Annotated in this window: 49 protein-coding genes and 1 other RNA gene (2 of these 50 running past the window's edge); 33 read left to right on the forward strand and 17 right to left on the reverse strand. The window is 46.5% G+C overall.

Annotated features, from left to right (window positions below):
- Together parE and parC are read left to right on the forward strand one after the other, a co-directional pair.
- Nucleotides 1-1769, forward strand: partial view of a DNA topoisomerase IV subunit B gene (gene parE, locus OCV50_RS02090; protein WP_239841612.1) — the 3' portion only. 112 nt of this gene lie to the left of the window's left edge; 1769 of the gene's 1881 nt are visible here — the last part of the coding sequence; its start codon lies beyond the left edge, outside the window; its stop codon occupies nt 1767-1769.
- Nucleotides 1770-1772: 3 nt separating this feature from the next.
- Nucleotides 1773-4025, forward strand: coding sequence for a DNA topoisomerase IV subunit A (parC, locus tag OCV50_RS02095; RefSeq protein ID WP_261903586.1), 2253 nt, complete (start codon nt 1773-1775; stop codon nt 4023-4025).
- A gap of 109 nt (nt 4026-4134) precedes the next feature.
- On the opposite strand, the gene degS is transcribed toward parC, so the two are convergent.
- The 3 genes from degS to zapG all read right to left on the reverse strand — a co-directional run bounded on the left by degS (nt 4135) and on the right by zapG (nt 7291).
- Entirely contained in the window at nt 4135-5196 is a 1062-nt protein-coding gene (gene degS, locus OCV50_RS02100; RefSeq protein ID WP_239841610.1) for an outer membrane-stress sensor serine endopeptidase DegS, read from the reverse strand.
- A gap of 160 nt (nt 5197-5356) precedes the next feature.
- On the reverse strand, nt 5357-6712 hold the full coding sequence (locus OCV50_RS02105; RefSeq protein ID WP_239841758.1) for a DegQ family serine endoprotease: 1356 nt from the start codon (nt 6710-6712) through the stop codon (nt 5357-5359).
- 123 nt (nt 6713-6835) lie between these two features.
- The gene (zapG, locus tag OCV50_RS02110) at nt 6836-7291 is read right to left on the reverse strand and encodes a Z-ring associated protein ZapG (RefSeq protein ID WP_239841609.1); all 456 of its coding nucleotides are present in this window, start codon (nt 7289-7291) and stop codon (nt 6836-6838) included.
- Between the two features lie 219 nt (nt 7292-7510).
- Here zapG and zapE point away from each other — a divergent pair, with 219 nt between their 5' ends.
- The 9 genes from zapE to OCV50_RS02155 all read left to right on the forward strand — a co-directional run bounded on the left by zapE (nt 7511) and on the right by OCV50_RS02155 (nt 15167).
- Nucleotides 7511-8614, forward strand: a complete 1104-nt coding sequence (zapE, locus tag OCV50_RS02115; protein ID WP_261903587.1) for a cell division protein ZapE — start codon at nt 7511-7513, stop codon at nt 8612-8614.
- A 246-nt stretch (nt 8615-8860) separates the two neighbouring features.
- Nucleotides 8861-9289: a 50S ribosomal protein L13 gene (rplM, locus tag OCV50_RS02120; RefSeq protein ID WP_032553102.1), complete on the forward strand. Its 429-nt coding sequence runs from the start codon at nt 8861-8863 to the stop codon at nt 9287-9289.
- Between the two features lie 15 nt (nt 9290-9304).
- Nucleotides 9305-9697, forward strand: coding sequence for a 30S ribosomal protein S9 (gene rpsI / locus OCV50_RS02125; RefSeq protein WP_004740758.1), 393 nt, complete (start codon nt 9305-9307; stop codon nt 9695-9697).
- Nucleotides 9698-10028: 331 nt separating this feature from the next.
- A complete protein-coding gene (petA, locus tag OCV50_RS02130; protein ID WP_032553103.1) occupies nt 10029-10619 on the forward strand; it encodes a ubiquinol-cytochrome c reductase iron-sulfur subunit in 591 nt (196 codons plus the stop codon).
- Nucleotides 10619-11884 (forward strand): cytochrome b, encoded by a 1266-nt coding sequence (locus OCV50_RS02135; RefSeq protein WP_239841607.1) that lies wholly within the window; start codon nt 10619-10621, stop codon nt 11882-11884. Before petA ends, OCV50_RS02135 begins: the two co-directional genes overlap by 1 nt.
- Nucleotides 11881-12618: a cytochrome c1 gene (locus OCV50_RS02140; RefSeq protein ID WP_239841606.1), complete on the forward strand. Its 738-nt coding sequence runs from the start codon at nt 11881-11883 to the stop codon at nt 12616-12618. The genes OCV50_RS02135 and OCV50_RS02140 overlap by 4 nt, the downstream gene beginning before the upstream one ends.
- Nucleotides 12619-12714: 96 nt before the next feature.
- Nucleotides 12715-13350, forward strand: a complete 636-nt coding sequence (sspA, locus tag OCV50_RS02145) for a stringent starvation protein SspA (protein ID WP_032553106.1) — start codon at nt 12715-12717, stop codon at nt 13348-13350.
- Between the two features lie 20 nt (nt 13351-13370).
- Nucleotides 13371-13856 carry a ClpXP protease specificity-enhancing factor gene (gene sspB, locus OCV50_RS02150; RefSeq protein ID WP_261904108.1) on the forward strand — a complete coding sequence of 162 codons (486 nt, stop codon included), beginning with the start codon at nt 13371-13373 and terminating at the stop codon, nt 13854-13856.
- A gap of 106 nt (nt 13857-13962) precedes the next feature.
- Nucleotides 13963-15167, forward strand: a protein-coding gene (locus OCV50_RS02155; RefSeq protein ID WP_261902741.1) for an IS3 family transposase whose coding sequence is annotated in 2 segments (ribosomal slippage) — nt 13963-14332 and nt 14332-15167 — 1206 coding nt in all. Because the reading frame shifts where the segments join, the coding sequence is not laid out codon by codon here.
- Nucleotides 15168-15232: 65 nt separating this feature from the next.
- Here OCV50_RS02155 and OCV50_RS02160 read toward each other — a convergent pair.
- From OCV50_RS02160 to OCV50_RS02175, 4 genes are read right to left on the reverse strand one after another with little or no spacing between them, the layout of a single operon-like run.
- A complete protein-coding gene (locus OCV50_RS02160) occupies nt 15233-15865 on the reverse strand; it encodes a BON domain-containing protein (protein ID WP_239841605.1) in 633 nt (210 codons plus the stop codon).
- A gap of 1 nt (nt 15866) precedes the next feature.
- A complete protein-coding gene (locus OCV50_RS02165; protein WP_004729817.1) occupies nt 15867-16457 on the reverse strand; it encodes a phosphoheptose isomerase in 591 nt (196 codons plus the stop codon).
- A 2-nt stretch (nt 16458-16459) separates the two neighbouring features.
- Entirely contained in the window at nt 16460-16858 is a 399-nt protein-coding gene (locus OCV50_RS02170; RefSeq protein ID WP_239841604.1) for a YraN family protein, read from the reverse strand.
- Entirely contained in the window at nt 16845-18656 is a 1812-nt protein-coding gene (locus OCV50_RS02175; protein WP_261903588.1) for a penicillin-binding protein activator, read from the reverse strand. Before OCV50_RS02175 ends, OCV50_RS02170 begins: the two co-directional genes overlap by 14 nt.
- A 62-nt stretch (nt 18657-18718) precedes the next feature.
- On the opposite strand from OCV50_RS02175, the gene rsmI reads away from it, so the two are divergent.
- The 22 genes from rsmI to OCV50_RS02285 all read left to right on the forward strand — a co-directional run bounded on the left by rsmI (nt 18719) and on the right by OCV50_RS02285 (nt 47826).
- On the forward strand, nt 18719-19585 hold the full coding sequence (rsmI, locus tag OCV50_RS02180) for a 16S rRNA (cytidine(1402)-2'-O)-methyltransferase (RefSeq protein ID WP_150895845.1): 867 nt from the start codon (nt 18719-18721) through the stop codon (nt 19583-19585).
- A gap of 343 nt (nt 19586-19928) precedes the next feature.
- An RNA gene (gene rnpB / locus OCV50_RS02185) (RNase P RNA component class A) lies at nt 19929-20356 on the forward strand.
- 228 nt (nt 20357-20584) lie between these two features.
- On the forward strand, nt 20585-21535 hold the full coding sequence (rsmH, locus tag OCV50_RS02190) for a 16S rRNA (cytosine(1402)-N(4))-methyltransferase RsmH (RefSeq protein ID WP_261903589.1): 951 nt from the start codon (nt 20585-20587) through the stop codon (nt 21533-21535).
- 3 nt (nt 21536-21538) lie between these two features.
- Entirely contained in the window at nt 21539-21856 is a 318-nt protein-coding gene (gene ftsL / locus OCV50_RS02195; RefSeq protein ID WP_239841601.1) for a cell division protein FtsL, read from the forward strand.
- A complete protein-coding gene (locus OCV50_RS02200) occupies nt 21853-23628 on the forward strand; it encodes a penicillin-binding transpeptidase domain-containing protein (RefSeq protein ID WP_239841600.1) in 1776 nt (591 codons plus the stop codon). The genes ftsL and OCV50_RS02200 overlap by 4 nt, the downstream gene beginning before the upstream one ends.
- A gap of 18 nt (nt 23629-23646) precedes the next feature.
- Nucleotides 23647-25137 (forward strand): UDP-N-acetylmuramoyl-L-alanyl-D-glutamate--2,6-diaminopimelate ligase, encoded by a 1491-nt coding sequence (murE, locus tag OCV50_RS02205; protein WP_261903590.1) that lies wholly within the window; start codon nt 23647-23649, stop codon nt 25135-25137.
- Complete coding sequence (gene murF, locus OCV50_RS02210) at nt 25130-26506, forward strand: UDP-N-acetylmuramoyl-tripeptide--D-alanyl-D-alanine ligase (protein WP_261903591.1); 1377 nt, start codon at nt 25130-25132, stop codon at nt 26504-26506. The genes murE and murF overlap by 8 nt, the downstream gene beginning before the upstream one ends.
- The gene (gene mraY / locus OCV50_RS02215; RefSeq protein ID WP_261903592.1) at nt 26503-27585 is read left to right on the forward strand and encodes a phospho-N-acetylmuramoyl-pentapeptide-transferase; all 1083 of its coding nucleotides are present in this window, start codon (nt 26503-26505) and stop codon (nt 27583-27585) included. The genes murF and mraY overlap by 4 nt, the downstream gene beginning before the upstream one ends.
- A 58-nt stretch (nt 27586-27643) precedes the next feature.
- On the forward strand, nt 27644-28960 hold the full coding sequence (gene murD / locus OCV50_RS02220; RefSeq protein WP_261903593.1) for a UDP-N-acetylmuramoyl-L-alanine--D-glutamate ligase: 1317 nt from the start codon (nt 27644-27646) through the stop codon (nt 28958-28960).
- A 30-nt stretch (nt 28961-28990) separates the two neighbouring features.
- Nucleotides 28991-30178 (forward strand): cell division protein FtsW, encoded by a 1188-nt coding sequence (gene ftsW / locus OCV50_RS02225; RefSeq protein WP_390905141.1) that lies wholly within the window; start codon nt 28991-28993, stop codon nt 30176-30178.
- A 7-nt stretch (nt 30179-30185) separates the two neighbouring features.
- A complete protein-coding gene (murG, locus tag OCV50_RS02230; RefSeq protein ID WP_261903594.1) occupies nt 30186-31247 on the forward strand; it encodes an undecaprenyldiphospho-muramoylpentapeptide beta-N-acetylglucosaminyltransferase in 1062 nt (353 codons plus the stop codon).
- Nucleotides 31248-31260: 13 nt separating this feature from the next.
- Nucleotides 31261-32721, forward strand: coding sequence for a UDP-N-acetylmuramate--L-alanine ligase (gene murC, locus OCV50_RS02235; protein ID WP_261903595.1), 1461 nt, complete (start codon nt 31261-31263; stop codon nt 32719-32721).
- A 194-nt stretch (nt 32722-32915) separates the two neighbouring features.
- Nucleotides 32916-33695 (forward strand): cell division protein FtsQ/DivIB, encoded by a 780-nt coding sequence (locus OCV50_RS02240; RefSeq protein ID WP_032553120.1) that lies wholly within the window; start codon nt 32916-32918, stop codon nt 33693-33695.
- Complete coding sequence (gene ftsA / locus OCV50_RS02245) at nt 33688-34956, forward strand: cell division protein FtsA (protein WP_239841591.1); 1269 nt, start codon at nt 33688-33690, stop codon at nt 34954-34956. The genes OCV50_RS02240 and ftsA overlap by 8 nt, the downstream gene beginning before the upstream one ends.
- A gap of 30 nt (nt 34957-34986) precedes the next feature.
- Nucleotides 34987-36216 carry a cell division protein FtsZ gene (gene ftsZ / locus OCV50_RS02250; protein ID WP_239841590.1) on the forward strand — a complete coding sequence of 410 codons (1230 nt, stop codon included), beginning with the start codon at nt 34987-34989 and terminating at the stop codon, nt 36214-36216.
- 95 nt (nt 36217-36311) lie between these two features.
- Entirely contained in the window at nt 36312-37229 is a 918-nt protein-coding gene (gene lpxC / locus OCV50_RS02255; RefSeq protein WP_261903596.1) for a UDP-3-O-acyl-N-acetylglucosamine deacetylase, read from the forward strand.
- 379 nt (nt 37230-37608) lie between these two features.
- Entirely contained in the window at nt 37609-40335 is a 2727-nt protein-coding gene (gene secA, locus OCV50_RS02260; protein ID WP_261903597.1) for a preprotein translocase subunit SecA, read from the forward strand.
- A gap of 347 nt (nt 40336-40682) precedes the next feature.
- The gene (mutT, locus tag OCV50_RS02265; RefSeq protein ID WP_261903598.1) at nt 40683-41081 is read left to right on the forward strand and encodes an 8-oxo-dGTP diphosphatase MutT; all 399 of its coding nucleotides are present in this window, start codon (nt 40683-40685) and stop codon (nt 41079-41081) included.
- A gap of 89 nt (nt 41082-41170) precedes the next feature.
- Nucleotides 41171-41995 (forward strand): 4-hydroxy-tetrahydrodipicolinate reductase, encoded by an 825-nt coding sequence (gene dapB, locus OCV50_RS02270; protein WP_239841586.1) that lies wholly within the window; start codon nt 41171-41173, stop codon nt 41993-41995.
- Between the two features lie 482 nt (nt 41996-42477).
- Nucleotides 42478-43617: a glutamine-hydrolyzing carbamoyl-phosphate synthase small subunit gene (gene carA, locus OCV50_RS02275; protein ID WP_261903599.1), complete on the forward strand. Its 1140-nt coding sequence runs from the start codon at nt 42478-42480 to the stop codon at nt 43615-43617.
- A gap of 16 nt (nt 43618-43633) precedes the next feature.
- Nucleotides 43634-46864: a carbamoyl-phosphate synthase large subunit gene (gene carB, locus OCV50_RS02280; RefSeq protein WP_261903600.1), complete on the forward strand. Its 3231-nt coding sequence runs from the start codon at nt 43634-43636 to the stop codon at nt 46862-46864.
- Nucleotides 46865-47046: 182 nt separating this feature from the next.
- Nucleotides 47047-47826 carry a TSUP family transporter gene (locus tag OCV50_RS02285; RefSeq protein WP_261903601.1) on the forward strand — a complete coding sequence of 260 codons (780 nt, stop codon included), beginning with the start codon at nt 47047-47049 and terminating at the stop codon, nt 47824-47826.
- Here OCV50_RS02285 and OCV50_RS02290 read toward each other — a convergent pair.
- The 10 genes from OCV50_RS02290 to OCV50_RS02335 all read right to left on the reverse strand — a co-directional run.
- Complete coding sequence (locus OCV50_RS02290; RefSeq protein WP_261904109.1) at nt 47777-48622, reverse strand: LysR family transcriptional regulator; 846 nt, start codon at nt 48620-48622, stop codon at nt 47777-47779. The two genes, OCV50_RS02285 and OCV50_RS02290, sit on opposite strands and share 50 nt — an antisense overlap.
- Before the next feature lie 60 nt (nt 48623-48682).
- A complete protein-coding gene (locus OCV50_RS02295) occupies nt 48683-49255 on the reverse strand; it encodes a flavodoxin family protein (RefSeq protein ID WP_261903602.1) in 573 nt (190 codons plus the stop codon).
- Between the two features lie 3 nt (nt 49256-49258).
- Nucleotides 49259-49672, reverse strand: coding sequence for a VOC family protein (locus OCV50_RS02300; protein ID WP_261903603.1), 414 nt, complete (start codon nt 49670-49672; stop codon nt 49259-49261).
- Between the two features lie 216 nt (nt 49673-49888).
- Nucleotides 49889-50509: a TRIC cation channel family protein gene (locus tag OCV50_RS02305; protein ID WP_239841581.1), complete on the reverse strand. Its 621-nt coding sequence runs from the start codon at nt 50507-50509 to the stop codon at nt 49889-49891.
- Between the two features lie 74 nt (nt 50510-50583).
- Nucleotides 50584-51432: a vitamin B12 ABC transporter substrate-binding protein BtuF gene (gene btuF, locus OCV50_RS02310; RefSeq protein ID WP_261903604.1), complete on the reverse strand. Its 849-nt coding sequence runs from the start codon at nt 51430-51432 to the stop codon at nt 50584-50586.
- Nucleotide 51433: 1 nt separating this feature from the next.
- Nucleotides 51434-52387, reverse strand: coding sequence for a cobalamin biosynthesis family protein (locus OCV50_RS02315; protein ID WP_261903605.1), 954 nt, complete (start codon nt 52385-52387; stop codon nt 51434-51436).
- A 10-nt stretch (nt 52388-52397) separates the two neighbouring features.
- On the reverse strand, nt 52398-53093 hold the full coding sequence (gene mtnN, locus OCV50_RS02320; RefSeq protein ID WP_239841577.1) for a 5'-methylthioadenosine/S-adenosylhomocysteine nucleosidase: 696 nt from the start codon (nt 53091-53093) through the stop codon (nt 52398-52400).
- 114 nt (nt 53094-53207) lie between these two features.
- Entirely contained in the window at nt 53208-53636 is a 429-nt protein-coding gene (locus OCV50_RS02325; RefSeq protein ID WP_239841576.1) for a DUF1499 domain-containing protein, read from the reverse strand.
- 162 nt (nt 53637-53798) lie between these two features.
- Nucleotides 53799-55556, reverse strand: a complete 1758-nt coding sequence (locus OCV50_RS02330) for a diflavin oxidoreductase (protein ID WP_261903606.1) — start codon at nt 55554-55556, stop codon at nt 53799-53801.
- 138 nt (nt 55557-55694) lie between these two features.
- Nucleotides 55695-57671: the final stretch of a glutamate synthase-related protein gene (locus OCV50_RS02335; protein ID WP_261903607.1), read on the reverse strand. It continues 3474 nt past the right edge of the window; 1977 of the gene's 5451 nt are visible here — the last part of the coding sequence; its start codon lies beyond the right edge, outside the window; it ends in the stop codon at nt 55695-55697.

Genomic DNA, 57671 nt, shown 5'->3' on the forward strand with positions numbered 1-57671 from the left:
AAGTTATCGATAACTCTGTAGATGAAGCATTGGCTGGCCACGCGAAGAAGATCAAAGTGGTCTTGCACGCTGACCAATCTTTAGAAGTGGTGGATGATGGTCGTGGTATGCCTGTCGATATTCACCCAGAGAAAGGCATCTCAGGTGTTGAGCTGATTTTAACTAAGCTCCACTCAGGTGGTAAGTTCTCAAACAATAACTACAAGTTCTCAGGCGGCCTACACGGTGTAGGTATCTCAGTAGTAAACGCACTCTCTAAGCGCGTTGAAGTGACGGTTCGTCGTGATGGCCAAATCCATGAAATTGCATTTGAAAACGGCGTAGCGGTAACCGATTTAACGGTAACGGGTTCATGTGGCCTGCGTAATAGCGGCACATCTGTACATTTCTGGCCTGATGCGAAGTACTTCGATAGCTCTAAATTTTCTGTGCTGCGTTTGGTTAACAACCTGCGTGCGAAAGCCGTTCTATGTCCAGGCCTAGAGATCACCTTCAGCGATAAGGTCAACAACGAAGAACATAAATGGTTCTACGAAGATGGCTTAAAAGATTATCTTGCTGAGGGCGTAAAGGGTTACACCCTGCTACCAGAAGAGCCGTACATCGGTGAGTTCACAGCTGAAACTGAAATGGCAAACTGGGCGGTAATCTGGCAGCCAGAAGGCGGTGAGATGATCACTGAGAGTTACGTGAACTTAGTACCAACTAAACAAGGTGGTACTCACGTAAATGGTCTGCGCCAAGGTCTGCTTGATGCAATGCGCGAGTTCTGTGAATTCCGCAACTTGTTGCCGCGCGGCGTTAAGCTAACAGGTGATGATATCTTCGACCGTTGTTCATACGTTCTATCGGTGAAGATGCAGGATCCTCAATTTGCAGGTCAAACGAAAGAGCGTCTCTCTTCTCGTCAAACGGCTGCATTTGTTTCTGGCGTTGTAAAAGATGCATTTAGTCTGTGGCTGAACGAAAAACCACAACTTGCAGAACAACTGGCGGAAACCTGTATTGCCAATGCTCATCGTCGTATGCGTGCTAGCAAGAAGGTAGTACGTAAGAAGGTGGCATCAGGTCCAGCACTTCCGGGCAAATTGACTGACTGTTCTGTTCAAGACCTAAACCGCACTGAAATCTTCTTCGTGGAAGGGGACTCGGCGGGTGGTTCAGCGAAGCAAGCTCGTGACCGTGAGTTCCAAGCCGTGATGCCACTGCGTGGTAAGATTCTTAACACATGGGAAGTATCTGCAGACCAAGTTCTCGCTTCTCAAGAAGTCCACGATATCTCGGTGGCTTTGGGTATTGACCCAGACAACGATGACCTATCTGGCCTACGTTACGGTAAGATCTGTATCCTTGCCGATGCGGACTCGGATGGTCTACACATTGCGACGCTGCTGTGTGCGCTGTTTACTCGTCACTTCCGCTCTTTGGTTGAAGCCGGTCATATCTATGTGGCTATGCCGCCTCTGTATCGTATCGACTGTGGCAAAGAAGTCTTCTATGCCCTTGATGACGATGAGAAAGATGGTGTGCTTGAGCGCCTATCGAAGAAGAAAGCCAAGATCAACGTACAACGATTCAAAGGTCTGGGTGAGATGAACCCACTTCAGCTACGCGAAACCACTATGGATCCAAACACCCGTCGTCTGGTTCAACTAACCATTGATGACAGTGAAGCGACCAATGAAATGATGGACATGCTGCTAGGTAAGAAGCGTGCTGATGATCGCCGTTCATGGCTACAAAACAACGGTGATTTGGCCGAGGTATAATGAATGTCTAACGAAATTACTTTTGATGGCGTTGAACAATTGCCAATGCGCAAGTTCACCGAAGATGCCTATTTAAATTACTCAATGTACGTGATCATGGATCGTGCATTGCCATACATTGGTGACGGTCTCAAACCAGTACAGCGTCGTATTATCTACGCGATGTCTGAGCTTGGCTTATCTGCTGCATCGAAATACAAGAAATCTGCACGTACCGTTGGTGATGTACTGGGTAAGTATCACCCACACGGTGACTCAGCGTGTTACGAAGCCATGGTATTGATGGCACAACCGTTCTCTTACCGCTACCCACTAGTAGATGGTCAAGGTAACTGGGGTGCTCCGGATGATCCGAAATCATTCGCTGCGATGCGTTATACCGAAGCGAAACTGTCTAAGTTTGCTGAGGTGCTTCTTGGTGAACTAGGCCAAGGCACAGTTGAATGGCAGCCTAACTTTGACGGCACCATGAAAGAGCCGCAAATGTTGCCAGCGCGTCTGCCTCACATTCTACTTAACGGTATCACGGGTATCGCGGTAGGTATGGCAACGGATATTCCACCACATAACGTGCGTGAGATTGCTGATGCAACCATCAAGCTGATCGATAGCCCGAAAGCGGAACTGTCGGAAGTGATGGAGCATGTCAAGGGTCCTGATTACCCGACTGAAGCTGAGATCATCTCTCCGAAGTCAGATATTGAGAAGATCTACAAAACGGGTCGCGGCAGCATTAAGATGCGTGCGGTTTGGCATAAAGAGGGTTCTGATATTGTTATCACGGCTCTGCCTCACCAAGTATCCGGCGCTAAGCTTCTAGAGCAAATCGCAAACCAGATGCGTGCTAAGAAGCTGCCAATGGTTGACGATCTTCGCGATGAATCCGATCACGAGAACCCAACGCGTATCGTTGTTGTTCCTCGCTCGAACCGCATCGACTGTGATCAGTTGATGAGTCACCTGTTCGCTTCAACGGATCTTGAGAAAAACTTCCGTGTTAACTTGAACATGATTGGTCTAGATAACCGTCCTCAAGTTAAAGGTCTAGTTCAGATCCTTAAAGAATGGATTGAGTTCCGTCGTACTACAGTACGTCGTCGTCTACAGCACCGCCTTGATAAAGTGCTAGCGCGCTTACACATCTTAGAAGGTCTTTTGGTTGCTTACCTCAACCTTGATGAAGTGATTGAGATCATCCGAACTGAAGACGATCCTAAAGCGGTGCTTATGGAGCGCTTTGGTATTACTGAGATTCAAGCGGACGCAATCCTAGATACCAAACTTCGCCACCTTGCTAAGCTGGAAGAGATGAAGATCCGCGGCGAGCAAGATGAGCTAGAGAAAGAGCGTGAGAAGCTAGAGAAGCTACTGGGCTCTGAGCGTCGCCTGAATACTCTGATTAAGAAAGAGATCCAAGCGGACGCAGATAAGTACGGTGATGATCGCCGTTCACCACTGGTTGAGCGTGCAGAAGCGAAAGCACTGACTGAGCGCGATCTTGTACCAAGTGAACCAATCACAGTGGTACTTTCTGAGAAAGGTTGGATTCGTCATGCGAAAGGGCATGAAGTGGATCCTGAGGGTTTGAACTACAAGTCCGGTGATAAATACCTTGCGAGTACGCGTGGTAAGAGTAACCAGCAAGCGGTATTCCTCGGCAGTGACGGTCGAAGCTACTCGCTTGAGTCTCATTCTCTGCCTTCGGCGCGTAGCCAAGGTGAGCCGATTACTGGTCGCTTGAATATCAGTGCTGGCAGTTCGATTCGCCAAGTTGTCATGGGCGAGGATGATCAGCTATGGCTGGTGGGTTCTGATGCAGGCTACGGTTTCGTATGTAAAGGCAGCGATCTCTTGTCGAAGAACAAGAGCGGTAAGGCATTGGTGAATCTACCTCAAGCATCGGAAGTGATGCTGCCAAGCCCGATTGAAGATCTAGAGACCAACGAGATTCTGGCGATTACTAACCAGGGCCGTATGCTGTTGTTCCCAATTAAAGATCTGCCTCAATTGAGCAAAGGTAAGGGTAACAAGATCATCAATATCCCGTCGGCGAAGGCGAAAGAGCGTGAAGAGTTTGTCTCACACCTAATGGCCATTCCTCAAGGGACGACGCTGACGCTGTATGCAGGTAAGCGCAAGCTTGGTTTGAAGCCTGCTGACCTAGATAACTTCCGTGGTGAGCGTGGTCGTCGTGGCGGCCTACTGCCAAGAGGCCTGCAACGAGTAACTCGTATTGACATCGAGAGTGACGAGTAATCTTCGTTTTAGATAACTTGTTGTATAGATAATAAAAAACCCAGCCGAGAGCTGGGTTTTTTGTTGTTCGCAATCTATTTAATGTTAGTCGTAGATCCGTCTAATTTAACTAGCGCTTGTCTTCCGCAATTGTAACCTTAAGGGTTTTACTTTCACCCTGACGGAGTATACCCACATCGACCACTGTGCCAGGTCTTAGGTCGGTAACGATATCCATAACGCTTTGGCGTCCATTGATCTTGGTGTTGTCGATACTGATGATGATGTCCTGAACCTCAAATCCTGCGTCGGCAGCTGGGCCAACAGGATCGATACCTAACACCACAATTCCACCAATGTTTTTGTTACCTAATAAACGTGAAGTAACTGAATTAATGTCTTGTCCATCAATGCCGATATAACCGCGAATCACACGACCGTCAGCAATGATCTTCTGCATGATCTTATTGGCCAATCCATAAGGGATGGCAAAAGAGATGCCGTAAGTTTCCATGTCGGTCGCTTGCTGGAAAGATGCCGTATTAATGCCGACCAGTTCGCCTTGCGAGTTAACAAGTGCACCGCCTGAGTTACCTTCATTGATCGCTGCGTCAGTTTGAATAAAGGCTTGGTGGCGATCGGCGCTTATCGAAGAGCGTCCAGTTGCTGAGATAATACCGAAGGTCGTTGTTTGACCTAGGTTATATGGGTTGCCGATAGCAAGTACGATGTCGCCGACGTTGGCTTCATAATTTGGGTTCAGTGGAATAACCGGAAGGTTATCACCGCTGACTTGCAATATGGCGATGTCAGTTCGTTTGTCTGAGCCAACTAATTGAGCGGCAGCAGCACGACCGTCTTGCAAGGCAACCACCACTTGATCCGCTTGAGCAACTACATGGTAGTTAGTAATGATGTAGCCTTTCTCGCTAACAATAACACCAGAACCTAAGCCTTGAGTAAGTAGCTTGTTACGGTCGGACTCATCGTATTTACGACTGTAGATGTTCACAACTGCCGGTGCCGCGCGTCGAACGGCATCGTTGAATGAGAGTTGCAATGAGCCTATGTTGCTTACTTGCTTGCTCGCCACTTCAGAGACGAAATCGGGTCTTAGCTGCGGGAAAGCCACCAATATAATCAGTGCTGATACTAATCCAAGGGAAATAGAACGAAATAGAAAGGACAGCATGTTTCCCTCTTCGACAGGTAAGGTATTGAGCCTCCGCGCATGGGTGACCAGTTTGAGTTACCTGTGAAGCATAGCATTTTGATTCATCTAAATAAAAGGGCAGGTTGATTAAGTTCTATACGGACTTAGTCAACCTGCCCTCAATAATGGTGATTAATAGTTAGCGAATCACAAGATAGATGGTTCTTGGGCCACGTTGGATATTGAGCGCCAATACACCAGGGTTCTTTTCAACAATTGCTCTGAACTGTGCTAGGTTCTTCACCGTTTTACGGTTCACACCAATGATGATGTCGTCTGCTTGAAGCTGATAGGCCTCAGCTGGAGAGCCTTTAGCGACACTTGAAACCTTAACCCCTTTTACTGGGTCGCTATCGTTGGTATTGGTAAGCTCCGCACCAGCCAAGCCTTCATGCAGTTTTTCTGCTTGAGTCTTGCTGTTGGTAGATTCCCCAAGCGTCACGTCGAAGGTTTTGTTCTTACCGTCACGAACCACGCCCAGCTCAATCTCTTTGCCTGCACCAAGAGTCGCGACTTTAGCTCTTAGCTCGCTAAAGGTATCGATCTTCTTACCATTGATTGCAACGATGATGTCGCCTGCTTGTAAACCTGCTTTGTCGGCAGCGCTGTCTGGCACTACTTGGCTCACAAATGCACCTTTGCTGGATTCGTAACCGAGTGCTTCAGCCAATTCCGAGGTGATTTCACCACCCTGAACGCCAAGCATGCCGCGTTTCACTTCACCAAACTCTAAGATTTGGTCGGTTAGGTTGCGCATCATATTGGATGGAATCGCAAAGCCGATACCCACATTACCACCATTTGGGCCCAGGATTGCAGTGTTGATACCGATCAGCTCACCATTGAGGTTAACTAAGGCACCACCTGAGTTACCGCTGTTGATTGCAGCATCGGTTTGAATGAAGTTCTCAAAGTTTTCTAGGTTCAGACCGCTTCGACCTAATGCAGAAACGATACCCGATGTCACCGTTTGACCGAGACCAAATGGGTTACCGATGGCAACACTGAAATCACCGACACGCAGTTTGTCTGAGTCAGCAAAACGAATCTCTGTCAGGTCTTTGGCTTTTTCGAGTTTGAGCAGGGCGATATCAGACATTTCGTCACCGCCAATCAGCTCGGCATCGTATTCACGTCCATCATGCAGTTTTACGCGGATCTCATCAGCGTTATTGATGACGTGATAGTTAGTAACGATATGTCCTTTCTTGGCATCGATAATAACACCAGAGCCTAAACCTCTGAATGGGCGCTCTTGTGCTTGTTCTGGACCAAAGAAGAATTGGAATTGTTCAGGGATACGTTGACGTTGGACTTGCTTACCTTCCACTGCAATGCTGACCACCGCTGGGGTGACTTTTTCAAGCATTGGCGCAAGGCTAGGTAGTTGTTGGTTGTCGACACTTAGGGGAAGCGCCGCAGTTGCCTGAATCGGTGCGATGATGGAACTTAAGCTTAAAGTCAGTACCGATAAAGCAAGCAAAGGTTTTTTCATCATAAACTCCTCGTTAGTTAAGGCCTTGTAACACATATCAAGTTGGACTATTGCCAAGTGTTATACGACCCAAGTGAAGATTATGACTCAAAAACCTTTGTAAAGTTCATTGAATTTAATTGTTTAAGACGCTTTCGCCGTTACAACCTCTGGTGCTTCAATGACCTCTTTCTTCTCATCGTTGAACAAACCGGTCGCGCCATTGGCGTAATCTTTTGGTTGTTCATCAATGGCTGATACTTTGTTGTCTGCTTTATCAGATGACTTATCTGAGTGTGCTGCAGCCGTTTTCACAAATGGATTGTCCTGCTCTGGCAAGTTAGGGATTAACTCAGCGCTGGTCTTTTCCATGTGTTGGTAAAGCTTGGTGTAGTCCTTACCTAAGGTATCCAACATTTCAGCTGTTTTAGCAAAGTGATCGGCAAGCTCTTGGCGTTGCTGTTCTAGTGCAAACTTTGCTGTGTCTAATTCTTTTTGAACATTCTTTTGCTTCTTGTACTCAGGAGTCGTGAGGCGAGAAATAGCAACTCCTAAGATAAGTCCGATTAGTAAACCGCCAACGGCATACATCCAAGGCATAACAGCTCCTTATTGTTGTTTTTTAACATGTTTGTTACTGCTTAGTTACACATAATGTAGCTTCATGGTACTATGACAAGGCGACAGTATAAAGAAAAATGCGTGTGCGCTAGCTATCAGTTTGAAGCTGCACATACAGCGATGAGCCCCCGCCTATTGTACTGTTGAAGCCCTTTTTCCTTCGCTGGTTGATATCTATTTCATTGTGGAAATGTCGTCATGAATCCCGTTAAAAAATACGAACAAGATATAAAAGAACATGGATTTCAAAGAGATCCAGCCCAAGAGCAAGCCGTACAAGCACTAGACCAATTGTTCCACCAATTCCAAGAATACCAAAATGCGCCTGTGCCACAGCTGACGCGTTTTCAAAAGTTAATGGGTAAGAAGCCACAACTGCCGACGCCACCAAAAGGGCTCTATTTTTGGGGAGGAGTAGGGCGAGGTAAAACTTACCTAATGGATACTTTCTGTGATGCCTTGCCTACATCAAGAAAAATGCGTGTCCACTTTCACCGCTTTATGTATCGCGTTCATGATGAATTGAAAGCGCTGGGCGAAGTGAGCGATCCTTTGCCGTTAGTGGCAGATAAGTTTAAGCAAGAAGCGGATATCATCTGTTTTGATGAGTTTTTTGTTTCCGATATTACCGATGCGATGATTCTGGGTACTCTGTTCCAAGAGCTGTTCGCTCGCAACGTTATTTTGGTCGCGACTTCGAACATTCCACCTGAAGACCTATATCGAAATGGCCTGCAACGTGCGCGCTTTCTTCCTGCGATTAAGCTCATTCAAGACAACTGTCGAATTCTCAATGTAGACAGCGGTGTCGATTACCGACTGCGAACCTTGGAACAAGCAGAGATCTATCACTATCCACTAGACGCACAAGCGGATGTGAATTTGCGAACTTATTACCAACAGTTGGTTGGTGAGGGTAAAGAGGTGCTAACTCAAATTGAGGTTAACCATCGTCAACTGGATGTGGTTGAAGCGAGTGATGGCGTTTTGCATGGTACTTTTGCTCAGCTTTGCCAATCTGCGCGCAGCCAAAATGACTATATTGAGCTATCTAAGATCTATCACACGGTATTGTTGGCTGAAGTGAAGCAGATGAATGCCACCTCTGATGACGCCGCAAGACGCTTTATTGCTCTCGTGGATGAGTTTTATGAGCGTAATGTAAAACTGATTATTTCTGCCGAAGTTGCGCTAGAAGAACTCTACACTCATGGTCAATTAGAGTTCGAATTTAAACGCTGTCAGTCACGTTTAATTGAAATGCAGAGCCATGATTATCTAGCAAAAGAGCACCTAAGTTAGGCGGGGAATTCGTTATTAAGAAAATGGAAGAAAAAAATCGTGATTTTGTTCAAAAAGAGGTGATTTTTTCTTCGCTCTTCTCTATAATCCTGCGACCTACCGTTACTGCGGGCCTCTAACGATGAGTTAAATCACGTTATGCCAAGAGTTTTCCAACACTCGAAGGGGTGATGAATGGGGACTCTTAGACAGTGGGAATACTCAGTATTCCTTAAGTGTAAATTTTTTTAATAGGTAATTATTAGCATGAAAACTTTCGTTGCTAAACCAGAAACTGTAAAACGCGACTGGTACGTTGTAGACGCTGAAGGTAAAACTCTAGGTCGTCTTGCAAGTGAAATCGCTTCTCGCCTACGCGGTAAGCACAAAGCTGAATACACTCCTCACGTAGACACTGGTGATTACATCATCGTTGTTAACGCTGAGAAAGTTACTGTAACTGGTAACAAGGCTAAGGGTAAGGTTTACTACCGTCACTCTGAGTTCCCTGGTGGTCTTAAGTCTATCACTTTTGAAAAGCTGATCGACCGTAAGCCAGAGATGGCTCTTGAACTAGCTGTTAAAGGTATGCTTCCACGTGGTCCTCTAGGCCGCGCTATGTACCGTAAGCTAAAAGTATACGCTGGTGCTGAGCACAACCATGTTGCTCAACAACCACAAGTACTAGACATCTAATTGGGGATTATGAAAATGGCAGAGAATCAATACTACGGCACTGGTCGTCGCAAAAGCTCAGCAGCTCGTGTTTTCATCAAACCAGGTTCTGGTGAGATCGTAATCAACAAGCGTAGCCTTGATGTTTACTTCGGTCGTCCAACTTCTCGCATGGTTGTTAAGCAACCTCTTGAGCTAGTTGAACTAACTGAGAAACTTGACCTATACATCACTGTTTCTGGTGGTGGTATTTCTGGTCAAGCTGGCGCAATCCGCCACGGTATCACTCGCGCTCTTATGGAGTACGATGAAACTCTACGTCCTGCTCTACGTGCAGCTGGCTACGTTACTCGTGACGCTCGTTGCGTTGAACGTAAGAAAGTTGGTCTACGTAAAGCACGTCGTAAACCTCAATTCTCTAAGCGTTAATTTTTCTTTACCGAAAAATACACGCTCCCAGTTTTATTACTGGAATTGTGGTTCAAAGCTCGGCTATATGCCGGGCTTTTTGTTTTTCTACTCCCCGCTAAATGCTTTTCCCTCCTCGTTTTATTTCCAATTTCTTATATTTTGATAGCTTTTGTAACCCAATGTGCGCTTTGCCTCATGATTGTTACAAAAAGGTAGCTTTATCTTGTCAAAAAGTAGGGTTTTATTTATCATTTGCCGTCAATAAATAGAACTAAATACGTATTTTGTTAGCCATGCTCTTTAAGCGGAATAATTTCAATCCAAAAGGAGCAAATGGGAGAATGTTTGGATGAGCAACGCGCCTTTAAATAACGGTCGCAGGCGTTTCCTAACCGCAACAACAGCCGTTGTTGGTGGTTTAGGGGCTGCTGCTGTAGCCGTGCCTTTTATTAAATCATGGAATCCGAGTGCCAAAGCGAAAGCTGCTGGTGCGCCGGTGGAAGTGGAAGTCAGTAAATTAGAAGCTGGCCAAATGGTTCGTGTCGAATGGCAAGGTAAGCCTGTATGGGTTGTACGCCGTGCTGAGTCGGTACTAGAAAACTTGAAAACCATTGGTGGTCAACTTCGAGATCCTCAATCGGAAGCTGAACAACAACCTGAATACGCTCAAAATGAGTTCCGTTCAATTAAGCCGGAATTCTTTGTTGCGGTTGGTTTCTGTACTCACCTAGGTTGTTCTCCAACTTACCTACCTGATTCTTTTGCAGAACAAGTACAAGGTGTTAAGTCTGGTTTCTTCTGTCCATGTCATGGTTCAAAATTTGATATGGCTGGTCGAGTATTCCAAGGCGTACCTGCACCGCTAAACCTTGTTGTGCCAAAGCATATGTATTTAAGTGACACCAAGATCCTGATCGGTATTGACGAGGGAGATGCATAATGCAAGGACTACTAGATTGGGTAGAGAAACGTATACCCGCGATGAATGCTTATAAAAAGCACTTGTCTGAATACCCAATGCCTAAGAACTTTAACTTTTGGTACCTTTTTGGTTCTTTAGCAATGTTAGTTTTAGTTAACCAGATCCTTACAGGTATTTGGCTAACAATGAACTACGTACCATCTGGTGAAGGTGCGTTCGCTTCTGTTGAATACATCATGCGTGATGTTGAATACGGCTGGCTACTGCGTTATATGCACTCAACAGGCGCATCTGCGTTCTTCGTTGTTGTTTACCTGCATATGTTCCGTGGTCTGATTTACGGCTCTTACCAAAAGCCTCGTGAGCTACTTTGGATCTTCGGTATGTTGATCTTCCTAGTGCTAATGGCTGAAGCTTTCATGGGTTACCTACTACCATGGGGTCAAATGTCATACTGGGGTGCTCAGGTAATCATTTCTCTGTTTGGTGCGATCCCTGTTATCGGTGATGACCTAACGCTTTGGATCCGTGGTGACTACATCATCTCTGGTGCAACGCTAAACCGTTTCTTCGCACTGCACGTTATCGCTCTACCAATCGTACTTCTGCTGCTTATCGTACTTCACGTACTAGCACTGCACGAAGTAGGTTCGAACAACCCAGACGGTATCGAGACTAAGCTTCCTAAAGGCACAATGGGCGACGACTACAAAACTCAGTTCCCATTCCACAAGGATTACACTAAGAAATACGACATCATTGACTCTATTCCTTTCCACCCATACGGGACTGTGAAAGATATGGTTGGTGTAGCTGGTTTCCTATTCTTCTTCTGTTATGTGCTGTTCTTTAACCCAGAGATGGGTGGATTCTTCCTTGAGCCGCCAAACTTTGAAGCTGCGAACCCACTGAAGACACCAGAGCACATCGCTCCTGTATGGTACTTCACACCGTTCTACGCAATCCTACGTGCGGTTCCTGATAAGCTGCTAGGTGTTGTAGCAATGGGCGCATCTATTGTTGTGCTATTCCTACTACCATGGTTCGACCGTTGTAAAGTACGTTCGTACCGTTACCGTAGCAAACTGCATTTGATTAACATCATCCAATTCACAATAAGCTTTATTGCGCTTGGTATTCTTGGTGCGCTTCCAGCAACACCAACGTACACAGTACTAGCACAGATCTTTAGCTTAGGTTACTTCATGTTCTTCGTACTACTGTGGTTCTACAGTAAGAATGAAGCGACGAAACCATTACCAGAAAGGGTGACATTCAAATGAAAAAATGGATTGTAATTTTATTTGCTATGTTGCCGTCATTAGCTATGGCAGCGGGCGCAAATGTTCCGCTAGACAAAGCGAACAATGATTTAACGGACCAAGCTTCACTGCAAAACGGTGCTAAGCTGTTCATGAACTACTGTTTTGGCTGTCACTCTACGCAGTACCAGCGTTATGAGCGAGTTGCTAACGACCTTGAGATCCCAGTGGATCTAATGAAAGAGAACCTAGTCTTCGACCCTGAAGCGAAGATTGGTGACCTAATGGTTAATGCAATGCCTGCGAAGCAAGCGGCGAACTGGTTCGGTGCTCCGCCACCGGATCTAACGCTAGTTGCTCGTGTTCGTGGCGCAGACTGGCTATACACTTACCTTCGTACTTTCTACGAAGACCCATCTCGTCCATTTGGCGTAAACAACATTGTTTTCCCAAGTGTTGGTATGCCACATGTGCTTGAAGAGCTACAAGGTATCCCAACGCCAATCTACGAAACTCATATCGTAGATGGTGAAGAGGTAGAAGTGGTTGTAGGTACTGAAACTGACGGTTCTGGTGAGCTAAGTGCAGGTGAGTACGACGAAGCTGTACGTGATTTGGTTAACTTCCTAGTTTACTCTGGCGACCCAGTTCAACTTGAGCGTCACGCTCTAGGTTGGTGGGTAATGGCCTTCTTAGTATTGTTCACTATCGTTGTGATTCTACTGAAGAAAGAGTATTGGCGTGATGTGCACTAATTGTGCTATAATACCGTGCTAATTCCCAAATTATGTTAATGTACAATGGAGGCTTAGGCCTCCATTGTTTTTATTTAAAGTGTACTGGAGGGCTCCATGGCTGTAGCTGCCAATAAACGTTCTGTGATGACTCTTTTCTCAAGTGCTTCTGATATGTATAGCCATCAGGTGCGCATTGTTCTTGCTGAAAAAGGCGTAAGTGTTGAAGTTGAGTTGGTTGATGAAAATAATCTTCCAGCAGAGCTTGTTGAACTGAACCCGTACAAATCAGTACCCACTCTAGTTGATCGCGAGTTGGCTCTATACGACTCAAAAATCATCATGGAATACCTTGATGAGCGTTTCCCTCATCCACCATTGATGCCTGTTTACCCTGTTGCTCGTGGTAACAGCCGTCTAATGATGTACCGTATTGAACGTAACTGGTACTCAGTTGCTGAGAAGATTGTAAAAGGCAACGCAGAAGAGTCTGAAGCGGCACGTACTAAACTGCGCAATGACCTACTGACTCTAGCTCCTATCTTCGCAGAGTACGAATACTTCATGAGCGAAGAATTCAGCTTAATCGATTGTTACCTTGCTCCGCTACTATGGCGTCTTCCTGAGCTAGGTATCGAGCTAATTGGCCCAGGTTCTAAAGAACTGAAAGTTTACATGAACCGTGTATTTGAGCGTGATTCATTCCTAGCTTCTCTAACAGAAGCTGAGCGCGAGATGCGTCTGGCTCGTTAATCGTTATGGATATTTCAACGATGACGCCACGCCGTCCATATATGCTACGCGCATTTTATGATTGGCTGGTTGATAACGAACTCACACCACACCTAGTTGTTGAAGCAACACTACCGGGTGTTCGTGTACCAGAAGAGTTTATTCAAGATGGTCAAATCATCTTGAATATTGCTCCTCGTGCTGTCGGTAATCTTGAACTTGGCAATGAAGCGGTAACATTCAGTGCACGCTTTAGTGGACGTCCACACTCAGTGATCGTGCCACTTTATGCTGTTCAAGCGATCTACGCGCGTGAGAATGGTGCCGGTACTATGTTTGAGCCTGAAGAGGCTTACATGGACGTGCTTGAGGAAGGTATTGAAGAAGGGCCATTTGAGGCTCCAGAAAAAGGTCCTTCATTAAGTGTTGCTACGGCGGAAGTTGAAGTTGATGCAGAAGACTCAGACCCTGAGCCTGAACCACCACGCCCAACTAAAGGTCGCCCGAGCCTTCGTATTATCAAGTAACCAAACGACATTAAAAAAGCAGCGATGATTCGCTGCTTTTTTTATAACTTAATTGACCCGTCCTAAATAAGGTTGACACTCCCCAAGTAGAAAATTGGAGAGTGTTATGAAATCAGTAACTAGACGAACTCAATGTGATTACTCCCTCGCTTTTAAATTGGATGTTGTTGACCAAGTCGAGCGAGGTGAACTGACTTATAAACAGGCACAAGACAAATACGGAATACAAGGTTGTTCTACAGTATTAGTGTGGCTCCGAAAGCACGGCCGACTCGATTGGTCTGGAGGCACACCTCGATTCCTGAAGAAAGGTTTACCTATGTCTGAATTCAATTCACCACCCACGCCAGAGCAACGTATCAAAGAGCTAGAAAAGCAACTTGAAGATACCAAACTGAGAGCCGACTTCTTTGAAGAAGTAGTAAAAGTTATGGAGCGAGACCATGGTGTCCGTGTTGTAAAAAAGCACAGAGGTGCGTCGTCCAAGAGCAAAACATAGCTCAGCTCACGGTGACTAGATTTTGCCAAATCATCAACATCTCTAGGCAAGCGTACTACAAACAATGCCTTATTGACGATCGTGGTAAACAGCGTGACAAAGCTCTTCTGAGCTTTGTCCGTGAAACTCGCATCAAACAAGCTCGAATAGGAACGAGAAAGCTTAAATACATGATGGAAAAAACTGGAATGAAAGTAGGTCGGGACTATCTATTTTCTCTGCTTAAACATCATCGGCTGCTTGTGAAGGTTAAACGTGCTTACCATCGAACAACGGATAGCCATCATAGGTTTTACTGTCACCCAAATAAAATAAAGGATGGCTTTAAGCCCGAAAGACCGGAGCAGTTGTGGGTTGCTGATATTACTTACCTTCCGACCTATGAAGGAAACAGTTACGTCAGTCTTATCACTGATGCCTATTCCAGAAAGATCGTCGGATACAGTGTGGATGACAACATGCAGACGAAGGCTGTAAAACAAGCTTTTATAAGAGCTTTGAGAGAACGTCGAAATCAGGACACCCTAATCCATCACTCAGATAGAGGCTCACAGTACTGTTCAAAGGAGTACCAAGACCTACACTCTAGGCACAAGGTCGTGTGTTCCATGACGGATGGATATGACTGCTATCAAAATGCGTTGGCAGAAAGAGTAAATGGTATTTTGAAAATGGAATACTTGTTGAAGAAACCTAAAGATGTTGCTCAGGCGAGAAAAATGGTCGCCGAGTCAGTAGAAATCTATAATCAAATGAGGCCACATACGGCCTTAAAATACAAAACGCCCGATGAAGTACATCGAGCGTTTTGACTAAAAAGTGTCAACCCATATCAGGACGGGTCAAATTTCTTAGCTGAACGTTGCCGCTAGGATGACTAGTTAACGACAGTTTCTGCTTCAGTTTCCGCCGCCGCTTCAGCCTTCACTGTGGCTTCGTCACCATATTCAAATGCTCGAATAACTTGTTTCACCCCTGAGATATTACGAGCGACATCGGTTGCAATATCTGCATGCTCTCGAGTCACAAGACCAAGTAGGAATACCTCGCTATCTTCGGTAATCACTTTAACCTTGATGCCGTTTAGTTCAGCATTTGCCAATAGCGCTGATTTCACTTTTGTCGTGATCCAGCTGTCTTTACTTATCTCGCTTACGCTTAAAGGTGCTTTGACGCGTACCTGGTTATGAACATTGTTCACACCAGCCACTTTTCTGGCTTCACTTTCAAATGAACGACGCTCTGCGTCAGTTGATGCTTGGCCCATCAAAACCACGGTGCCACGGTAAGAGCTAGCCGTTACTCGAACGTTACCTCGGTAAGGTGCTTTGTTGGTAATAGCAGCGACTTCGAACTCAATGTTATTGTCGTTCCAAATCTCTTTGGTGGTACGAGTGTCAGTCACTAGGTTGGCTGTCGTTGCAGCGCCTGCAATGAACAGTCCGGCACACCCTGATAATGACAGTGTCAGCAGTGAAACGCTGAGCAACTTAACAATAGAAAACTTCATGTTACTCCTCATGAGCTGGGAATAGAACTTGGTCAATCAGATCACATAGGCAATGCAGCGTGACCATATGAACTTCATGGATACGAGCGGTGCGGTGTGATGGGATGCGAATCTCTACATCGTGCTCACCTAGAAGGCCAGCCATTTCACCACCATCTTTACCAGTAAAAGCGATGATGGTCATATCACGAGTTACCGCAGCTTCCATCGCTTTGATGATGTTTTTGCTGTTACCGCTGGTTGAAATGGCTAAAAGGATATCGCCTGTTTGACCAAAAGCGCGTACCTGTTTAGAGAAGATTTCTTCGTAGTGGTAGTCATTTGCAACGGCTGTTAGTGTGGTGTTGTCGGCGGTCAGCGCCATCGCTGGAAGGCTAGGGCGCTCGGTCTCAAAGCGGTTAAGTAAGCAAGAGACAAACTGTTGTGCATTTGAAGCAGAGCCACCGTTACCACAACATAGAATCTTGTTACCATTAAGCAAGGTTGCGACCATGGCTTGCGCAGCATGGGTAATAGCATCTGGCAGAGCTTCTGCTGCTGCAATTTGAATTTGAATACTTTCTGTAAAACTTTCTTTGATGCTATCTAGCATGTTTATCCTTGGGTAATTGCATTTTCTATCCAGTTGATCTGCTCGCTTGGCCCTTCAATAGCCACAACATCAAACCGGAAGTTAGTCGAGTGTACCGACATGCCTTGCTTCATCAGCCATAGATTGGCGGTGTTGATCAGTTTTTTCGCCTTACTGGCGGTGACCATTTCTGCTGCATGCCCATAACGTGTTTGTTTTCGGTATTTGACCTCAACAAACACAATTGTCTGGTTGTGGTGCATTATAAGATCAATTTCACCACATTTTGCTACGAAGTTTTGCTCTATTAAAGAGAGTCCGTGGCCTTCGAGGTGCTCTTTGGCCACGCGTTCGTATTTATCGCCCACTTGTCTGTGGGCGTTCAGTTTTTGTATCAGCTTGGTTCGGCTAAATAGCCCCATGCTCAGCCCAACTGATTTGGCGTTGTACCACACAGTTATTGTCGATGGTTAGTACGCCTGTCTCACCAGAAATACTATGTCCTTCAACGGCTTTCATCTGTGGCAGTGCGTCCATTAAGTAGTATGCATCCATACCTAATGCTTGTAGACGCTTTTGACCATTAGAGTGCGAAGGCCATAGCTCATTTAGTTGTTTATTTAGCTCACCCTTGCTCTCTACAAGCAGTGGAATATCACTGTAGAAAACCCCGGTTAGGTCTTCATACTGCTTGTCGCCACTATTGCTGCGAGAGTTAGAGAACAACGCAGGTTGCTTCGCGTCTGGGTTAATGGCGACCTCAATGAAAGGTTTGATCAGCGTTAACTCAGAGTTTTTAGCAACGATGTATACCGCATCAACGTCACGACGGCTGCGTGGCTCTGTCTCTAATGGCAAGTCGATCAGATTGTCCATCTGAGCTATGCGTTGCTGGCTCTCTTGGAGACCAAAGATCTGGTTTACATTGCGCTGAAGTTGGCGTTTGTCAGAGAAGAAAGAAGTCGCCACATCATTGCTGCTGTATTTCGACCACTCTTCTTTAAAGGCTTCTTGTACACGATCGCCTAATCGGCCCTTTGGTGCCAAGATTAGTGGGTATTTGTAGCCTTGAGTAAACAGGTGCTTTGCGGCTTGCGCGACTTCTTGCTCTGGTGATAGTGCAAGGTAGCAAAGCTTAGTATCCGCTTCTAACTGATCTGGAATGTTCAGAGCCAATGCTGGAATGGCATCTTCATGGCCTTTTTGAGCTTCTTGTAACTTGGTGATGTTACTCTTGATCAATGGACCAACGATAAAGTCGACTTTGTTATCAACCAGCGTCTGTTTGATCTCTTCTGCACTTTGCGTGTTGGTATCCAAGACCGTTAGCGTTGCATCTTGTTCACGCTCTTTGTCGTTCATCATCGCAAAGATAAAGCCATCGCGTACCAACTGCGCTTGTTTGCTGTACTTACCGGTTAAAGGCAGTAACAGCGCTGTGCTGGTTGGCTTGCTGATTTCTAAACTAAGAATGTCTGTGATCGCCTGCGGCGTGTATTTCGCGGCTGGGTGATATGGGTTTTCAGCCAACCAATCTTGCAGTGTGCTTTGTAGCTCAGGTAGATTGCCATTCAAAGTTTTCAAATAGATAGACAGTTGTAGCCAGCCTGCCAAGACGTCTTCGTCTGGAGCCGTTTTAAGAGCAAGCACCTCATATTGAGAATAGCTGCTAAGGTTTTGCCAGATGCGATCTGCGATCAATTGTTGGTCTTGGTTGTCATCAAATTCTTCAAGCTTGGTCAGCTCACGGCTCGCTTCGAAATATTGATTCAATACCTCAAGAATATCAGCACGCAGGGTGTGGTAGTCTTTCCACTGCTCATTTGGCAGCTTCCACCAAGGCTGGAAGTTCAGTTGTTGATACGCTTGCTCAGTCTGCTGATTATTGAACAGCAGTTGTGCACGTGCTAATTGCCACTCAGCTTGCTGAGTTTCAGTAAGTGGCTGCTTCGCTAAGCGTTTGATAAGCAGAGTCGCTTGATCGGTTTTGCCTGCTTGCACCGACGACTTAAGCGCCATGATCAGCCAATCATTTTGCAGACTACCTTGGCTGCTATCGGCTTGCATCATATAACTTTCTGTCGATTGTGTTGGATCAAGTGTAATATCAACACGCGTCGGGGCTTGTGGCGCAGAAGAACAAGCCGCCAATGAAATTGCTAATGCAATTGGAGTTAGTAAGCGTGGTACACTGAGTCTCTTATGGTTCATTGTTGCCATGAGTTCTTTTTAATTCCGTATAAATTTGTATCTATATTAATCGTTGAAGTGATGGTAAACAAATGACTGATAACAAAACCTTGCTCACAGAGAGCCCAACTCTCTATATTGTGCCGACTCCTATCGGAAATTTGGGAGACATCACTCAAAGAGCAATCGAAGTATTATCAAGCGTCGATGTTATTGCAGCGGAAGACACACGTCACACGGGTAAGCTGCTTGCTCACTTCAATATATCCACCAGAACGTTCGCCTTACATGACCATAATGAGCAAACTAAGGCGCAAGTTCTAGTAGAAAAATTATTAGAGGGTCAGTCTATCGCATTAGTCTCAGATGCTGGAACCCCTTTAATCAGTGATCCAGGTTATCATCTTGTATCACAATGTCGTCAGGCTGGTGTGAGAGTTGTACCACTTCCTGGTGCATGTGCTGTCATCACTGCGTTAAGTGCATCAGGCTTGCCGTCAGACCGCTTCAGTTTTGAAGGCTTCTTGCCTCCTAAGAGTAAAGGTCGTAAAGATAAGTTCCTTGAGATCGCGAAAGCGGAACGTACGTGTATTTTTTACGAGTCACCGCACCGCATCTCAGACTCTCTGCAGGATATGCTAGATATCTTAGGCCCTGAGCGTGAAGTCGTACTGGCGCGTGAGCTGACTAAGACCTTCGAAACCATTCAAGGTATGCCATTGGGGGAGCTGATTGAGTGGATTGAAGAGGATGCTAACCGTAAACGTGGCGAAATGGTGCTATTGATTCACGGCCACCGTGAAGAGGCAACAACCGACTTACCTGACGAAGCAACGCGTACATTGGCGATTCTAACCAAAGAGCTGCCACTGAAGAAAGCTGCTGCGATGGCTGCAGAGATCTACAATCTGAAGAAGAACGCGCTGTACAAATGGGGCTTAGAGCATCTAGACAACTAATGCTTCTTTAGTTGATGTATTCAGATACAGATAAACAAGAAACCCAACCATCTTTTTATCTGTATCTCTAATCCGCTCTTCGTTCTTTTCTCATCTCGAATCTCGCCATCCGCATCTTTCTTTTTATCTCTTCGAATCCCGCATCTCGCCACTCGAATCTTCTGTTAGATCTTTTCGAATCTCGCATCCCGCTACCCGCATCTTTCTTTGCATCTCTTCGAATCCCTAATCTCGTCACTCGTATCTGCTTTATCGTTCAATTCCCCACCAGTTAACACCTCGATTGCATCATATTTGTGATCTCGCTAGACACTTCTCTTTAATCTCTATACAATCCGCCCTCGGAGTTGACTGGGTAGTCGCTGCTTTGTTGATGTCCTTCGGGAGACTGACGCTGAAGTCCTTTGGGAGACTGGCGTTGACGTCCTTCGGGAGACTGACAAAGGGGAGGAAAGTCCGGGCTCCATAGAGCAGGGTGCCAGGTAACGCCTGGGGGGCGCAAGCCCACGACAAGTGCAGCAGAGAGAAGACCGCCGATGGCCCTAGGGTACAGGTAAGGGTGAAAGGGTGCGGTAAGAGCGCACCGGACGGCTAGCAATAGTCCGTTGCAGGGTAAACTCCACCCGGAGCAAGACCAAATAGGCCTCCACATTGCGTTGCTCGCGTAAGGAGGCGGGTAGGTTGCTTGAGCCAGTGAGCGATTGCTGGCCTAGACGAATGGCTACTACCGCGCAAGCGGAACAGAACCCGGCTTATATGTCGACTCCACCTATTCCAAGAACCCATCATTACTTAACAGTAGTGATGGGTTTTTTGCTTTATATTGACGTAAATTATTTAGATTTCCTTAAAATCCACTTTTCTTGTAAAGACTTGGGTTAAAAATCCCAACTCGCTACACACAATGTAGTGGAGATAACGTGCGAAATCAGTACACTAAAACGTTAACAGAATCATTTGTAGCCGAACTAAAGGCTTAATCCACTCACTGAGAAGACTATGACAGAAGCGTTCAAACATATTTCAGTATTGCTTAACGAATCAATTGACGGACTGGCGATCAAACCTGATGGTACCTACATTGACGGTACTTTTGGCCGTGGTGGTCACAGCCGTACAATCCTGTCTAAACTGGGCGAGAATGGACGACTATTTAGTATCGACCGCGATCCACAAGCGATCGCTGAAGCTCAAAAAATTGATGATCCTCGTTTTACTATCATCCATGGTCCATTCTCTGGCATGGCTGAATACGCAGAGCGTTACAACTTAGTAGGCCAAGTTGATGGCGTACTTCTCGATTTAGGCGTGTCTTCTCCGCAACTGGATGACGCAGAGCGCGGTTTCAGCTTCATGAAAGATGGACCACTGGATATGCGTATGGATCCAACATCAGGTATTCCAGTTTCTCAGTGGTTGATGGATGCTGACCTAGATGACATTACTTGGGTTATCCGCGAGTTTGGTGAAGACAAGCACGCGCGCCGCATCGCTAAAGGCATCGTTGCTTACCGTGAAAATGAAGAGAACGAGCCACTGACTCGCACGGGTCAGTTAGCCAAGCTTATCTCGGATGTTGCACCAAAGAGCTTCAAAGAGAAAAAGCACCCAGCCACTCGCGCATTCCAAGCTTTTCGTATCTACATCAACAGTGAACTGGAAGAGATTGATACTGCACTGAAAGGCGCAGCAAGCATTCTTGCTCCACAAGGTCGTCTGTCTGTTATCAGCTTCCACTCACTCGAAGATCGCATGGTGAAACGTTTTATCCGTAAAGAGAGCCAAGGTCCTCAGGTTCCTCATGGTTTGCCACTGACAGAAGAGCAGATCAAAGCGCTCGGCAGTGCTGATCTGAAGCCCGTTGGTAAAGCGATCAAACCTTCTAAACACGAGGTTGATGAAAACACTCGTTCTCGTAGCTCAGTATTACGCATTGCAGAAAAGCTGTAAGAGATGAAGACCGCCAAGCCAAACTTAGCCAAGATTATCTTCTTTGATCTAATATCAGTGGGTCGTGTCCCACTGTTGTTGCTCATTGCTATCTTCGCGAGTGCGATGGGGGTCGTTCTTACTACACACATGTCCCGCCAAGCCATTACTCAGAAAGATATGGCTTTGGTGGCGCGTGAGCAGCTTGATGATGAGTGGCGAAATCTCATGCTTGAAGAGACTGCGCTTGCCGAACACAGCCGAGTACAAGCTTCTGCAATTAAAGAGCTTGATATGAAGCGCCCAGATTCAGACAAAGAAGTTGTGATCTCACTGAAATGACCGCTAAAAAGGAAAAAGCATCTGCGAAGAAAGCCGAAGCAAGCTCATCTAAAGCAACTTCTGGCAAAGCAAACGCAGTGAATGGAAAGGACTCAGATCCTATCTTGATCAAATGGCGCTTTAATTTAGTTATTGCGTTTGTCTTCCTTGCATTTGCAGCACTTGTCTCTCGTGTTGCCTACATTCAAATCATTGAACCCGATAACCTGATTCGCCAAGGTGACTTGCGTTCGGTTCGTGTCAAAGAGATCCCTTCCGCACGCGGCATTATTTCCGATAGAAACAATGAACCTTTGGCAGTCAGTGTCCCAGTTGAAGCGGTATGGGCAGATCCAAAAACTATTTTTGATAAAGACGGTTTAGCTCAGATTGACCGTTGGTATGCTTTGGCTGATGTATTAGGGCTAGAGCGTCAGTCGATGATCGACAAGATTTCAGCCAATAAAACGCGTCGTTTTATCTACCTTCAGAGACAAGTTAGCCCAGCAATGGCGAAGTATATTCGCGACCTTAAGTTGGTGGGCGTTGGCCTTAAGGCGGAATCTCGCCGCTACTATCCTGCCGGAGAGATCAGTGCGCATCTAATCGGTGTGACTGGTATTGATGGTCATGGTTTAGAAGGGGTTGAACGCAGTTACGATCAGTGGCTAACCGGCGAGGCAGGTAAGCGTACCATTCGTAAAGACCGTTATGGTCGCGTGGTAGAGAACATTGCGCTAGAAGAGCGTGAGCAAGGTAAGCCGCTCACCTTGACCATAGACCAACGTTTACAGGCGATCGCCTATCGTGAAATCAAACAAGCGGTAGCCGATCACCGCGCCACCTCGGGCTCGGCGATTCTACTTGATGTTAAAACCGGTGCGGTATTGGCGATGGTGAATGCGCCATCTTATAACCCAAACAATCGTGCCGACCTGCAAAGCTTTAAAATGCGTAACCGTGTACTAACGGACGCAATGGAGCCCGGTTCTACCGTTAAGCCATTTGTGGTACTCGCTGCCCTAGAAAATGGCGCAGCGACACCCGACACCGTGATCAATACCGGGAATGGCATCATGCAAATCGGTGGTAGTCGCGTTCGTGATACCTCCAAAGTCGGCAAGGCTGACCTAGCGATGATCCTTAAAAAGTCGAGTAACATCGGTGTGGCGAAGCTCGCTCTGGATATGCCGCTGGAGGCCTTGTTAGGGCTTTATAGTTCAGTGGGTCTAGGTGAGATGTCCGGCTTGAATCTGGTTGGTGAAACAACAGGTATCTTCCCGAATCGACGCCGTTGGTCAAAGTTTGAAATCGCCACTCTTTCTTTTGGTTATGGCCTATCCGTCACTCCTATTCAATTGGCTCACGCTTACGCAACACTGGCAAACAAAGGTGTGTATGAGCCAATCCATATTATTGAAAACAATGAGCAAGATTTTTCTAAGCAGATCATTGATAGAGATAACGCACAGCTTGTTTTAGAGATGCTTGAGGGCGTAACCCAGAAAGGCGGTACCGCCACCCGAGCGGCAGTACCCGGTTATCGTGTAGCGGCTAAAACGGGTACTTCACGTAAAGCCGAAGCGGGTGGTTATAGTGATGAATATATTGCGATCACCGCAGGCGTAGCACCAGTGAGCGATCCTCGAGTCTCACTGGTTGTAGTGGTGAATGAACCTCAGGGCGATCTCTACTACGGCGGTTCAGTAGCTGCACCCGTATTTTCGGAAATCATGAAAGGTGCGTTGCAAATCCTTAACGTGCCTGCTGACGAAAACAAGTTTCAAGAATAGAGCGAATCAGGATTCGATATGAGTAATAGCCTAACACTATCTAGCTTACTGAGCCCTTGGGGGGCATTTGACTGCGCCGAGTTGGCGGAAGTGGAAGTCACGCACTTAGAGTTAGATAGCCGAGCTGTAAGTTCGGGAGACATTTTCGTTGCTGTTATTGGCCATGCCGTTGATGGACGCCGTTTTATCGATAAAGCCATCGAGTTAGGTGCCAGCGCGGTCATTGCTCAAGCGTGCGAAGAGCATGTTCATGGCAGTGTTGAGTTACGTAATGGCGTCGCTATCGCTTATGTCCAAGATCTGAATCAAGAGCTCTCTGCTCTGGCAGGTCGTGTTTATCAGTCTGACACTACTCAGCTGATTGGCGTGACAGGCACCAATGGCAAAACCACGATTACTCAGCTCATCGCTCAATGGCTTGAGTTAGTTGGTCAGCGTTCTGGTGTTATGGGCACGACAGGTAATGGCTTTCTTGACGACCTGCAAGCCGCAAAAAATACAACGGGTAGCGCGATTGAAATCCAACGTACTTTGAGTGAATTATCGGCTCAAGATGCGGCCTATACTGCAATGGAAATTTCATCTCATGGTCTGGTTCAGGGGCGCGTAAAAGCCCTTAAGTTTGCCGCGGGTGTGTTTACCAACCTTAGTCGAGACCACCTTGACTATCATGGCACGATGGAAGAGTACGCGTTAGCCAAGCAGACTCTGTTTACCCAACATCACTGCCAGCACGCCATCATTAATGCCGACGATCCAGTGGGTTTGGCGTGGTTATCTGAATTACCCGATGCAGTTGCAGTGTCGCTAAATCCTATGACTGATCGCGCCAACGCAGTGTGGGCCTCAGACGTGGCATATGCTGAAACAGGGATTCGCATGGATTTCGGTGGTGCGTGGGGCACGGGTTCACTGCAGGTACCTTTGATCGGTCAATTTAATGCCTCAAATGTGTTAGTGGCGTTCGCGACACTGCTTGCTTTGGGTATTGACAAACAACAACTGGTTGAGAGCGCGCCAAGATTACAACCTGTAATTGGCCGCATGGAGTTATTCCAAGCGCCTCAAAAAGCGAAGGTTGTGGTCGATTATGCACATACGCCTGATGCACTTGAAAAAGCATTAGCAGCATTGCGCGTACACTGCTCTGGAAACTTATGGGCGATTTTTGGCTGCGGTGGCGATCGAGATAAAGGCAAGCGTCCAATGATGGCGGAGACGGCGGAACAGTTCGCCGACAAGATTATTATCTCTGATGATAACCCTCGCAGCGAAGATCCGGCTGAAATCGTTAAAGACATGCTAGTGGGTCTCAAAAATCCTCAGGCTGCCTACGTTGAGCTCGACCGTTATCAAGCGGTGAAATTTGCACTAGAGCAAGCTGGCAACAATGACATTATCCTACTGGCTGGCAAAGGCCATGAGGATTACCAAGTATTAAAAGATAAAACTGTGCACTATTCTGATCGAGAGTCCGCACTGCAATTATTAGGTATTCACAATGATTGATGTATCACTAGAACAGGTCAGTCAGGCCGTTAATGGTGAGCTAATTGAATCATCGGAAGTTGGAAAGGCCTCCATGATTCGTTCCGTATCTACAGATACGCGTACCGTTCAAAGTGGGGCGTTGTTTGTCGCTCTGGTCGGTGAGCGATTTGATGCGCACGATTTTTGTCATCAAGCAGTAGAAGCACAAGCGAGCGCGCTGTTAGTCGAACGAAAACTTGACCTAAATATTACTCAAGTCGTTGTTGAGGATACTAAACTTGCTTTGGGTCAGTTGAGTGCATGGATTCATGCTCAATGTGAAGTGCCAACGATGGCTATTACTGGCAGTTGTGGCAAAACCACCGTCAAAGAGATGGTGGCAAGCATTCTACAACAACGCGGTAAGGTTTTATTTACTGCAGGCAACTTCAATAATGACATTGGGGTACCGCTGACATTACTGCGCAGTGAGCCAAGTGATGACTTTGCTGTGATTGAGCTTGGTGCTAACCACATCGGTGAAATTGCTTACACAACGCAGTTGGTTAAGCCTCAAGTGGCTGTGGTGAACAACGTTGCTGCAGCACACCTCGAAGGCTTTGGCTCGATAGATGGTGTGAAGCAAGCCAAAGGTGAAATCTACCAAGGCCTCGCTGCTGGTGATACGGCTATCGTCAATTTAGAGAGTAATGGTGGCGAGTATTGGGAAGAGGTCTTGGCTGATAAGTCCGCGCTGACTTTCTCGGACGTTAACCCTCAAGCTGACTACTTTGCCGACAACGTTGAGCTTAATGAGCAAGGCGAAGCCTGTTTCATGATGCACACGCCGCAAGGTGATATTGCCGTTGAGCTGGGTATTATCGGCCAACACAATGTGGCAAATGCGCTTTCTGCCGCCGCATTAAGCATTCAGTTTGGTGCAAGCCTGAACGACATCCAAACGGGATTGAAAAACTTAAACTCAGTGAAGGGCCGTGTTGAGGTTCAACAACTGAGTGAACAAATTAAGCTAATTGATGACAGCTATAACGCCAGCGTACCTGCGATGAAGGCTGCGGCAAAACTGTTATCTAGCTTTAAAGGGCAGCGTTGGCTGATTTTAGGCAATATGGCTGAATTAGGTGATGAAAGCCTTGCACTTCACCGTCAAGTCGGTGAATATGCTGCCCCATTCGCTTTTGAGCATGTACTCACTTACGGTGATGATACAAAGGTGATCAGTGAGGTCTGCAACGGCATTCACTTCGCCACGCATCAAGCGATGATCGCACATATAGAGCAGCAGTTAAGCTTGCCAAATAATGCGTCGCACACACTGTTAGTTAAAGGCGCAAACAGTGCAGGAATGAGTAAAATTGCCGCTGCTTTAAAGGAGAACTTTTCATGATTATTTGGCTTGCAGAGCTGCTACAGCCACACTTTTCGTTTTTTCGCTTGTTTGAATACCTGTCGTTTCGAGCAATTGCGAGTATTTTAACGGCTCTATGCTTGTCACTATGGATGGGACCTCGCCTTATTGAGCGTCTGCAACTGCTGCAAATTGGTCAAGTGGTTCGTAATGACGGCCCTGAATCTCACTTTAGTAAGCGTGGTACACCAACCATGGGTGGTGTGATGATCCTTGCTGCGATCATGATTACTGTTCTGCTGTGGGCTGATCTTTCTAACCCTTATGTATGGGCTGTGATGGCAGTATTAGGCGGTTATGGTGCGGTCGGTTTTGTTGATGACTATCGTAAAGTTGTACGCAAGAACACTGATGGCCTGATTGCTCGCTGGAAGTACTTCTGGCAGTCAGCAATTGCGTTGGTTGTGGCATTTGCACTGTATGCGCACGGTCAAGACACAGCAGCGACTCAGCTTGTTGTACCTTTCTTCAAAGATGTGATGCCACAGCTTGGCTTGCTCTACATTGTGTTAACGTACTTTGTTATCGTGGGTACCAGTAATGCGGTTAACCTAACAGATGGCCTAGATGGCTTAGCAATCATGCCAACAGTCATGGTGGCAGCTGGTTTTGCGGTTATTGCATGGGCAACGGGTAACGTTAACTTTGCTGAATATCTGCATATTCCATATATCCCGTTCACCTCTGAACTTGTTGTTGTATGTACAGCGATTGTCGGAGCTGGTCTTGGTTTCCTATGGTTTAACACTTACCCAGCACAAGTATTCATGGGCGATGTAGGCTCTCTAGCACTCGGTGGTGCTCTGGGTACGATCGCGGTATTGGTTCGCCAAGAGCTGGTACTGGTTATCATGGGTGGTGTGTTTGTTATGGAGACGCTATCAGTAATCTTACAGGTAGGCTCTTACAAACTGCGTGGTCAGCGTATTTTCCGCATGGCGCCAATTCACCACCACTACGAGCTTAAAGGTTGGCCAGAGCCGCGCGTTATCGTGCGCTTTTGGATCATCTCAATGGTTCTTGTTTTGATTGGTCTAGCGACACTGAAAGTTCGTTAATTCCACTGTAAGCCTCGTTAATACGGGGCTTTATCCACATTAAGAGCGTCTTGTTTAAATGGAACCTTGGCAAAATATTCAAAATGTAGTGGTTGTAGGGCTCGGTATTACCGGGCTCTCTGTCGTTAAACATCTTGCAAAATATCAGCCTCACTGCACAGTGAGAGTGATCGACACTCGTGATAATCCACCGGGTAAAGAGTCACTGCCGGATGCTGTTGCTCTGCACGCTGGTGGTTGGCAAAACGAGTGGTTAGCGCAAGCTGATCTTGTCGTGGCAAACCCAGGCATTGCATTAGCAACACCTGAGATTCAGACGGTGTTGGCGCGCGGCGGTGCCGTCGTTGGCGATATTGAGCTGTTTGCTTGGGCGGTTGAGAAACCTGTCGTGGCAATCACGGGTTCTAACGGCAAGAGCACTGTGACAGATCTTACGGGTGTCCTTGCCAAAGCTGCTGGTCTTAAGGTGGGCGTTGGTGGCAACATCGGTGTTCCTGCGTTGGATCTACTTGAACAAGATGCTGATTTCTATGTCTTAGAGCTATCGAGCTTCCAATTAGAGACGACATCGAGCCTTAAATTGGCCGCTGCAGCGTTCTTAAACCTATCTGAAGATCATATGGATCGCTATCAAGGCATGGCGGATTATCGCGATGCCAAGCGTCGAATCTTCAAACATGCTCAGTATGCACTCGTAAACCGTGATGATCGAGAAACCTATCCGCATGAACCACAACAAGTCGTGACCTTTGGCTTTGATAACCAAGAGTTCGGTGTTGATGTGATTGATGGTGAGGAGTGGCTCATTGATCATGGTGCGCCAATCATCCGCAGCCAAGAGCTTACTTTGGTTGGTCGCCACAATGTATCGAATGCCTTAGTTTCTTTAGCACTGCTTAAGCTAGCCAACATCGACTACACAAACAGTCTTGATGCGTTGAAAGCATATAATGGCCTGACGCATCGTTGCCAAGTCGTCGCAGATAAGCACGACGTGAAGTGGGTGAACGATTCTAAAGCAACCAACGTTGCCAGTACTTTAGCGGCTTTGTCTGGCCTAGAGTGTGCAGGAACTCTTTATCTACTTGTTGGTGGTGTTGGTAAAGGGGCTGACTTTAGTGAGCTGGCTCCTGTACTTAACAGTATTGCTCGCATCCAATTGTGCTGTTTTGGCGAAGATGCAGATCAGTTTATGCCGCTTCATTCATCGGCACAAAAGTTTGACACTATGCAGCAGATTATCGAAACCATCTCATCACAACTGGTGGCTGGGGATATGGTGATGCTGTCTCCTGCGTGTGCAAGCTTCGATCAGTTTAGTAATTTCATGGCAAGGGGTGATGTATTTACCGAACTTGCTCAACAGTACGCTTAATCGTTAAAGGACTGGTACCCGGTGCAGAAAGTGAGACAGCTCAACCACTCAATTTGGCAATGGCTTAACCGCTCGACGCCAGAGGCGCTTTACGATCGTCAATTGGTTTGGATCGCGCTGGGTCTTATGCTTACTGGGTTGGTGATGGTAACGTCCGCTTCGTTCCCAATCAGCGCCCGCTTAACCGATCAGCCTTTTCACTTCATGTTCCGTCACGCGGTGTTCTTGTTGCTCGCATTGGGTGTATCCAGCGTGATATTGCAAATCCCGATGAAGCGTTGGTTTCAATACAGTATGTACTTACTGGGCTTATCCTTTTTCTTACTCATAGTTGTGCTGGCTGTGGGTAAGTCGGTTAACGGTGCATCCCGCTGGATCCCTTTGGGGCTGTTTAATCTCCAGCCTGCCGAGGTGGCTAAGCTATCGCTGTTTATCTTTATGGCTGGCTACTTGGTTCGTAAACAAGATGAAGTGAGAAAAACCTTCTTCGGTGGTTTTGCAAAACCCATTATGGTGTTTGGCGCTTTCGCTGTTTTATTACTTGGTCAACCCGATCTCGGTACCGTCGTTGTAATGTTGGTCACCCTGTTCGGCATGCTGTTTATTGCCGGTGCCAAGCTGTCACAGTTTATTGCCTTGATGGTCGCGGGTATTGCCGCTGTCGTCGGTTTGATTGTGATAGAGCCTTATCGTGTCAGGCGTGTCACCTCATTCTGGGAACCGTGGAATGACCCGTTCGGTAGTGGTTACCAGTTAACGCAATCTCTCATGGCATTTGGCCGTGGTGATTGGATGGGGCAAGGTTTAGGTAACTCGATTCAGAAACTAGAATACCTGCCAGAGGCTCACACCGACTTTGTATTTGCTGTACTGGCAGAAGAGCTCGGCTTTGTAGGCGTGACCTTAGTATTGATGTTGATCTTCAGTCTGGTTCTCAAAGCCATTTTTATTGGCAAGAAAGCCTTTGAAAACGATCAGGTGTTTAGCGGATATCTCGCTTTTGGTATCGGTATCTGGTTTGCATTCCAAACTCTGGTTAACGTTGGTGCTGCATCGGGTATCGTGCCGACTAAAGGTCTGACGCTGCCACTGATCAGTTACGGTGGCTCCAGTTTGATCATCATGTCAGTCGCTGTATCTATGTTGCTGCGTATTGACCATGAATGTCGCCTAATAGAACAACAAGATGCTGAGCATCAAAACGAATTGAATGAATAGTAACAGCATGAAAAAGAACAAAAGATTATTGGTGATGGCTGGTGGTACCGGCGGTCACGTCTTCCCTGGTTTGGCGGTGGCGAAAAAGCTGCAACAACAAGGGTGGGAAATTCGCTGGTTAGGTACAGCTGATCGTATGGAAGCGGATCTGGTACCGAAGCACGGTATTGAGATTGATTTCATTAAGGTGAAAGGGCTGCGCGGGCAAGGTATTGCTAAGTTAATTAAAGCGCCTTTCCAAATTATTAATGCCATACTTCAAGCAAAGCAACACATTAAGGCATGGCAGCCTGATGTGGTGCTGGGTATGGGCGGCTACGTGAGTGGCCCGGGTGGCATCGCGGCTTGGTTATCAGGCATTCCTGTGGTGCTGCATGAGCAGAATGCAGTAGCGGGTTTGACTAACCAATGGCTGTCTAAGATCGCGAAAAAGGTATTTCAAGCATTTCCGGGAGCATTCCCGACAGCAGATGTGGTTGGCAACCCAGTACGTGAAGATGTCGTTGCTCTGCCAGAGCCAAGTGAGCGTATGGCGGAACGCAAAGGCGATATTCGTATCCTTGTGATGGGTGGTAGCCAAGGTGCTAAGATCCTCAACGATACACTGCCTATAGCAATGGGTCAGCTTGGTGAAGGCTTCACCGTGATGCACCAAGCAGGCAAGAACAATCAGCAGCAAGTTATTGAACAGTATAACTCTCATTCTGTGAGCAATGTTCAAGTGACTGAATTTATTGATGATGTAGCGCAAGCTTACGCATGGGCAGATCTATTAGTGTGTCGTTCAGGTGCGCTAACAGTGTCAGAAGTCTCTGCGGCAGGTGTGGGCTCGATCTTCGTGCCTTTCATGCATAAAGATCGCCAGCAGGCTCTGAATGCCGATCACTTGGTTGATTGCGGCGCTGCGTTGATGATTGAACAGCCAGAGTTGACGGCAGAAAAGTTGGCAAACACCATTGCTCAGCTAGATAGAAATGAATTAAAAACGATGGCAACAAAGGCACGCCAAGCAGCAAAGCTGGACGCTGATGTGACCGTCGCTAAAGCCATTCAAGCTTTAGCAAAATAACGAGATAAATTTGATGACGATTGAACATACGCAAGACTTAGCGCAGATCCGTGCAATGGTGCCAGAGATGCGCCGGGTGAAATCTATCCACTTCATCGGTATTGGTGGAGCAGGTATGAGCGGGATTGCTGAAGTCTTGCTAAATGAAGGCTATCAGATTACAGGTTCTGACATTGCTCAAAACCTAGTAACAGAGCGTTTGGTTAGCAAGGGCGCAACAGTCTACATTGGCCATCAAGAAAGCAATGTTGCCAATGCAAGCGTGGTTGTGGTTTCAACCGCGATAAACGAAGAAAACCCAGAAATTGTTGCTGCTCGTGAAGCGCGCACACCTATTGTTCGCCGCGCTGAAATGCTCGCAGAGCTGATGCGCTTTCGCCACGGTATTGCGGTGGCAGGTACGCACGGCAAAACAACCACAACGGCACTGGTTACACAGATTTACTCTGAAGCAGGTCTTGATCCAACGTTCGTTAACGGTGGCTTGGTGAAAAGCGCAGGCACTAATGCGCGATTAGGTTCTAGTCGTATTTTGATTGCAGAGGCTGATGAGAGCGATGCTTCATTCTTGCACCTACAACCTATGGTCAGCATAGTGACCAACATCGAAGCTGACCACATGGATACTTACGGTGGTGATTTCGAGACCCTTAAACAGACCTTTATTGATTTCCTACACAACCTACCGTTCTACGGTCAGGCTGTGATGTGTGTTGATGATCCAGTCGTGCGTGAGCTGATTCCTCAAGTTAGCCGCCAAGTGATCACATATGGCTTCTCTGAAGATGCCGATGTGCGCATCGAGAACTATCGCCAAGAAGGCCAACAAGGCAAATTCACTGTGGTACGTGAAGGCAAAGCTAATCTCGATATCACTCTGAACATCCCGGGTCGTCACAACGCATTGAATGCATCGGCTGCAATTGCTGTGGCAACAGAAGATGACATCAGTGATGAAGCGATCTTAAAAGCGATGGCAGGCACTCAAGGTACGGGTCGCCGTTTTGATCATTTAGGTGAGTACGAAACGGGTAAAGGTGTCGCGATGTTGGTGGATGATTACGGTCATCACCCAACAGAGGTGGACGTGACAATTCAAGCTGCACGCAGTGGCTGGGAAGATAAGCGCCTAGTGATGATATTCCAACCGCACCGTTATAGCCGCACGCGCGATCTGTTCGATGACTTTGCTAACGTGCTTGAGCAGGTTGATGTTTTAATCTTGCTTGATGTGTACTCCGCGGGTGAGAAACCAATTGCTGGTGCTGATGGTCGTGCTCTAAGCCGAACTATTCGCGGTCGTGGTAAAATTGACCCTATTTTCGTGCCAGACATTACTGCACTTCCTTCGACATTAGCCAATGTTATTCAAGGCGGTGATTTAGTGTTAACTCAAGGCGCGGGCGATGTTGGCCGTGTAGCGAAACAGTTAGAAGCGTTGCAGTTAGACATTAATAAAATGCAGAGCGCTTAATAGAATAAGTTCTCACATACTGTGGTCGAGCGCTCACTTCTTGCGCTTGACCCAAATTTAACCAAAAATCTGATTATCAACGTTTGATAGTTTGATTTTGCTCAGTATAATTCATAGGTTAAAGTAAGTGCTTTTACCTCTATTACGAAAAGATAGGGAATAGAATTGCGAACCAACGACAGGGACTGCGGGTTTTGGTAGAAAGTACTTTCAGCGAAAACCGCCACCTATTCAGCTTACCATCACTAAAGAAACACGCCCTTGGTGGTTCTTTTCTGATTTTGGTAGTGCTTTTCATTGGGTTTCTTTTCTATACCACTCTGAGTTGGATGTGGGACGATCAGCGATTGCCCCTCTCTAAAATTGTACTTCAAGGCGACTTAACATATGTCTCCGCCAGTGATGTTCAGCATGCTTTTAGCCAGCTTGAGCACATTGGAACCTTCATGTCACAAGACATTGATGTGTTACAAGACAGTTTAGAGGCACTTCCTTGGGTATCTGTTGTCTCTATTCGTAAGCAATGGCCTGACACGATTAAAGTTTTTTTGACTGAGCACCAAGCTGCCGCGATATGGAACGGCAACATGCTGCTAAACGAAAACGGCGATGTGTTTAATGGAGATATAGGCCAACTTGAAGGTGACAGAGTTAAACTCTATGGCCCTCAAGATTCGAGTCAAGAAGTGATCGCCAAATGGCGTCAGATCACCCCGCTTATTAATAGTGTGGGATTGAGTGTCACTTCATTGGTTCTGAATGAACGCAGAGCGTGGCAAATCATCCTAGACAACGGCATTCGCCTAGAGCTAGGAAAAGATTCTTTAGACGAGCGTGTTGAGCGCTTTATTTCGCTTTATAACGAGTTAGGTGATAAAGCGAATCGAGTGAGCTACATCGACCTCAGGTATGATACGGGAGCCGCTGTAGGTTGGTTTCCAGAGCAAGAGTTAGAAGAGAGTACAGATGACTAAGGCCGCAGATGACAACATAATTGTTGGTCTTGATATAGGCACTGCAACCATATCAGCTCTAGTAGGTGAGGTACTGCCTGATGGTCAAATCAATATCATTGGATCTGGGCAGAGCCCATCCAGAGGTATGGATAAAGGCGGTGTTAACGACCTAGAGTCGGTAGTGAAATCGGTTCAGCGTGCCATTGATCAAGCGGAACTGATGGCTGAATGCCAAATCAGCAATGTATTTATCTCACTATCGGGTAAGCACATCGCAAGCCGAATTGAAAAAGGCATGGGCACAATCTCAGACGAGGAAGTGTCACAAGACGATATGGACCGAGCAATCCATACCGCGAAATCAATTAAAATAGGTGATGAGCAGAGAATTCTGCACGTGATTCCACAAGAATTTACCATCGATTATCAAGAGGGCATTAAGAACCCGCTTGGTCTATCTGGGGTTCGAATGGAAGTGAGTGTTCACCTGATTTCTTGCCACAGTGATATGGCGAGAAACATTATTAAAGCTGTTGAACGATGTGGTCTTACTGTAGAGCAGATCGTGTTTTCAGGGCTTGCCTCAAGTAATGCGGTAATCACTGAAGACGAGAGAGAGCTTGGAGTATGTGTGGTCGATATTGGTGCAGGGACGATGGATATTTCCATTTGGACCGGTGGCGCTCTACGACACACAGAAGTCTTTTCCTATGCAGGAAATGCGGTAACCAGTGACATTGCCTTCGCATTCGGTACACCAGTGAGTGATGCCGAAGAGATCAAAGTAAATCATGGTTGCGCTCTGAGTGAACTCGTAAGCAAGGATGACTCAGTTAACGTCCCAAGTGTGGGCGGTCGACCATCTCGTAGTTTGCAAAGACAAACACTCTCAGAGGTGATTGAACCGCGTTACACAGAATTAATGGGGCTTGTTAACCAAACTATTGATACTGTTCAACTACAGTTAAGAGATGAAGGTATTAAACATCATCTTGCTGCCGGGGTGGTTTTGACCGGTGGTGCTGCACAGATTGAAGGATTAGTAGAGTGTGCGGAACGTGTTTTCCGCAATCAAGTTCGAGTGGGTAAGCCGTTAGAAGTTAGTGGCTTAACCGATTATGTTAAAGAGCCGTATCATTCTACGGCGGTTGGTTTACTTCATTACGCAAGAGACTGCCAAATAAGCGATGAAGGTGATTACAGCGAACCAAAGCGTAGCGCACCTTCGATGACAGGTTTATTTGGTAAATTGCGTAATTGGATACAAAAAGAGTTTTAACCTGAGTTGCAGGAAAAACGGAGATAACACATGTTTGAACCGATGATGGAAATGTCTGACGATGCAGTAATTAAAGTCGTTGGAGTTGGTGGCGGTGGCGGTAACGCTGTTGAGCACATGGTACGTGAGTCAATTGAAGGTGTTGAGTTCATTAGCGTAAACACTGATGCTCAAGCACTTCGCAAAACGAGCGTGAGCAGCGTGATCCAAATTGGTGGTGACATCACTAAGGGTCTAGGCGCTGGTGCAAACCCACAAGTTGGCCGTGATGCAGCTCTCGAAGACCGAGAAAGAATTAAAGAAGTCCTAACTGGCGCCGATATGGTATTTATCGCAGCTGGTATGGGGGGTGGTACAGGTACTGGTGCTGCTCCGGTGATTGCTGAAGTAGCAAAAGAGCTGGGCGTACTAACAGTCGCTGTTGTAACTAAACCATTTAGCTTCGAAGGTAAAAAGCGTCTAGCGTTTGCTGAACAAGGTATTGAAGAGCTATCTAAACATGTGGATTCACTGATTACGATTCCAAATGAGAAGCTACTTAAAGTACTTGGTCGTGGTGTAACACTACTAGAAGCATTCGCAAGCGCGAACGATGTTCTGAAGAACGCGGTTCAAGGTATTGCTGAGCTAATTACTCGCCCTGGTATGATTAACGTCGACTTTGCGGACGTACGCACTGTAATGTCGGAAATGGGTCATGCAATGATGGGTAGCGGCATCGCGAAAGGCGAAGACCGTGCAGAGGAAGCGGCGGAAACGGCAATTTCTAGCCCATTACTAGAAGACATCGACCTAGCGGGTGCGCGTGGTGTGCTTGTTAACATCACTGCTGGCCTAGACATGCGTCTAGACGAGTTCGAAACCGTAGGTAACACAGTTAAGGCATTTGCTTCTGATAACGCAACAGTCGTGATTGGTACTTCTCTAGACCCAGATATGACGGACGAAATCCGTGTAACTGTTGTTGCAACAGGTATCGGTACAGAGAGAAAGCCAGACATTACATTAGTTGCCGGTGGTAAAGCTAAGGTTGCACCAACTCCTCAACCACAAGTAGCGCCGCAAGCGGCACCAAAAGTGGAAGAGAAAGTGGCACAACCATTGCAAGAAAAAACTGAGGTTAAACCTCAAGTGAAACCACAGCCAACAACGTCACCTGTTTCTTCAGGTACAGGCGCTAGCCAAAGTGCAGCACCTAAGCCAGAGAAAGAGAGTGGGTACTTAGATATTCCAGCATTCTTACGACGTCAGGCTGATTAACAAACAACCAATATTTGACTATAGTCAATTTAGTGGTAAAATTTGCGGTCGGTAAATACTGGCCGTGATTTGTAGCACTGATAAGAGGCAGGCAGATGATCAGACAACGTACTCTGAAAGAAATTGTGAAAACAACTGGTGTGGGTCTCCACTCTGGTCGTAAAGTCACACTTACTCTTCGCCCGGCAGCTGCAAATACAGGCATTGTATATCGTCGTACAGATGTAAACCCTCCTGTAGATTTTCCAGCTGATCCAGCATCAGTTCGTGACACTATGTTGTGTACAGCGCTTGTAAACGATGCAGGTGTACGTATTTCAACGGTTGAGCACTTGAATGCAGCATTAGCAGGTATGGGCATCGACAACATCATTGTTGAAGTAGATGCTCCTGAGATTCCAATTATGGACGGTAGCGCAAGCCCGTTTGTATACCTACTGCAACAAGCAGGTGTGGAAACTCAAAATGCAGCGAAGCGTTTTATTCGTATCAAAAAGCCAGTACGTTTTGAAGACGGTGATAAGTGGGCAGAATTTGTACCATTTAACGGCTTCCGTATGGACTTCGAGATCGACTTCAACCACCCAGCGATTGAAGCGGATGAGCAGCGCCTTCTGTTTGACTTCTCTTCACAGGGTTTTGTTAAAGAGATTTCTCGCGCTCGTACCTTTGGCTTTATGCGTGACATCGAATACCTACAATCTCAGAACCTAGTTCTAGGTGGTAGTTTCGATAACGCTATCGTGCTTGATGAGTACCGCATTCTTAACGAAGAAGGTCTTCGTTTTGATAATGAATTTGTTACTCACAAAGTGCTGGATGCGATTGGTGACCTTTACATGTGTGGGCACGCTATCATTGGTGAGTTCCGTGCATACAAATCAGGTCACGGCCTGAATAACCAACTTCTACGTGCAGTTCTTGCTGATGCAGAAGCTTGGGAGTGGGCAACCTTCGAAGAAGAAGCAGGTTCTCCAGTTGCATTTGCAGAACCAGGAATGGTTCTAGCGTAAAACTGCAATCAAAGATTTTAAAAACCAGGCAATACGCCTGGTTTTTTTGTATCTGTAATAAAGCTAAAGTGCGATAAAGCATTGGAATACTCACTCGACTTGCCTTGAGGTTGTTTATTCCATCGGCAATTGGTAATAAAAGTTCAAACCACATCAAACAAATGACCTCATAAATGGTCGTTGAGGTGAAAATTACTTACACTAGATGCCAATAATTTTAACTCAAGCCTTGAAAACTCTACTCTCCAACACAATATCAGAGGTACTAGATTTATCTCAGTATCCTTGGTTCGTAACTAAGACTAGTTCACAACTGGTAGAGACTGACGGCATTTAAAATAGATCGCGGACGATCTGAGAACGAAGAGATTCCAAGCACATGATTACTAAGCTGCTGACAAAGGTAATTGGCAGTCGCAATGACAGAACACTGCGCCGCCTTAGAAAGATTGTAAAAGAAATTAATAACTACGAACCAACGTTTGAGGCTCTGTCTGATGAAGAGCTAAAAGCAAAAACGGTTGAGTTCCGTGAGCGCTTAGATAAAGGTGAAACACTAGACCAACTTCTACCAGAAGCCTTCGCAACAGTACGTGAAGCATCGAAGCGTGTTTACGGCATGCGTCACTTCGACGTACAGCTGATTGGTGGTATGGTTCTTAACGCTGGTCAAATCGCAGAGATGCGTACTGGTGAAGGTAAAACACTGACAGCGACTCTACCTGCTTACTTAAACGCACTTCCAAGCAAGGGTGTTCACGTTGTTACCGTGAACGATTATCTAGCTAAGCGTGATGCTGAGACAAACCGCCCCCTATTTGAATTCTTAGGTATGACTGTTGGTGTTAACGTACCAAACATGGCTCCACCTGAGAAAAAAGCTGCTTACCAAGCGGATATCCTATACGGAACAAACAACGAATTCGGTTTTGATTACCTACGTGACAACATGGCTTTCCGTGCGGAAGACCGTGTACAACGCGAACGCTTCTTCGCTGTTGTCGATGAGGTGGACTCAATCTTAATCGATGAAGCTCGTACCCCTCTAATTATCTCTGGCCCTGCTGAAGATAGCTCAGACCTATACACCCGAATCAACACTCTGATTCCTCACCTAGAGCTTCAAGATAAGGAAGATTCAGAAGAGTACCGTGGTGAAGGTCACTACACCATGGACGAGAAGTCTAAACAGGTTCACCTGACTGAAAATGGTCAAGAATTTGTAGAAGAGTTGATGGTGAAAAATGGTTTGATGGAAGAGGGCGACACGCTTTACTCTCCAACGAATATCAGCCTACTGCACCACGTTAATGCTGCACTTCGTGCACACGTATTGTTCGAGAAGAACGTTGACTACATCGTAACTGAAGAAGGCGAAGTGGTTATCGTTGATGAGCACACTGGTCGTACTATGCCAGGTCGTCGTTGGTCAGAAGGTCTGCACCAAGCGGTTGAAGCGAAAGAAGGCGTTAAGATTCAGAACGAAAACCAAACACTGGCTTCGATCACTTTCCAAAACTTCTTCCGTCTATACGAAAAACTGTCAGGTATGACAGGTACTGCTGATACTGAAGCTTTCGAATTCCAGTCTATCTATGGCCTAGAAACGGTTGTTATCCCAACTAACAAACCTATGGTTCGTAACGATATGCAAGATGTGGTTTATCGTACAGAGGCGGACAAGTTCAACGCAATCATTGAAGACATCAAAGAGCGTGTAGCAGCAGGTCAGCCATCGCTGGTTGGTACAGTTTCTATCGAGAAGTCTGAACTACTGTCGAACGCACTGAAAAAAGCAAAAATTAAGCACAACGTACTGAACGCGAAATTCCACGAAAAAGAAGCGGAAATCGTAGCTCAAGCTGGTACGCCAGGTGCGGTTACTATCGCAACTAACATGGCCGGTCGTGGTACCGATATCGTGCTAGGTGGTAGCTGGCAAGCTGAAGTTGAAAAACTACAAAATCCAACTCAAGAGCAGATCGACAAGACCAAAGCGGATTGGAAAGTGGTTCACGACAAAGTACTAGAATCTGGTGGTCTACACATCATCGGTACTGAGCGTCATGAATCTCGCCGTATCGATAACCAGCTACGTGGTCGTTCTGGTCGTCAAGGTGATGCAGGTTCTTCTCGTTTCTACCTATCAATGGAAGACTCGCTACTGCGTATCTTCACATCTGACCGTATGGCTGGTCTTATCCAGAGTGGTATGGAAGAGGGTGAAGCAATTGAATCTAAGATGCTATCTCGCTCTATCGAAAAAGCACAACGTAAAGTTGAAGGCCGTAACTTCGATATCCGTAAACAGCTTCTAGAATACGATGACGTGGCAAACGATCAGCGTAAAGTGGTTTACGAACTGCGTGATGAGCTAATGAGCTCTGAAGACATCAGCGAGATGATTGAACACAACCGTGAAGACGTGTTCACATCAGTTATTGATGAATACATCCCGCCGCAATCACTAGAAGACATGTGGGACATTTCAGGTCTTCAAGATCGCCTGAAGAACGATTTCGACCTAGAGTTTGATATTCAAGGTTGGTTGGACGAAGACGACAAGCTGTACGAAGAAGCCCTACGTGAACGTATCTTAGGCATGGCTGTTGATGTTTACAAACAGAAAGAAGAAGTGGTTGGCGCACAAGTGCTACGTAACTTCGAGAAATCTGTGATGCTACAAACTCTTGATGGTTTGTGGAAAGAGCATTTGGCGGCAATGGATCATCTGCGTCAAGGTATCCATCTACGTGGTTACGCACAGAAGAACCCGAAACAAGAGTACAAGCGCGAGTCGTTTGAACTGTTTGAAGGCTTACTAGAAGTGCTTAAGTCAGACGTGATTACTATCCTTTCGAAAGTTCGAGTTCAACAACAAGAAGAAGTAGAGAAGATGGAAGCGCAGCGTCAAGCTCAAGCAGAAGAAGCTGCACGCCGTGCACAAGCTCAACACGCTTCAGCTGAAAACCAACTATCTGATGGCGAAGAGTCAGCAGAAGGGCATCAGCCAGTTGTACGTGATGAGCGCAAAGTTGGCCGTAACGAGCCTTGCCCATGTGGTAGTGGCAAGAAGTACAAGCAGTGTCACGGTAAAATCAATTGATGCTTTGCTGTAAAGGCTGATAACTGCGTCGGCGATGCTCATTTACACTTGTAAACTCCGCGTCGTCTCCTTGTTCTCAACCATTACAGCTTTGCCTAAATATAATTTTATTTATTCAAGAGTCGCTTAGGCGGCTCTTTTTGTATGTGAATTTAGTCGTTAAGCCCTTTGAGTGATAGCTGAACCGTTATTCCCTATAGCGAGGAACGAGCGCAGTAGGGAATCTTGTTTGGTTATTCGGCTTAATGTTGTCGTATTAGATCCCCAACTCAGTCGTTCCTCCTTCTTGGGGATGACGTTTTTCATGGTTGAGTTGGCGATACCGGATATAGAAAGGAACACCATCAATGAAAAGAATTCATATTGTAGCGGGCATTATCTTTAATCAGGATAAATCGGAAATCTTTATTACTAAGCGCCCGAGTGATAAGCACAAAGGTGGATTTTGGGAATTTCCCGGTGGCAAGGTTGAAGAGGGCGAGACTATTGAACAAGCCATGGTGCGTGAGCTCAATGAGGAAATTGGTATTACGGTTACTGAGCAGAGCTTGTTTGAACACCTAGAGTTTGACTATCCAGAAAAGTCTCTCAAGTTTGATTTCATCTGTGTTACTGCTTTCGAGCAGGAGCCTTATGGCAAAGAAGGACAACAAGGGCAGTGGGTTGCCATTGAAGCTTTGCCAAACTACGAATTCCCAGAAGCAAACGTGCCGATTTTACAGCGTGTAGTAAAAGAGTACTCGTAAGGGCTAGCCTGAGTCTGAGATTGTTGTTAGTTTAAAGAGATAGTGAACTTGAGTCGCTCTGCGAGTGTGCGCAGGGGGCAAACCAAACAATGGAGATAGATGCAGTGGTAAGAATTGCAATTGCAGGAGCAGCAGGTCGCATGGGCCGTAACTTGGTGAAAGCTACTCACCACAACAAAGATGCGACGGTTGGTGCTGGTTCAGAGCGCCCGGAGTCATCGCTGGTCGGTGTCGATATCGGTGAGCTGTGTGGTGAAGGTCGTTTTGAGGTTGCTCTGGTCGATGATCTAGCAAAAGTGGTGGAAGAGTTTGATGTGATTGTCGACTTTACTGCCCCAGTAAGCACTCTCGCGAACATCGAGCTGTGTAAAACGCATGGCAAAAAACTTGTGATTGGTACAACCGGTTTCTCGGAAGAAGAGAAACAAGTTATCGCTGCTGCATCAAAAGAGATGCCAATTGTTATGGCGCCTAATTACAGTGTCGGCGTTAACCTTGTGTTTAAGCTTCTTGAAAAAGCGGCCAAGGTGATGGGCGACTATTGTGATGTTGAAATTGTTGAAGCGCACCATCGTCACAAAGTCGATGCACCATCAGGTACTGCGATTGGAATGGGTGAAGCGATTGCTGGGGCGATGGGTAATGAACTGAACGATGTTGCAGTATGGGCTCGTGAAGGTATTACTGGTGAGCGAACTAAAGATGAGATCGGCTTTGCGACGATTCGTGCCGGCGACATTATTGGTGAGCACACGGCGATGTTTGCCGATATCGGTGAACGTGTCGAAATTACCCACAAGGCAACGGATCGCATGACCTTTGCTAACGGTGCTATCAAGGCTGCGGTTTGGTTAGATAGCAAGCCTGCAGGCTTTTATACCATGACAGATGTGCTTGGTTTGAATGAGCTATAAATAGATAATTATGCGCTGGCGATTGCCGGCGCTTTGTTTATTTAGCCAACTCTAATGATAATTAAACTTAACTAAGCTAGTGGAAATACGCTTGGTTTCTTGTGTTTTTTATCGTGTTTTGGTTGTTTTTTGTTTGAGTCTTCCTTTATTTGTTGTTTCCTATTCTTATTTAACGTTTGCGCTTTCTTATCAATATTTCTATCACTCTAACTTAAAGTGAAATGACACCGATAGTTGAAAAAATCTTAATTTCCCCGTCTTACCCCTATAAAACTAGTACTTTTGAAGCTTTAAAAGAGAAAGTTGGATAAGTGGCTACAAATGTTTAATTTCTTTTGCGTTAAATGTTGACACATATCACGGGCATCACTAAAATACCGCCAATTTGTCTAATTTCCATAAACACGCAGTTTTGGGTGTTGCAGGAAGGTAGATTTGCAAATTAAATCAATTTTAATGCATTTTTATTTCTGGAGGTTGTCTTGAAAAAGTCAGCATTGCTAGTCCTAGAAGATGGGACAGTATTCCACGGTGAATCCATTGGCGCAGACGGTTCTGCTGTTGGTGAAGTCGTTTTTAATACCTCGATGACGGGGTACCAAGAAATCCTCACTGATCCTTCCTATTCTCAACAAATTGTAACGCTTACTTACCCTCACATTGGCAATACCGGAACCAATTCCGAAGACGAAGAATCCTCTTCAATCCACTCTCAAGGCCTTGTGATTCGCGATCTCCCTCTTATCGCTTCTAACTTCCGTAATGAACAATCCCTTTCTGATTACCTAAAGTCGCAAAACGTTGTTGGTATCGCTGATATCGATACTCGTAAGCTGACGCGTATTCTTCGCGAGAAGGGTGCTCAAAACGGTTGTATCGTAGCGGGTAACAACATCGACGAGGCTCTAGCGCTGGCTAAGGCTAAAGAATTCCCTGGCCTAAAAGGTATGGACCTTGCGAAAGAAGTTACAACAAAAGAAGCGTATCAATGGAAACAGGGTTCGTGGACGCTTACGGGTGGACTTCCTGAAGCGAAAGCAGACTCAGAATTGCCATATCACGTTGTTGCCTATGACTTCGGTGCAAAACGCAACATCCTTCGCATGCTTGTTGACCGCGGCTGTCGCCTAACGGTTGTTCCTGCTGAAACATCAGCGGAAGAAGTTCTAGCACTGAACCCAGACGGTGTTTTCCTTTCAAATGGCCCTGGTGACCCAGAACCATGTACTTACGCGATTGAAGCGACAAAAGTATTCCTAGAGAAAGGCCTACCAATCTTCGGTATCTGTCTTGGCCACCAAATCCTAGCGCTAGCTTCTGGTGCGAAGACGGTGAAGATGAAGTTTGGTCACCACGGTGCAAACCACCCAGTTAAAGATTTAGATCGTGATGTTGTGATGATCACTTCACAAAACCACGGTTTTGCTGCAGATGAAGAGACGCTGCCTGAAAATCTACGTGCAACGCACAAGTCGCTATTTGATGGTTCTCTGCAAGGTATCCACCGCACAGATAAGCCAGCATTCAGCTTCCAAGGTCACCCAGAAGCGAGCCCAGGTCCAGAAGATGCGGCACCGCTTTTCGACCACTTCATTGAACTAATTAAACAGCACACAGCGTAATTCGGAGTAGTAGACAATGCCAAAACGTACTGACATTAAAAGTATTCTAATTCTAGGTGCTGGCCCGATCGTTATCGGCCAAGCATGTGAGTTCGATTACTCTGGTGCTCAAGCTTGTAAAGCGCTTCGCGAAGAAGGTTACCGAGTTATTCTAGTTAACTCGAACCCAGCGACCATCATGACTGACCCAGACATGGCTGATGCAACTTACATCGAGCCAATCCAATGGGAAGTTGTTCGCAACATCATTGCGAAAGAGAAGCCAGATGCAGTTCTACCTACGATGGGTGGCCAAACAGCACTTAACTGTGCACTAGACCTAGAGAAATACGGTGTTCTTGAAGAGTTTGGTGTAGAGATGATCGGTGCAACGGCTGACGCTATCGATAAAGCAGAAGACCGTTCTCGTTTCGATAAGGCGATGAAGTCTATCGGCCTTGAGTGTCCACGTGCTGACACTGCGAAAACCATGGAAGAAGCTTACGCTGTTCTAGATATGGTTGGCTTCCCTTGTATCATCCGTCCATCATTCACTATGGGTGGTACTGGCGGTGGTATCGCATACAACAAAGAAGAGTTCGAAGAGATCTGTCGTCGCGGTTTAGACCTTTCTCCAACAAACGAACTTCTAATCGATGAATCTCTTATCGGTTGGAAAGAGTACGAGATGGAAGTCGTTCGTGATAAGAACGACAACTGCATCATCGTATGTGCGATTGAAAACTTCGACCCAATGGGTATCCACACCGGTGACTCAATCACGGTTGCACCAGCACAGACTCTAACAGACAAAGAGTACCAATTGATGCGTAACGCTTCTCTAGCGGTACTGCGTGAGATTGGTGTTGAAACTGGTGGTTCTAACGTACAGTTTGGTATCAACCCGAAAGATGGCCGCATGGTTATCATCGAGATGAACCCACGTGTATCTCGCTCTTCTGCTCTAGCTTCTAAAGCAACTGGTTTCCCAATCGCTAAGATTGCAGCGAAACTGGCTGTTGGCTTCACACTAGACGAGCTAATGAACGACATCACGGGTGGCGCAACTCCAGCATCATTCGAACCAACTATCGACTACGTAGTAACTAAGATTCCTCGTTTTAACTTCGAGAAATTTGCAGGTGCTAACGACCGTCTAACGACGCAAATGAAGTCAGTTGGTGAAGTTATGGCTATCGGCCGTAACCAGCAAGAATCTCTACAAAAAGCACTTCGCGGCCTAGAAGTTGGCGCGACTGGCTTTGACGAAATGGTTGACCTAGATGCGCCAGATGCACTAACGACTATCCGTCACGAACTAAAAGAAGCAGGCGCAGAGCGTATTTGGTACATCGCGGATGCGTTCCGTGCAGGTATGTCAGTAGATGGCGTATTCAACCTAACGCAAATCGACCGTTGGTTCCTAGTTCAAATCGAAGACATCGTTAAGCTTGAGCAAGATCTTAAAGCGAAAGGCTTTGCTGGTCTGAACAAAGAAGAGCTTAACAAACTGAAGCGTAAAGGTTTTGCTGATGCTCGCCTATCTAAGATTCTAGGTGTTGCTGAGAGCGAAATCCGTCGTCTGCGCGACCAATACGATATTCACCCTGTGTACAAGCGTGTTGATACGTGTGCGGCTGAGTTCTCTTCTGATACAGCTTACATGTACTCATCTTACGATGAAGAGTGTGAAGCGAACCCAACAGAAAAAGATAAGATTATGATTCTAGGCGGCGGTCCAAACCGTATCGGCCAAGGTATCGAATTTGACTACTGTTGTGTACACGCATCACTAGCACTACGTGAAGATGGCTACGAAACTATCATGGTTAACTGTAACCCTGAGACAGTTTCTACTGACTACGACACGTCTGACCGTCTGTACTTCGAACCAGTAACACTGGAAGACGTACTAGCAATCGCTCGCGTTGAGAAGCCAAAAGGCGTTATCGTTCAGTACGGTGGTCAAACACCACTTAAACTGGCTCGCGCACTTGAAGCGGCTGGCGTGCCAATCATCGGTACTAGCCCTGACGCAATTGACCGTGCAGAAGACCGTGAGCGTTTCCAAGTCGCTGTTGACCGCCTAGGTCTTCTACAGCCAGAAAACGCGACAGTAACGACGATGGAGCAAGCGGTAGAGAAATCTCGTGAAATCGGTTACCCACTGGTTGTACGTCCTTCTTACGTACTTGGTGGTCGTGCGATGGAAATCGTATACGACGAGCAAGACCTACGTCGCTACTTCAACGAAGCTGTGAGCGTATCAAACGAGTCTCCAGTACTACTAGATAGCTTCCTAGACGACGCAGTTGAAGTCGATATCGATGCTATCTGTGACGGTGAGCGCGTGGTTATCGGCGGTATCATGGAGCACATCGAGCAAGCGGGTGTTCACTCTGGTGACTCAGCATGTTCTCTTCCTGCATACACGCTAAGCCAAGAAATCCAAGACGTAATGCGTGAGCAAGTTGAAAAGCTAGCATTCGAGCTAGGTGTTCGCGGTCTAATGAACACGCAGTTTGCTGTGAAGAACAACAAAGTATACCTAATCGAGGTGAACCCTCGTGCAGCGCGTACAGTACCGTTCGTATCGAAAGCAACAGGTGCTCCAATCGCTAAGATTGCTGCACGTGTTATGGCGGGTCAATCTTTAGAGGCTCAAGGCTTCACTAAAGAGATCATCCCACCATACTATTCTGTTAAAGAAGTAGTACTACCGTTCAACAAATTCCCAGGTGTTGACCCACTGTTAGGCCCAGAAATGCGCTCTACAGGTGAGGTTATGGGTGTTGGTGCAACGTTCGCAGAAGCATACGCAAAAGCGGAACTGGGTTGTGGCAATGTTTACCCTGAAGGTGGTCGTGCACTGCTTTCTGTTCGCGCTGGTGATAAAGAGCGTGTGGTTGACCTAGCATCTAAGCTTTCTAAGCTTGGTTACCAACTAGACGCGACACACGGCACTGCGGTTATTCTTGGCGAAGCAGGTATCAACCCACGTCTAGTGAACAAGGTACACGAAGGTCGCCCTCACATTCTTGACCGTATCAAGAACAATGAGTACACCTACATCGTGAACACGGCTGCAGGTCGTCAAGCGATTGAAGATTCTAAAGTTCTTCGTCGTGGCGCTCTAGCTGAGAAAGTGAACTACACAACAACGCTAAACGCTGCGTTCGCAACGTGTATGGCTCACACAGCTGACGCGAAAACAACAGTAACTTCAGTACAAGAGCTTCACGCTCAAGTTAAAGCTTCTGAAGCATAATCGCTGTTAAACGGATATAAATGTCGTAAAGGCCGCTCAACTGAGCGGCCTTTTTTTGTAGTCGTGAACATATGAGAGATACTGACTGATGAAAATAAGGAATAGGTCACTGTCTCGTGTTTCGTTGTTTTCATTTTTGTATCAATGGTAATTTGTGCTCTCAACGTAAAGGAGTGATATGCATGGACATTACCATTGAGATTCTAGCGATACTGTTTTTTGTCGCGACAGCTGCTGGCTTTATTGATGCGATGGCTGGTGGTGGTGGACTGTTAACTCTCCCTGCACTTTTGGCCGCAGGCGTTCCGCCGACTCAAGCATTGGCGACCAATAAACTACAGAGCTCTTTTGGTAGCTTTTCAGCAAGCTGGTACTTTGTGCGTAACGGTATTGTGAGTATCAAAGAGATGCGTTTCGCCATCTTATGTACCTTTATTGGCTCTGGGATTGGTGCTGAGCTGGTACAGTATCTCGATGCGAGTTTGTTAACTAGCTTGATCCCGCTGCTACTGATTGCGATCTCACTCTATTTCCTGTTAGCCCCACAAACTAAGACCAACGAAGGCAAGCAACGTATCTCGGAGGCGATGTTTGCGTTATGTGTCGGTGGTGGTGTGGGGTTCTATGATGGCTTCTTTGGACCGGGCACCGGTTCTATCTTCACCGTCTGTTTTGTCGCAATTGGTCACTTCTCTTTAGTCGATGCGACCGCGCGTACCAAGGTTCTAAATTTCACATCGAATATCGCTGCACTGATCTTCTTCATTATTGCTGGCCTGCCAATCTGGGAGCTTGGCTTAGTCATGGCTGTCGGTGGCTTTATTGGTGCGCAACTGGGTGCCAAGGTGGTGGTCACCAAAGGACAAAAGTGGATCCGCCCTTTAGTGATCGTGATGTCAATGCTGATGGCTTCTAAACTGCTTTGGGAACAGCATCAACAATGGATTCTATCAGTGCTTTAACGCGTGGTGATTGATAGCTATTTGGTCGCACACAGATGTGAATCGGGCGAATCAAATTTTTGAGCTCCTCAAAACTAAACAGATATTGAGGAGCAATGTTGAGGGTTTTGACAATTGAGAGTGGAATTAACGCTGGCCCTGTCCCACCTAGTGCCAGTTGCGCCGCTGCGGTATAAGCATCCATTTCCATTAGTGGCTTAACTCCAAACTTCTCAAGCAGTGATAACTGATAACTGTTAGCCGGGTTAGTCATATCATTCGTAATCACGCGATCCGGTAAACAATCTAGTCGCGTCGAACTCACAATGTAGAATGGCTCGTCGAATAGATGAAAGGTCATCAACCCGTGATGAGGAGGAAGCACCCCTGCACACAACCCCAGAGTCGCCTTTCCTGATTGCACTCGTTCGATAATCCTTGGAGTGTGATTGGTGGTGATGGTGATGTATTTGTCATGTTGGATAAAGTCGCCCATCATCTTACCTAGGTAGCCAGCAATCAACGATTTGGAGCTATCTAAGGTGATCAGCGTAGTATCTTCGAGCTCTTGCTGTTCATAGATAAGCCCGCGCAATTCATTGAATGCAGGACCGATACTCTCGATAAGAGCAATGCCGTCTGGAGAGAGCTTAATCTGTCGCCCATTGGGTTCAATGAGCTTCTTACCGAGTTTTTTTTCTAAGTTAGCAATGCGTTTGCTGACTGCAGACTGACTGATGTACAACAAGCTACCAGTACGGCTCATGGTTTTTGCTTTGCTGAGTACCAGCAGTGTTTCAATACCTTCAAGTAGCATAGGATTATTGATGAAAGTTGGGAATAATAACCCCAACTTATCTCAATCAAACCTTGGGCTCTACTCTTTACTTGTCAGTTCTTGAACTAGCGTTGCGATTCTGGAGCCGTAGTAGTGCGCAGTGAGTAGGTCATTGGCATTTACACTCTCCTGCCCATCATCGATACTCGATACCAAGCCGATGTTCGAGCCAGTACGATTGAGGCCTAAATCATCAGTATGCTTAGAGGCATCAAGTCCAATCCATAACATTCCATGCTGACATGCCAGTGTGAAAAAGCTCAGTAGTGTCTGTTGCTGCTCTCCATTAAGACTGCCGCCTGTGGTGAAGCCTGCTGCGAATTTATTACGCCAAGCTTTAGCGCAGTAAGGCTCACTGCTGGCGTCCATAAATGCCTTAAATTGCGCCGCTGGGCTTCCCATGTAAGTTGGAGAGCCAAATACAATCGCATCACACTCGCTAAGTTGCTTGAGCTTCTGTTCGTTGATGTAGCGACCCTCTACAATCTCACTGGGTAATACCTCAGTCATGATGACAGATTGAGATAGAGCCTCGACACCTTCCGCGAGGGCATGGGCGACAGCTTTGGTTGCACCGCACTTAGAGAAGAAAACAATACCGATCTGACGCATGGGTTAATCCTCGTAGCGATTTTTGTTTTCTGCATCTTGTGTGAGGTATTCAATGAACTCCCACTCAACACCGCTTGCATCGTAAAAATAGACGCGCTTGCGAAACGGGTTGTCCTCTCCGATATCGTTCTGTTCATAACCAGCATCTAATAAGCGCTTCTGAACACGGTCAACGTCATCAACAACGATGCCAATGTGATTGATACCTACATCTAGATAAGGGGAGCGATCGGTTTGCTCTCTTGCAACCACCTCTTGAAGTGCTATGTAGCTGTCGTCAGTACCGATATGGCACCAGCGATAATTGGTTTGTCCACGATGGCGCTCTTTAAATTCAGGGATCGCGGTTTGGATAAATTGGACGGCGTCATCAATGTTACTGACGGTGATATTTGCGTGTTCAACATAAGCCTGCATGGGAACCTCCAGTGTTCTCTAATTAGTAAATAAATAACTTTATAAAGCTATTTGTTTACTAATATAGTTCAAAAAATGACTAAGTAAACAAAAAACTTTATTTAGTTTAGTTTTGTTTCATGCAGAGCAAGGTTGAGTGAGGGGAGCGGAACGACAGGTACAAAAAAGGCTCCGGAGAGCCTTTATTTTTCGATTTGGGATCAAGCGATGGTAGCACTATTTGTTGAGTGCAAATGTTGGCAGAGAGAGGTGCCAACGAATCGCGCCTAGACGAATCAACAGGGTAGAGAAGACACCGGCTAGGAAAGCTGTTTCGGAGTCTTGTCCCATACTTAAAGCCGTTGTATGGAATACACCACCGATGATACACGCTGTCGCGTACACTTCGCTTCGTAGGATCATCGGTACTTCACGCGCCAATACATCACGGATAATACCGCCGCCACAGCCAGTAATCACACCCATGATGATCGCGACCAGTGCCGAGTCTTGATAGCTCAACGATTTCTCGACACCAATGCCAACAAACACTGCCAAACCGATTGCATCACACACAGGCAGAATCCACCATGGGAGACGCTTTGGGCGTCTTACGATGATCATCGTAAGTAGACAGGTAATAAGGATAACCCACAGGTAAGTGGTATCGGTGATCCAGAATACCGGAGTGGCACCCAACGCCATATCGCGAATAGTACCACCACCAATTGCAGTCACACTGCCTAGAACGGCGACACCAAATGGGTCCATTTTCAAGCGGCCAGCGACAAATACGCCAGAGATGGCAAAAATAGCCGTACCGAATAAATCGATAAAATAAAGCAGCATGGAGTCCATGATACTGATGCTCTTAAAGTTGAAATTGTAGGGACAGGTATACGGCGAATTGTACGAAAAATCGCATCAAATAGTTAGCGATTTTGACGGGCTTTATCAAAGTAATCGCACACCTGTTGGATTGCTTGCAATGTTCGTGTTGTTGGGCGATTTATCCAGTCAGAATTGAGCGACCAAATCTGCTCTTTTTCAACTGCAGGGATCTCTTCACCCCAATGACTCCACATGGTGCCGTTCTCAATGGCATGGCGAGAGGTGAAGATAACTTCTGGCTTTTTAAGAACCACTTGCTCAATGCTTACTTGTGGGTAAGAGGTCGCGGCATCTTCGAAGATGTTTTGTCCACCGCAGAACTCAAACACTTCACTTGGCCAGTGACCTTGCGCGACAGTAATAATAGGCTTCTCACTCAGTTGGTAGAAGTATTGTACAGGCTCGGCGTCTTGATACTTAGCTCTGAGTTGCTCAAGCTGATCTCGATACGCTTTGGCATTGTTAAGCCCAACCTTTGGATCGCTTGAGTATTGGCTAAGGTGCTCAATATTGCTGGCGATACTGTCTAAGCTCTTGGTTTGTGAGTAGTAGATCTCTAAGCCAAACTGTTTGAGTTTCGCAAGCTCTCTTGGTGGGTTTCCCGCTGGCCAAGCCAGTATCAAGTCGGGTTGAAGTGCGATGATCTTCTCAACCTTAATTCCTTGATAGTTAGCGACTTTAGGTAACTTATCAGCCTCAGGCGGATAATCGCTTCTTTCGCTCACAGCAATCAAGTTGTCACCCAGTCCTGCACTGTAAGCCAACTCTGTGGCGTGAGGAGCAAGGCTGATGACACGCTTCGCGTCGCCATGAGGTTCTGCCAGTGCATTGGGGTGCCATAAACAGAATGAAAGTGCAGAGACAGCTGCAAAAGAGATGGAAAACTTCACATTAAATCCCTTGGTGAATAATCAAGAGTAGAGCGCTTTGAATCAGTAACCACGCCAATATTCGCCAAGCGAGCATTTTTTGCAGTTGGGCTAAATGCAGTGCAGAGGGTGCAATGCGGCCACCTAGTTTTGCTCGTACTGCTTTGACGTCATCATAAATGGCTGGGCCGCCTAGTGACAGTTCAAGTTTGTTGCCTGCGGATGTGATAAGCCATGCTGGCCCCGGTAGTGGCCAAGAGCGGCTTTGAGTCAGCATCATCGAAAAGGTGTTACTTGCGTTATGTCCTACCACAATCATTAACGCAAACAGTCGTAGGGGAATAAACTCTAAAACGGCGACCACTTTAACGACACTCGAACCAAATGGAGCAAAACGTTGTCGGCTTGGCGACCAGGCACGTGCTAGTTCTACAGTTAAGCGATACATAAGTGCCGCAATACCGCCGCCAATGGCATACCAAAAGAGCACACAGATGACGTTGCGACCGTAACCCATAATCAGAGTTTCGGCAGAGGCTTTTCCGAGTCCTAACGTAGACAAGGTATCGGTTTGTCGATTAACGACAGGCGCGAGCAGTTTGCGTGCTTGTGGTTTATCGTCTTTGCTTAGCGCTCGAATCAGTTGGCTGGCTAGCTTCTCGTTGTTGCGCCAATCAATAGCCAGTAACAACAGGGCAAGTTCAAATAGTTGCGGCTGCCACATCAAAGGTTTGAGGGCGATAAGCAGGATGAGAGCGGGAAAACACATCAGCAACCAAGCTAAGGTTCCAGAGATTAAGCTCTGTGAGTAGTTGCGATTGTTGTTTACTTTGTCGGCGAGCAGTTCAGCGAACTTATGCCATAGAGTAACTGGGTGAGCAGCGTGAGGAATCGGTAAAATTAAATGAAAGAGCAGTGCCCCCCACATTACGAGGAGCACGCCATTTGCAAATACCTGATCAAACAGTGTTTGCATCTTGAGTGACTTATTTTAGTAGGTCTACCATTTTAATCACCATCTCAGAAGAGCTCTTCGCTGCAAGCGGTAGGAACTCTTCAAAGCTCATTGGTGACTCTTTGTCTGCTACGTCAGAGATTGCACGTACAACAACAAATGGTACTTGGAATTGATGACAAGCTTGAGCAATTGCAGATGCTTCCATCTCAACCGCTACCACAGAAGGGAAGTGCTTACGAATGAACTCTTGGCGTTCAGCCGTGCAAACGAAAGCATCACCAGTACAGATTAGACCGCGTACTGCGTGTGTATCTTCCATTTGTGCTAGTGCTTTCTCTGCAACGTCCATTAGCTTTGCATCTGCTTGGAATGCTGCTGGTTGACCTGCCATTTGACCGATCTCGTAACCAAATGCTGTAACGTCTGCATCGTGGTGACGAACTTCAGTAGAGATAACTACATCGCCTAGGTTCAGCGTTGAATCAAAGCCGCCCGCAGAGCCAGTGTTTAAAACAACATCTGGTTGGTATTCGCTTAGCAGGATAGAAGTACCGACTGCTGCAGCGACCTTACCAATGCCAGATTGCAGTAACACAACATCAACACCATTTAACTGACCAGAGAAAAAGGTACAGCCGCCTTTTTTCACTTCTGTCATCTCTGTGATTGCTGATTTTAGGATCGCAACTTCTTGCTCCATTGCGCCAATGATGCCGATTTTCATGTGTAGTCTCTTAATAAGGTTGTTTTAACAATAGAGTGAAATTGTAACATGGAAGAGAAGCATCAAGCGACAGCACTTACACACTTCTCTTTCGTATCAAAATGGTCGGTGCGATTACTCAATCAGCCCTGCCTTTGCAAGTTCTGCTCGTAGAGTATCCACGCGCTTGCGATTCACGCCAAAGTCCGAGTGACCAGTGCGCGACTCGGAACGAACCAAAAGGTTATCGCCTTCGATTTTGAGTTCTAAATCATCGACAAAGCGCATGATCTTACTGGTAAATTCAACACGTAAGTAGTCATCATTTTTAACCGCCGTTTTGGTTCTTGGCTGCTGCAAGATCACGGCTTCTATCTGAGACAAGCTGACGCCGTCAGCAAGGGTAAACGGGGCAATATTGTGTTGTTCACGAGTGTCTTGAGTTGAGACACAGTTAGGTTTGTCGCCACACGGATTGTTCGTTCTATCTTCCATTGTTTGATTTCCTTGGCTACAGCCAGCAAGGCCGATAAGAAGGGTAGAGAGCAAGACGATTTTTTTCATTGTTTTTTCCTTTGATTTTGATGGGATAGTACGGCTTACCCATTCATGATCGTCATGGTAGTGTAGGTTAATTATATGATCTAAAAATCAAAAAGGATCCCTAACGAGATCCTTTTATTTTTAATGTGTTATCTAGAACTCAAAGACCTAGAGATAAATGACCTAGTAGACATCACGCACGTAGCGTTTTTGTTTCTTGAGTTGATTGATGTACGCTTTGGCGCCTTCTTTATCTAACCCGCCATGTTCTACAACAATCTCATGCAGCGCCTTATCAACATCTTTCGCCATATAATAGGCATCGCCACAGACAAAGAAGTAACCGCCACGCTCTAACCAAGCGAATAGTTCAGCACCGTTGTCGCGCATCTTATCTTGTACATACACTTTCTGTTCTTGGTCACGTGAGAACGCCAAATCCAGTCGAGTAAGCACCTCTTTTTTCTGCAGGGCTTCGATCTCTTCCTGATAGATGTAATCGGTAGCGCTATTACGGTCGCCGAAGATCAACCAGTTGTCACCAGGGGAGGCTTGTACTTCACGCTCCTCAAGGAAGGCGCGGAATGGGGCGATACCTGTCCCCGGACCCACCATGATCATTGGTGCTTTATCATCCTCCGGAACAGCGAAGTTCTTGTTCGGTGCAAAGTAACAAGGGACTTTCTGACCCTCTTCGACAAGGTCTGCAAGCCACGTTGAACATGTGCCGTTATAATCTCGCTCACCATTGTTGTAGCGCACGCTGCCAATGGTGAGGTGAACTTCATCGTTATGATTGTTTAAGCTTGATGAGATTGAGTAAGCGCGTGGCGCGATAGGTCTTAACAGCGATAAAATCTCAGCCAATGACAATGACACCGTTGGGTAAGCTTTCACAAGATCGAGGATATCTTTACCCCACAGGAAGTCATTCAGAGCACTGGTATCCTCATTGCCTAGCATCTGGATCACACGGTGATCGCTAGCCGCTTCAGCAAGTGCTTTAACCAGCTCTTTCGAAGGCGTTCGAATATCTAGGTAGCGAGTGAATAACTCACGTAGGCTGTGGTTTTCTCCATTCCATGACGGTTTCTCATCACCGCTAAATTGGAAATGGTCGAGCAGGGCATTGACTAAGTCTGGTTGGTTTTCTGGAACGACATTCAAAGCATCACCCGGCTTGTAGAATTCTCCAGACCCTTCCAATGACAGCTCATAATGCACAATCTCTTTACTTGATCCTTGTTTAGTCAGCACACGCTTGTGCTTGAGTGTCGCCTGAAGAGGATTTTTACGACCGTACTTAGATTTCTGTTTCGCACCAGGAGAGGTACCTGATGCCGTTTCACTATCTGAGCCCTTTGCGGCAATCGCAGGTAAGGTTGCAATCATCCACTCTTCTGCAGGCTGCTCAAAGTCAATATCACAATCGACGCGGTCAGTAATACGCGTTGCTCCAAGCTCAACCAGTCGTTCATCCCACTCTTTACCCGCAAGACAGAAATCGTCATAGCTGGTATCACCTAGAGCCAGAACCGAGAAGTAGGTATTAGCGAGTTGTGGTGCGTTATCACCACTCATGGTTTCCCAAAGTGTCTCTGCGTTATCTGGGTGTTCTCCTTCACCATAAGTACTGGTGACAATCAGAATACGTGATGACTTAACAAAGACTTGAGCATCGACGTCATCCATATCTTGAACGGTTGCAGTTAAGCCGTACTCTTTGGCTTTTTCTGCTGTGTCGTAGGCAACGCTCTCTGCGTTACCCGTTTGTGAACCATAGAGGATGGTTAGTCCTTTCACTTGAGGTTTAGATTCCGCATGCACAACGGACTCTTCTTTAACCAAAAGGCGTGAATGAAGGCCTGAAAAGAAGCCCGCCAACCAAGTCTTTTGGTCTTCATTAAATGGTATATCTTGTGGCAAATGAGGTACTTTCATTTTTCTTCCTATCTAATACTTCGCCTATCCCTTAGGCGATAATACTCGTCATATTTGAATCTACAGCGTTGTTAACTGCTCACGCTCACCCTAATCACATAACAAAACTATGCTCATAGGGCTGAACGTGCTTGTTGCCTAGCTGTAGACCCAATTATTTTGAGTATGGGCTTCTTGTTCTGCTTGTTCGATCTGCTCGCGGATCACATCGGCGAAGGTATAGCAATAGAGTGTTGCTAAGCGCTGGTTTAGTGGTTCAATCGCTTTCATCTCTTTGCTGATGTCTTGCTCTCTTGCCATGATCCATACGGTTGTACCGCGGCTGTGGGTATCCCATACATCGCGTCTCTCTAACGAAGCTTTGTAGTCTTGAATACGCTTGTTGGCGAGCAGCACTGATAGCTCATCATCACTGTAGTTAGAGACGGCTTCTTTGACGTCTTTCAGTAACTGGTCATAGAGCTTTTTATCTTTAAGCTCAAACATACGCTGGATAGCCTGCGCATCACTTGCACTGTTTTTAGCGAGTTGGTGAGCTCGATGCAGCACGCCACTGTGAGTTAACAAATCACAGATGAGTGGTGTATCCATGTCGCCATATTGTGGGCTCAATCCATTAGCCAGAGCTTTTTGATCACGGTAGGCAAAATGCACTACTTCGATCAGATTATTTGCTTGCCCCTGAATGAGCTCTTCCAGCATCTGCTTACGGGTGTGAGAGGTCAGAATACTCTCTGGGTGTTGACTGTGGAGCAGAGCAAATGGAACCACGAGCGTGAACAGGGTTCGGCTGGTTGGCCAATCGTTGAGGATACGTTGCGCTTTGAGTGAACCAGTAAAACGAACATGTTGCTCTAGGTGCCATTTAAGCGCTTCTTCGTAACCCGGGTTTTGCTCAATCAATGGCACGGTTAGCACTGAATCGGCGCTACAGCTATTTACAAACTGACCATCGATGTCGTATTGGTAAGCAATACCGCCTGACATACCATTGCCGAAGCCTTTACCAAAGCCGCCAAGGTTGATCACTGAGCCGTTAGTCATGTATTCACAACAGAAGTCACCAACGCCTTCTACAACCGCAACTGCACCTGAGTTACGCACGGCAAAACGGTCGCCAGCTTCGCCTTGAACAAAGGCTTGGCCACCCGTTGCGCCAAACAGTGCGAAATTGCCGATAAGGACGTTATTGCCTGCTTTTAGTTTACGTTGGCTTGGTGAACGAACCACAATGTGACCACCACTTGAGCCTTTACCGACACCATCGTTACAGGTACCAGTATGCTCCATGACAAGACCACTGTTATTGAAGGCAGCGTAACTTTGACCGGCACTGCCGTGGCTTTTCACAACGATGGACTCGGCATCAAAGAAGCGACGACCATTGGCAGCCGTGAGTGTTGCAGGGTGTTGTTGTGCCTTGCTTTGGTAGTTCAATGCACGTTCGATGTCGATGGAGAGCTGGCCCCCCGTCGATTTGTTGCGATTGTTGAGCTTACCTGCATCCAGAACAATGTTGCGCTCTTCTTGCTCAAAGTAGTCAGCGAGTAGCTGCTCGATAAGGTTGTCATCTGGCGTGAAATCAGCTTCTAGGTAAACCGGCTTCGCCACCTTAACAAGGTCGACTTCGCGCAGTAGACCCGTGACATTGAGCTTACCCACAATGCTGTGGTGGTTAGCAAGGTGAAGTAGTTCACTCTTACCACGGATAGCTTGCAAGCTGCTGTAACCCAAGCGAGCCAAGATCTCACGAACCTCGTGGGCAACGTTTAAGAAGTATTGAGCAAGGGCTCGTGGGTCACCTTGATACAACTCTGGGTTGGTCGTCAGGCCGGCAGGACATTTCACGTTACAGTTCTTAGCCATTACACACTTAAGCATCATCAATGCTGTGGTACCGAACTCGAACGAGTCTCCACCCATGATGGCGGATTTAATCACGTCGATACCGGTTTGGTGTGCGTTCGAACAGCGCAGAGTGACTTTATCACGCAGGCCATTTTCACTCAGAGCTTGATGCACTTCGGCAATACCAATTTCAGCGGCACGGCCAGTATTCTTCAAACTGGTTACGGCAGCTGCACCTGTACCACCGGTGTTACCAGCCACGTTGAT

Source organism: Vibrio fortis, from assembly GCF_024347475.1.
GTDB lineage: Bacteria > Pseudomonadota > Gammaproteobacteria > Enterobacterales > Vibrionaceae > Vibrio > Vibrio fortis.

Bases quoted from the DNA above. Each gene is read 5' to 3' on its own strand.
- ftsL (WP_239841601.1), top strand. From the start codon at position 21,539: ATGAAGACCGCCAAGCCAAACTTAGCCAAGATTATCTTCTTTGATCTA.
- ftsA (WP_239841591.1), top strand. From the start codon at position 33,688: ATGACTAAGGCCGCAGATGACAACATAATTGTTGGTCTTGATATAGGC.
- OCV50_RS02175 (WP_261903588.1), bottom strand. From the start codon at position 18,656: ATGGCAACAATGAACCATAAGAGACTCAGTGTACCACGCTTACTAACT.
- OCV50_RS02160 (WP_239841605.1), bottom strand. From the start codon at position 15,865: ATGAAGTTTTCTATTGTTAAGTTGCTCAGCGTTTCACTGCTGACACTG.
- zapG (WP_239841609.1), bottom strand. From the start codon at position 7,291: ATGCCTTGGATGTATGCCGTTGGCGGTTTACTAATCGGACTTATCTTA.
- murF (WP_261903591.1), top strand. From the start codon at position 25,130: ATGATTGATGTATCACTAGAACAGGTCAGTCAGGCCGTTAATGGTGAG.
- parC (WP_261903586.1), top strand. From the start codon at position 1,773: ATGTCTAACGAAATTACTTTTGATGGCGTTGAACAATTGCCAATGCGC.
- OCV50_RS02165 (WP_004729817.1), bottom strand. From the start codon at position 16,457: ATGCTAGATAGCATCAAAGAAAGTTTTACAGAAAGTATTCAAATTCAA.
- zapE (WP_261903587.1), top strand. From the start codon at position 7,511: ATGAATCCCGTTAAAAAATACGAACAAGATATAAAAGAACATGGATTT.
- OCV50_RS02315 (WP_261903605.1), bottom strand. From the start codon at position 52,387: ATGCAAACACTGTTTGATCAGGTATTTGCAAATGGCGTGCTCCTCGTA.
- OCV50_RS02290 (WP_261904109.1), bottom strand. From the start codon at position 48,622: ATGCTACTTGAAGGTATTGAAACACTGCTGGTACTCAGCAAAGCAAAA.
- OCV50_RS02140 (WP_239841606.1), top strand. From the start codon at position 11,881: ATGAAAAAATGGATTGTAATTTTATTTGCTATGTTGCCGTCATTAGCT.
- rsmH (WP_261903589.1), top strand. From the start codon at position 20,585: ATGACAGAAGCGTTCAAACATATTTCAGTATTGCTTAACGAATCAATT.
- OCV50_RS02330 (WP_261903606.1), bottom strand. From the start codon at position 55,556: ATGAAAGTACCTCATTTGCCACAAGATATACCATTTAATGAAGACCAA.
- murE (WP_261903590.1), top strand. From the start codon at position 23,647: ATGAGTAATAGCCTAACACTATCTAGCTTACTGAGCCCTTGGGGGGCA.
- OCV50_RS02135 (WP_239841607.1), top strand. From the start codon at position 10,619: ATGCAAGGACTACTAGATTGGGTAGAGAAACGTATACCCGCGATGAAT.
- OCV50_RS02305 (WP_239841581.1), bottom strand. From the start codon at position 50,509: ATGGACTCCATGCTGCTTTATTTTATCGATTTATTCGGTACGGCTATT.
- rpsI (WP_004740758.1), top strand. From the start codon at position 9,305: ATGGCAGAGAATCAATACTACGGCACTGGTCGTCGCAAAAGCTCAGCA.
- OCV50_RS02170 (WP_239841604.1), bottom strand. From the start codon at position 16,858: ATGGGGCTATTTAGCCGAACCAAGCTGATACAAAAACTGAACGCCCAC.
- mraY (WP_261903592.1), top strand. From the start codon at position 26,503: ATGATTATTTGGCTTGCAGAGCTGCTACAGCCACACTTTTCGTTTTTT.
- murC (WP_261903595.1), top strand. From the start codon at position 31,261: ATGACGATTGAACATACGCAAGACTTAGCGCAGATCCGTGCAATGGTG.
- degS (WP_239841610.1), bottom strand. From the start codon at position 5,196: ATGCTGTCCTTTCTATTTCGTTCTATTTCCCTTGGATTAGTATCAGCA.
- OCV50_RS02285 (WP_261903601.1), top strand. From the start codon at position 47,047: ATGGACATTACCATTGAGATTCTAGCGATACTGTTTTTTGTCGCGACA.
- mtnN (WP_239841577.1), bottom strand. From the start codon at position 53,093: ATGAAAATCGGCATCATTGGCGCAATGGAGCAAGAAGTTGCGATCCTA.
- carB (WP_261903600.1), top strand. From the start codon at position 43,634: ATGCCAAAACGTACTGACATTAAAAGTATTCTAATTCTAGGTGCTGGC.
- OCV50_RS02200 (WP_239841600.1), top strand. From the start codon at position 21,853: ATGACCGCTAAAAAGGAAAAAGCATCTGCGAAGAAAGCCGAAGCAAGC.
- sspB (WP_261904108.1), top strand. From the start codon at position 13,371: ATGACGCCACGCCGTCCATATATGCTACGCGCATTTTATGATTGGCTG.
- lpxC (WP_261903596.1), top strand. From the start codon at position 36,312: ATGATCAGACAACGTACTCTGAAAGAAATTGTGAAAACAACTGGTGTG.
- ftsZ (WP_239841590.1), top strand. From the start codon at position 34,987: ATGTTTGAACCGATGATGGAAATGTCTGACGATGCAGTAATTAAAGTC.
- murG (WP_261903594.1), top strand. From the start codon at position 30,186: ATGAAAAAGAACAAAAGATTATTGGTGATGGCTGGTGGTACCGGCGGT.
- secA (WP_261903597.1), top strand. From the start codon at position 37,609: ATGATTACTAAGCTGCTGACAAAGGTAATTGGCAGTCGCAATGACAGA.
- rplM (WP_032553102.1), top strand. From the start codon at position 8,861: ATGAAAACTTTCGTTGCTAAACCAGAAACTGTAAAACGCGACTGGTAC.
- rsmI (WP_150895845.1), top strand. From the start codon at position 18,719: ATGACTGATAACAAAACCTTGCTCACAGAGAGCCCAACTCTCTATATT.
- murD (WP_261903593.1), top strand. From the start codon at position 27,644: ATGGAACCTTGGCAAAATATTCAAAATGTAGTGGTTGTAGGGCTCGGT.
- mutT (WP_261903598.1), top strand. From the start codon at position 40,683: ATGAAAAGAATTCATATTGTAGCGGGCATTATCTTTAATCAGGATAAA.
- OCV50_RS02295 (WP_261903602.1), bottom strand. From the start codon at position 49,255: ATGCGTCAGATCGGTATTGTTTTCTTCTCTAAGTGCGGTGCAACCAAA.
- OCV50_RS02300 (WP_261903603.1), bottom strand. From the start codon at position 49,672: ATGCAGGCTTATGTTGAACACGCAAATATCACCGTCAGTAACATTGAT.
- dapB (WP_239841586.1), top strand. From the start codon at position 41,171: ATGGAGATAGATGCAGTGGTAAGAATTGCAATTGCAGGAGCAGCAGGT.
- petA (WP_032553103.1), top strand. From the start codon at position 10,029: ATGAGCAACGCGCCTTTAAATAACGGTCGCAGGCGTTTCCTAACCGCA.
- sspA (WP_032553106.1), top strand. From the start codon at position 12,715: ATGGCTGTAGCTGCCAATAAACGTTCTGTGATGACTCTTTTCTCAAGT.
- OCV50_RS02325 (WP_239841576.1), bottom strand. From the start codon at position 53,636: ATGAAAAAAATCGTCTTGCTCTCTACCCTTCTTATCGGCCTTGCTGGC.
- OCV50_RS02105 (WP_239841758.1), bottom strand. From the start codon at position 6,712: ATGAAAAAACCTTTGCTTGCTTTATCGGTACTGACTTTAAGCTTAAGT.